We start from the raw sequence: 57,671 nt of genomic DNA, 5'->3' as shown, positions 1-57,671 counted from the left end.
TGCTAAATATATAAAGAACTTCGTTTTTGTTGAAAAAATGCTGTCAGGCAAGCAGGTTAAAGATGTCTCGGATCTTGAAGCCCTTTTCAGGGTCAGGTGGTATGTGTTTGTCCCTGATGAGGTTTATTATTCTGATAATTCCGTGAGCTTCGGATTCAGGGAGAGGGTGAAATGAACCATTGCGGGATTTATGATCGCAGATTTTTGATTTTTCAACAGAAGTTTATCTCCAACAGTTAAAAAAATATCTTGCAGTAATGTAGGGTGCACAGGCTCTAAGGCCAGCGCACCGAAAAATGGTGCGCAAACCTTGCGGTTTGAACACGCTACGAATAAAAAAATGAAAGTTTTTTGCGGAGCTTTTTTTCAAAAAAGCGACCCACCGGAGGCCTTTTATAAATGATATATTCCAGTCTTTCAGAATGCGTAATTGATCTTGAAAAAAATGGCCATCTTGTCCGAGTGAAGGAAGAGGTTGACCCCAATCTTGAAATGGCAGAGATCCACAGACGGATTTTTGAGAAAAAAGGGCCAGCTGTTTTCTTTGAAAGGGTAAAAGGCTCGCCATTTCCTGCCGTGTCCAATCTCTTCGGAACAATGGACAGGGCGAGATTCATTTTCAGATCAACCTTGAAAAATGTGAAAAAAATCATGGAGCTTAAGGGCGATCCTTCGCGCTTCATGAAAAATCCTTTCAGATATGCGCCAGTCCCATTTGCCATGATTTCGGCTATTCCAAGAAAAATGGATGACGGAGCCGCTCTTTTCTCCAAATGCAGGATTTCAGATATCCCCCAGATAAAATGCTGGCCAATGGACGGAGGGGCTTTTGTTCTTCTTCCCCAGGTCTATTCGGAAGACCCATACAAAAACAGCATATTTGCTTCAAATATGGGCATGTACAGAATTCAGCTCTCAGGAAATGATTATGCCCAGGATAAAGAGATCGGACTGCATTACCAGATAAGAAGGGATATCGGAATCCATCATTCAAAGGCGGTTGAAAAAGGAGAAAAGCTTAAAGTAAGCATATTTGTGGGCGGGCCGCCAGCCCATACTCTGGGAGCTGTCATGCCTCTACCCGAAGGAGTTCCGGAGGCTGTTTTTGCCGGAGTGCTGGCTGGTAGAAGATTCAGGTATGCCAGAAAAAATGGCCATGTGATTTCACTCGACGCTGATTTTTGCATCACAGGCACAATCGATCCTGAAAGGACAAAGCCAGAAGGCCCGTTCGGTGATCATCTTGGATATTACAGTCTTGTTCATGAATTTCCCTTTCTGAATGTCGAATCTGTCTATCACAGAAAAGACGCTGTGTGGCCTTTCACTGTTGTTGGTCGGCCTCCCCAGGAGGATTCTGTTTTTGGAGAGCTGATTCATGAGATAACAGCGCCAGTCACACCATCGGCAATCCCAGGAGTTAAGGCTCTTCACGCTGTTGACGCGTCAGGTGTGCATCCTCTTCTTCTTGCCATAGGGTCTGAAAGATATGTTCCTTATCAGTCAAGAAAACCCATGGAGCTTCTGACTCTCGCAAATGCCATTTTAGGATTTGGCCACTGCTCTCTTGCAAAATATCTTTTCATAATTGCGGGCGAGGATTCACCTATGCTCGACATTCATGATATTCAGGCTTTTTTTGTTCACATGCTCGAGCGAGTCAATTTTGAAACTGACTGCCATTTTCAGACTGCTACCACCATCGACACTCTCGATTATTCAGGTGAAGGTCTTAATAAAGGGTCTAAGATGATAATCGCAGTGGCAGGGAATCCTAAAAGGAAACTTTGCAATGAGATAAAAGGAGATCTTAAACTGCCTGAGGGTTTTTCAGAACCGAGAACAGCCATGCCAGGAGTTATAGTCGTGAATGGCCCGAAATTCATTAATGCGCTTCAGGGTGAAAAGGATGCAAAGGCTTTTGCGGATTTTCTTGATAAAGCAGGTAGTCCTGAAGGCTATCCTCTTTTTATAATTGCGGACGACAGCGTTTTTGTGTCAAAAAATATCAATAATTTCCTGTGGGCAGTATTTACAAGATCCAACCCGTCCCATGATGTATATGGGGCCGGAGAGTTTATAAGGCATAAACATTGGGAATGCCGTGGTCCGCTTATAATTGATGCGAGGCTCAAGCCCCATCATGCTCCGCCTCTGATCGAAGATCCCGATGTTTCAGCAAGGGTTGATTTGCTGGGGAAAAAGTCGGGGAGTCTGTATGGGCAAATATGAAAAATTGCTTTTTCAGATTTTAAGAGGAACATCAGATTCAAATATTGTTTTTGATGATATAATCCATCTTCTGATCAGGTTGGGTTTTGAAGAACGCCAGCGCGGAAGCCATCATATTTTCAGAAGAGAGGATGTGGAAGAAAAAATTAATCTTCAGAAAGATGGATGCAAGGCAAAAGCCTATCAGGTCAGGCAGGTGAGGTCGGTATTGCTAAAATATAAGCTGGGAGGAGAACTTTAGATGCAAAAGTATGAGATTATAATCTACTGGAGCAACGAAGATCAGGTCTTTGTGGCTGAAGTTCCTGAATTGTCCGGATGTATGGCTCACGGAGAAACTGAAGAACAGGCTTTAAAAAACATAAAAGATGCAATTCAGTTGTGGATTGATACTGCCCGTGAATTCGGGGATCATATTCCTGAACCTAAAGGCCGCCGTCTGATGTATGCATAATGATATAATACGTATAGGGAGTCGACCATGAAAAAAATTGACTGGGCGTATCTGAGGAAAGGATGAAAAACCTGCATAAAGGCCCAGGCGGACCTTGCAGGTATTGAAATCGAAAAAACAGTTGATGCTGGGAAAGAAAAAATTGAGGCTGAACAGGCGTGGGAAATTCTTCAGAAAGCCTCGATAATTAATGCTGCCAAAGGCAAAAAGAATCTTGAATTCAAGCCTGAAAACAAGGATGAAGTGATGGCAGCGTCCATCGGGCCGAGCGGAAATCTGAGGGCTCCTACAATCAGGATCGGTGAGGAATATTTCATCGGACACAGCACGGAATTATACGAAAAGATCAAACAGCTCCTTAAATAAATTGTCTCAATGCAGGGCTGTTCATTGCCCTGCTTCAAGCTCTCATCAAAATTACAATGCGGGGACATATGAAAAACAACTTGCAGAAGATTATTCTGGGTTATGAGGCGGCTGGCTTTGCAATTGTAATGCTGATTATCTGGCTTGATGAACTTGTCGATATTCCTTATTTTTTTCTTGGTGCTAGAAAAACCCCGATTAACTGGCAGGAAAGTCTGTTTGAGAGTACTTGCATTTTTATACTCGGCATATTTGTCCTCAGAATGACAAACCACACCTTAAAGAAATTAAAGCATCTTGAGGGTTTTCTACCTGTTTGCTCCTTTTGCAAGAAAATAAGGGTTGAGAAGGAATGGATTCAGCTTGAAAAATACATCACTGAACACTCAGAAGCAGTTTTTTCCCACAGCCTTTGTCCTGAGTGTACAGAAGAGCATTATGGCGATATTCTTAGGCAGGCAAAGGAAATAAAGGAAAAGAAATGAATCTGGATCTGGAGAGTTATAGAAAAGCATTGAATTCATTTGAAGCTTTGGTGGCAAAAACATCCGACGAGGAATTCATGTCAGGTCTTGACGATGTCACAAGATTTGGTCTCAAGGCGGGCGTGATTCAGAATTTTGAGTTTACATATGAATTGTGCTGGAAGTTTTTGCAGAGGTGGATCAGGGCGAACATAAGTCCCGAAGACTCTGATCATCCAAGGACGAGGAAGGATCTTTTCCGCATGGCTGCAAGATACGGGCTGATTGATGACCCTGCTCCCTGGTTTGTTTATGGAGACGCAAGAAACCTGACCTCGCATACTTATAGTGAAAGTATAGCCGAAGAAGTATATGTCATTGCCTTGAAATTCATAAAAGATGCGGGAGTGTTGTTAAATAGGCTGGAAAAGGCAAATGATTGATATTGACAATCTACAGTTTGACCTGATTAAGCGTATTCTCTCTGAGACAATACCAGAATATAGTGTTTGGGCTTTTGGATCGAGGGTAAACGGCAGACCACAAAAATTTTCCGATCTTGATCTTGCTTTGGTTTCTAATGGAAAAATAGACTGGAGAATAGTTGAAAGGCTTAAGGATGCTTTTTCAGAATCAGATCTGCCTATTATGATAGATGTTGTTGATTTTAATTCTGTTTCCGAAAATTTCAGAAAGCTCATCCTTGAGAATCATTTCTTGATCCAATAAAAGGCAAAGTCGTAAAAAGTCAAAAAAAGGCTCCGGGGTCATACCTGACTTGATCCGGCATCTTTGTAATTTCAGCTTATTCTGGATTCCGGCCTGCGCCGGAATGACGGAAACTGGACTTTTTGCGAATCCATCAATTTAATTTGAAAGCATATTAAAAAGGTTTTTATGGGAATAGCGGCGGATATAGCAATCATTACGGTTGCTGCTCTTTTCGGCGGCATTGTTGCACAGCGCCTAAGGCAGCCCCTGATAATCGGTTATATTCTTGCGGGGATAATCGTAGGCCCTCATACGGGCGGAATTACGGTGTCTGAAACGCACAATATAGAGCTTCTTGCAGAAATAGGCATAGCTCTCATGCTGTTTGCACTTGGTCTTGAGTTTTCTTTCAAGGAGCTTCAGCCCGTAAGGAAAGTCGCACTGATAGGAGCGCCCATACAGATGGTTCTGACAATTGTCTACGGGTTTATCATTGGACATTTCCTCGGTTTCAATACTGTTCATTCCATCTGGATAGGATCTGTTATTTCCCTTTCAAGCACAATGGTGATTCTTAAAACACTTATGGAAAAGGGGCTCATGGGAACCCTTTCCAGCCGAGTCATGATTGGAATGCTTATTGTTCAGGATCTTGCCGTGGTTCCCCTGATGATAATACTTCCCCAGCTCAATAATCCCGAGAACGGTCTTTTTGTCCTTGGATGGGCCGGAGTCAAGGCTGCATGTTTTCTTGGAGTAATGGTTCTTGCAGGTACAAAGATTATTCCAAAACTTGTCGAATACATCGCAAAATGGGACTCAAGAGAGCTTTTCCTCGTTTCAGTCACGGCAATAGGACTCGGAGTCGGTTATGCAACCTATCTTTCAGGACTTTCCTTTGCATTCGGAGCCTTTGTGGCCGGAATGATCCTGAGCGAGTCTGAATACAGTCATCAGGCTTTGAGCGACGTAATACCCTTAAGGGATGTTTTTGCCCTTCTTTTTTTTGTGTCTATTGGGATGCTCATTGATACGGCATTTATTGCGGCAAACCTGTCCAAGGTGCTTTCGCTCGTAGCTTTTATAATAATCGGAAAAGGACTTATTTTTGCCCTTGTCGTAAAATCATTCGGATATAAAAATGTAATTCCCCTTGCAGTAGGTTTGGGACTCTCACAGGTCGGAGAGTTCGCTTTTCTTCTTATAGGAACAGGCATGAAAACAGGCTCAATTCCACCTGAATTATATTCCATGCTTCTGTCATCAACTGTTATAACAATGATTCTGACCCCGTTTCTCTCGAATCTTACGGCGCCTTTTGATTCCCTGCGTAAGAAATGGTTCAGGCAGGAAGCTGTTCAGACAATCAATCTCCCTGATACAGGATTAAAAAAACATATCGTGATAGCTGGCGGAGGACGGGTCGGGTCTTATGTGGCACAGGTTCTGTCTTCTCTGGACGTTGACTTTGTGATTATAGAAAATAACTCACGTCAGGTAGATGAGATAAGAAAAAAAGGGTACCCCCTTGTTTACGGAGACGCCTGTCATCATATTGTTCTTGAAGCTGCCAGGGTTCATGATGCGAGACTTCTTGTCATAACCGCTCCATTTGCTATTATAACAAAAATAATTGCAGGACATGCCCGCAAAATAAGCCCTGAAATTGAAATAATAGCAAGAGCCGAGGGCATAGAGCAGATGAAGGATCTTCATGGCGCAGGAGTGCATAATGTAGTTCAGCCTGAGCTTGAAGGCGGGCTCGAAATGACAAGGCAGACCCTTCATTTTCTGGATATTCCGGTGGATGATATCATAAGGTTTACGGATAAGGTCAGAAATGAGCTGTATGCACCCATATACAGCCCTGATCAGGAAGATTTTTCCCCTGTCAGGCTTAATATCGCGACCCAGCTTCTCAAGCTTTCATGGGTGACTGTTCCTGAAGGAAGTCCCATAATTGGTAAATCCATAAGAGAGGCTGACATAAGGACTTTTACGGGCGTGTCTGTAGTCGGAGTCATACATGAAAGAAAGGTCTGCCCGAATCCTGATACCGGATATGTTATTGAAAATGGAGATCTTCTTGCTCTCATGGGGGATTCTGACCAGATAGAATCTTTCAGGATGTTTATGAATCCGATGTAATCCGAATATGTAAATCTAAACGGGGTAAGCAATGAAAAAAAATAATATACTTGGAAGCATCAGGGAAAAGGCAGCATATATATTTATTCTGCTTGCCTCATCATGTTTGATATTTGCAGGCACTGCCTTTTCGGAAGTCAAAACCGTTAAGGGGCAGACCGTATATGTCCCTGTGTATTCCCATATCTATCACGGAAACCGTGACAGGGAGCCTGTGGATCTTGCGGCCACATTAAGCATAAGAAACACGGATATTGAAAATTTAATGACTGTCACTTCCATCGATTATTACGACTCGGATGGATCTCTGGTAAAAAAACATCTGGATAAAAAAATGGTGATAAAGCCTTTGGGGTCAAGCCGTATAATTGTGAAGGAATCAGACAAAAGCGGGGGATCAGGCGCAAAATTCATAGTGAAATGGGAGTCTGATAAAAAGATCACAGAACCTGTCATTGAAACGGTCATGATTGGAACCCAGGCCCAGCAGGGGATTTCGTTCACGTCGCGAGGGCAGGTGATAAAAGAGGCGGAGTAATAGAGCTGATTTCCTATATTTTTGAACGTTTGTGACCGAGATTGTCTTTACCAATCAAGAAATCAAACTTCTAAAATCTCAAATCGTTGGGTTTTTAGGGGGCAAAATAAGTCTGTATAATTATCAAAGACTACAAAACTCCCTGAGGCATTTTTTCAACTGTCTCGCCTCCTAAAACATAGCCGCCGTCAAGTCTGAGAATGCTACCGGTCATGTATGGGGCGTCATCTATAATAAATCTGACGGCCTTGACCACATCATCCAATTTTCCGGTTCTGCCAATAAGAGTATGATCAATGAGTCTCTTTTTCTGGCTCTCTGTTAAAAGTCCCCAACCCCTTGTCCCTTCTGCGTGTCTTGTCTCAAAAATGCCGAGCATGATTTCATTGACTCTGACTTCAGGTGCAGCCATCCTTGCCCATGTTTCGGTAAAAAGAGAAACGCCTCTGTTTGCAGCGGAATAAGCTTCGTTGAAAAGGAGGCTGGCAGGCCCTGTTCTGCCTGTGATTGCGGATATGGATGAAAAATTTATGACCACGCCGTTGCCTGATGCCTTGAGGTGGGGGAAGGCATTCTCAAAAACCCATCTCTTTGACTTGAGTGTGGTTTCCATCTCAAGATCCCATTGGTCTGACGTATAATGGCCGTGAACAACGGGCATACCGCCGCGTTCGATATTGTTTACAAGAATATCGAGTCTGCCGAATTTGGAAATTGTCTCCTGGATCAGAAAAGGAATTGCTTCGGGATCTCTCAGATCAATTTTATGAAGAAGATGATCCGTTCCTGTTGCCTGAAAATCAGCCTGCATGGATGAATAGCTGTCTTCCCAGTCATGCCAGGTTGCTGCGACTCTTATTCCTGATTTCAGGAGATCAAGCGCCACAGCTTTCCCTATTCCTTTTACTGCTCCGAGTACAAGAGCGCAACGGTTTTCCGTCATTTTCAGATATTCACCTGCATGAAAAAAGTATCCTTAAGCCAGTCAAGGCCGATCCTGAGAAGGATTTCGTCATCTGTTTCAGCCTTTTCAAGCATTTCCGGGCTTACCTTTAACGCAAAGTCACCAAGGATATTTTTAAGTCTTATGTTGGCTCTGAATGTGTCAATGTCATAGCAGACCATGAAAAAACGGCGCCTGAAATTTTCGTCTGCCTGACCAGGCATGTAAACATTTTTCATGCCTATTATTTCCATTAGGAGATCATTCAATTCATTGAATTTTGAAATTTCCTGACGTTTTATCCATTCTTTTACGGTAATGCCGCTTTTCTGATTTATGCCTCGGCAGTGAGGCTCTTCGATGAGGGCATAGAATTCACGTATTTCTCCGGTTTCACGGCTTCTTGAAACCCCTCTTGCAAGCGGATAGAGTCTGCATGATCCTGGTCTGTCTTTATAAACTCCGCAGCCGTTTTCAGTGAGGAAGGGGCAGGCCTTTTTTTCGAAATTATCTGGCTTGAGTGTGACCATTGGCAGACCTGATTCAGGGCCTATATGCTGCATGGTGTATTTGGCCAGAAAACTGGATGAAGACATTTTGAAATGATTCTTCAGGCGTATGATATCGTATGGGGTCATGCACTGATTGGGGTCTATGCAGCAGAGATTGGGGCAGTTTTTGTCATATAAGCAGACAAAAGGTATTTCATCTTCAGGGTTGATTGGCCTTAAGAAATCTTCTTGCATATAAACCTCATCAAAATCTTATTAAGTTGAAAATAAAAAAAGATACAGCCTCCTTTATAAAAGTATCGGGCAAAGCGCAACCCGTAAAACTGTATAGATATAAAAACAGTGTTAGCGTTCTTGATGTCAGAAAACCATATTTAGTATGGCTTTCAGGCTTTGTCTCAAAATATGGAAAGTGCTGGGATAACATCGTAACGGTTTGTTTCCGGGGTAAAACATGGTGTCAAAATTACTTGACAAGGGGGGGGACGGGTGTTAACGTCGCACCTTAATTTGTATCAGTATATATGGCTGAAATTTAAGTAAAATTTTTCATTTCGCAAATAAAATCAGTGGGCTACCTAAGCTGCACAGCGATGGAAAAAGCCTAAAATACTGATGGAAATAATGAAGAAGGATAAAAACGGTCGGGTTGGCCGATAACGTTTTTTGTTTTGTGAGGGAAGGCGCTGGAGGAACTCCAAGCGTCTCTGTTACTAACAGTGTTGAATGAAATATTCAACGAAATCAGGGAGGTTTTTTAAATGCCAAGTTTTGTAATTGCAGAAAAATGTGACGGCTGCAAAGGCGGAGAAAAAACTGCATGCATGTACATTTGCCCCAACGACCTTATGGTTCTTGATCCAACAGCCATGAAGGCTTACAATCAGGAGCCAGATGCATGCTGGGAGTGTTTTTCCTGCATTAAAATTTGTCCAAACCAGGCGATCGGTGTACGTGGATACTCAGACTTCGTACCAATGGGTTCCGACCTTGTTCCAATGATGGGTACTGAAGACATCATGTGGACCTGTAAGTTCCGTAATGGCGTTATCAAACGCTTCAAGTTCCCAATCAGAACCACTTCTGAAGGTTCAGCTAACGCATACCTTGGCGCAAAAGGCAAGGATCTCGAAAGCGAACTTCTTTTCAATGAAGAAGCAGAAGGCGTTACTCTTGCAGCTCCTAAAGAGCCAGCAGTCTGGAAGAAATAGTCCGGAAAATCTTGACTGTTAGTCTGGGATAAACTTGAAACAAAATTTTCCTATCCATAGGAGGATATAATGGCTTTACCAAACAAGGCACAAGGCGAACTCAAGTGTATTGAGGCTCCTGAAATAGTTGAAAAAGAAGTTGACGTACTCATCGTCGGCGGCGGTATGGCAGCTTGCGGTACTGCTTTTGAAATAAAGAAATGGGCAGATGACAACACGAAGATCCTTCTTGTTGACAAAGCTGCTATGGAAAGATCAGGCGCTGTTGCTCAGGGCCTTTCCGCTATCAACACCTTCATTGGTGACAACGCAATCGACGACTACGTACGTATGGTTCGTAACGACCTTATGGGTATCGTTCGCGAAGACCTTATTTTCGACCTTGGCCGTCACGTTGATGACTCTGTTCATCTTTTCGAAGAATGGGGACTCCCAATCTGGAAAAAAGACGAAGCAAACAAGAACCTTGATGGTAAGCAGGGCCTTAAGCTCGGCACTCTCAAGGCAGGTGCTAAGCCAGTTCGTACCGGTAAATGGCAGATCATGATCAATGGTGAGTCTTACAAGAGAATCGTTGCTGAAGCAGCAAAGAAAGCTCTTGGCGAAGAGAACATCCTTGAGCGCGTATTCATCGTTGAACTCCTCAACGACAAGAATGAGCCAAACAGAATCGCTGGTGCGGTTGGTTTCTCTACCCGTGAAAACAAAGTATACTACATCAAGGCTAACGCAGTAATGGTAGCTTGCGGTGGTGCGGTTAACATTTACCAGCCACGTTCAGTTGGTGAAGGTAAAGGCCGTGCATGGTACCCAGTATGGAATGCTGGTTCTACCTACACCATGGCTCTTCGCGCTGGTGCAGAGCTTTCCATGATGGAAAACCGTTTCACCCCAGCCCGTTTCAAAGATGGTTACGGTCCTGTTGGTGCATGGTTCCTTCTTTTCAAGGCTCACCTTGAAAACTCCATGGGCGAAAACTATGCAACTGCTCAGTCTTCTAAAGACGAACTTGCAAAATATGCTCCATACGGAACAGCTCCGATCACTCCTACCTGTCTCCGTAACCACCTCATGCTTTTCGAAATGAAAGCAGGTCGTGGCCCAATCATGATGGTTACTTCCAAGGCTCTTCAGAAGCTTGGTGAAACCATGGACAAGAAAGAACTTAAGCATCTTGAAGCAGAAGCTTGGGAAGACTTCCTTGACATGACTTGCGGTCAGGCGAACCTCTGGTGCGCAACTAACACCGAGCCAGAAAAGAAAGACTCTGAAATCATGCCAACCGAACCGTACCTCCTGGGTTCACACTCAGGCTGCTGTGGTATCTGGGTTTCCGGTCCAAACGAAGACTGGGTTCCAGAAGACTACAAGTGGGGCGACAATGGTAAGGTTTACAAGCAGATGACCACCGTTAAGGGTCTCTTCACTGCTGCTGACGGCGTTGGCTGCTCAGGTCACAAGTTCTCTTCAGGTTCACATGCTGAAGGCCGTATCCTTGGTAAAGTAATGGTTAAGTGGGTAAAAGATCATCCAAACTTCAAGCCAGAGCCAGAAATGACAGCTCAGGAAGCAGCTGACATGGTTTGGAAACCGGTTAAGACTTGGTTTGCTCACAAAGATTACTCTACTGCAGCAGACGTTAACCCTAAGTACTGCAAACCTGCTGGTATGACTATGCGTATGATGAAAGCTACCAACGAATATGGTGCTGGCGTCGCTACATACTATCAGACCAACAAGTCTGCTCTTGATCATCTTATGGAACTTTTCCAGATGATGAAGGAAGACTGTGAATTCCTTGCAGCTGGCGACCTTCATGAACTTATGCGTTGCTGGGAAATCTTCCATCGTATCTACACTGTAGAAGCACATTGCCGTCACATCCTGTTCCGTCAGGAAAGCCGCTTCCCTGGCTTCTACTACAGAACTGACTTCATGGGTCAGGATGATGAAAACTGGTTCTGCTTTGTTAACTCGACCTTCAACAAGAAGACCAACGAGTGGACCATGAGAAAAGCTCCTTACCACAGAATTATCCCTGCATAATTCTGCCCGGTTAGAGATATGAATTGAATTGCCTCCAGGCGCCAGTTAGAAGGCGTCTGGAGGTTTTTCATAGATGAGCACACCGGCTTTTAAATATTTGCCGTGTGTCCTTGTTTTTAAGGGCTTTGGGGTCTTAAAACCGTTAAAGCCTTTATGAATCAGGGCACAGGGCTTTTTGTCCTTTGCCGGCAAGTTTACGGTTTTGCGTAATTTACGTGAAATGATTGAAAACTTTAATTCACGGAGATTTTTAGGATGACACAAGCAATCAATAGCACCCCGGTGAGCGGAAGTATTTTGGTTGTAGGTGGCGGAATCAGCGGCCTTACCGCCGCCATCGAAGCTGCTGAAGTCGGGTATGAGGTTTTCCTGGTGGAAAAGGAAGCATCCCTCGGCGGAAGAGTTTCCCAGCTAAACAAATATTTCCCTAAGCTGTGTCCGCCTTCCTGCGGTCTTGAAATTAACTATCGCAGGATCAAGGACAACCCCAACATCAAGGTATTCACCCTCGCAGAAGTTGACAGCGTGGATGGAAAGCCAGGCGATTACAGCGTAACTGTGACTGTAAAGCCGAAATATGTGAGTGAAAGAGCGAATGTAAAATTCCTCGAAGCAGCGCAGGCTCTTGAAACAGAGCTTCCGAATGATTTCAACTTTGGAATGGACACTCGCAAGGGGCTTTACATGGCCAGCAATATGGCTTTCCCAAGCCAGTATGTTGTTGACCCTGACATCATCGGAACCTCTGACGCCAACAAGATCAAGGAAGTCTGCGGTGATGCGGTAAACTTTGACGAAGAGCCAAAGTCCTTCACACTGAAAGTAGGCGCAGTTGTCTGGGCAACAGGCTGGAAGCCATATGATGCTGCAAGAATAGACAACTTGGGCTTTGGGCGTTATGAGAACATCATAACCAACATGATGCTTGAGAGACTTGCTTCTTCAAATGGTCCGACAGCTGGAAAGATTCAGCGTCCGTCAGATTCCAAAGCTCCCCAGAGCATAGCTTTTGTTCAGTGCGCCGGATCAAGAGACGAAAATCATCTTCCATACTGCTCATATATCTGCTGCATGGCTTCTCTCAAGCATGCTACATATATCCGCGAGCAGAATCCTGAAGCAAAAATCTATATCTATTATATAGACCTCCGTACCCCAGGATACCGTTACGAAAAATTCTACAACAAGCTTAAAGAAGATAAGAATGTATTCTTCATAAAGGGCAAAGTTGCAGAAGTTGATGAAGACGTAAATGGTAATATCAAGGTGCTTGCTGAAGACGCGGTTACAGGCGAAAAGAAATGGAACACAGTAGATATGGCGGTTCTCGCCACCGGTATGCAGCCAGCTTACTCTGATAATATGCCAAAAGCGGATCTGAAGCTTGATGAAAACGGCTTCATAATCAACGACTTCGTTAAAGGCGGAATGTTTGCATGTGGTTGCGCCAACAAGCCTGCTGATGTTGTTTCCTGCACCCAGAACGCAACCGGTATTGCCCTCAAGGCGATTCAAACCCTGGTTAGAAGGTAGGAGGAGGTTTTTCCATGAGTAAAAAATACGGTGCATATATCTGCACAGGCTGCGGAATAGGCGAATCCCTCGATATGGACAAGCTTGCAGCTGTGGCATCAGACCAGCGTGCTGAATTCAAGACACATCCCTGCCTTTGCGGCGAGGAAGGTATTGCTCTTATAAATAAGGATATTGCGGAAAACGGCATTAACGCTCTTGCAATAGCCGCATGCTCAAGAAGGGTGAACTTCGACGTATTCAAATTTGAAGGTTGCGTAATTGACCGCGTCAATCTCCGTGAAGGCGTCGTCTGGACCCACTCTAGAGATCAGTTTCCTGCTCCTACACCAGAGCAGAAGGATGATGCAGCTTTCGAAGACAAGGTTCAGCTTATGGCAAACGATTATCTCAAGATGGGTCTTGTCCGTCTCGAGAAGATCAAGCTTCCTGAGCCTTTCAAAACAGAAAGATTTTCCAAGAAGATTCTTGTTATCGGCGGTGGCGTAACCGGCATGAGCGCAGCTCTTGATGCGGCCAGAACCGGATATCAGGTAACTATCGTTGAAAAGACTGACAAGCTCGGCGGATGGGCATCTGTTCTCCGCAAGCAGACTCCGACCGCTCTTCCATTTGAAGCAATGGAAAATCCTATTGCTGCGGCTCTCATCGATGACGTGGCAAAGCATCCTAATATTGAAGTCAAGACAGGTACTGTGATTGCACGTATCGCTGGCATGCCCGGCGAGTTCACAGTAACCTTCAAAAAACCCGGCGAGAAGATAGAATTCGACTGCCCGCTTCCAGTTCCGCCTGAAATGAAGGTTGACGCAAACGGCAAGCCTGTTGAAGCTGAAAAGATCCAGGCAATTTATGCTGAAATGAACGAAGGAAGAGCTGATGTTCTTACCCTCGATCCCAATGGCGAACTTTTTGGATCAGTTATTCTTGCAGCCGGTTTCAGCCCTGCCAAGCTCGAAGGTGAAGCTTATGCCCATCTTGGACTCGGTAATGCAAACGTAATCACCAATGCCCAGTTTGAAGAAATGGCTGCCAAGGGCAGAGTGGTGAGACCATCTGATAAGAAACCTGCAAAGAGTGTTGTATTTGTTCAGAGCCCAGGAAAAGACGGCGCTGACAATGACTTCCCTTACTGCGGAAGTGTAACCAGTATGGTTGCTCTCAAGCAGGCTAAATATGTAAGAGCAGACTACGAAGAAGACGGAAAGGCTTACATTATTTATCAGCACATGAAGACCCCTGGTTTCATGGAAAATTTCTACAAGAGCATGCAGCAGGATCCCGGAGTATTCATGACCAAGGGTGAGGTTGCGGCTGTTGAAGAATCAGGCAGCAATCTTCTTGTTAATGTAAAAAACACTCTTCTCGGCGAAAACATCCAGATTAAGGCTGACCTCGTTGTTCTTGCCGCTGGTATGGTTCCAGCGACTGTCGATGATCCGGTCATTAACCTCGCTTATCGCCAGGGACCTGGATTCCGTGATAATGCAATTTTTGACGGATACGCAGATTCAAACTTCATATGCTTCCCTTATGAAACCCAGCGTACCGGTATTTACGCAGCAGGCGCAGTTCGTCGCTCCATGACAATCGAAGAGTCAATGGAAGATGCGGCTGGTGCTGCTCTTAAGGCTATTCAGTGCCTTGAGTCATCAAACAAGGGTGTTGCAGTTCATCCTCGTTCAGGCGATATGACCTATCCTGATTTCTTCTTCCAGAGATGCACCCAGTGCAAACGCTGTACAGAAGAATGTCCTTTCGGCGCACTTGATGACGATGCAAAGGGTACTCCTAAGCCTAATCCTACACGCTGCCGTCGTTGCGGTACATGTATGGGTGCATGCCCTGAGCGTATCATCGGTTTTGCTGACTACAATATCGACAGCATCGGTTCAATGATCAAGAACATCTGGGTTCCGACAGATTATGATTATGATCCGGTTCCAATGCGTATTCTTGGTCTTGTCTGCGAAAATGATGCGCTTCCTGCACTCGACATTGCAGCAATGAACCGCATAAACTTTGCAGCTGATGTTCGTATCGTACCTGTCCGTTGTCTTGGTTCAGTCAATGTCGTATGGATCAAGGATGCTCTTTCCCAGGGTATGGACGGCGTGTTCCTGATGGGCTGCAAGCATGGTGATGATTACCAGTGCCATTTCGTAAAAGGCAGCGAGCTCATGAGTGTACGTTCAAGCAAAATGGGCGACACCCTTCTGAGCCTCGGTCTTGAAAACGAGCGTGTTGCACAGTTTGAAGTTGCCATCGATGAGTTCGAAAAGGCACCTAAGCTGATCAATGACTTTGTTGCACAGATTGAAGCTCTTGGACCGAACCCATTCAAGGGTTTCTAGTTTGAATTAAACAAATACACCGATGTTTAGGGAGGTTTTCCAAATGGCGGAAAAATACCTTGTTGAGCCTGATGTAGGATTTGTCAATGACATTATCGGGCTTGGCGGAGATACCCTCAAAAAGTGTTTCCAGTGCGCCACATGCTCAGTTGCATGTCCTATTGCGCCTGAAAATAAGCCTTTCCCAAGAAAGGAAATGATAGCGGCATCATGGGGTCTTAAGGACAAGCTCATAGGAAATGCTGATATTTGGCTGTGTCATCAGTGCGGAGACTGCTCTGCGCTTTGCCCGAGAGGAGCAAAGCCGGGTGATGTGCTTGGCGCTGTTCGCTCAATGGCTATCGCGGAATATGCGGCTCCCAAGTTTCTTGGAAAATGGATAAATGATCCCAAGAAACTTATGAAGCTCACCGCTATACCGGCGCTTGTATTCATATTGACTTTTATAATTACCCAGATTTTCCCTGCACTCAAGCATCATCATGAGCCAGGATTGATTGCGCATGCGGATTTCATCTCCACATGGATGGTTGATGCCGTATTCGTCCCTCTTGCAGGCTGGGCGGTAGTAATATTCGGGCTTGGCCTGAAGCGCTTTATTGTAGATATTCACAAGAATGCTCTTGCTGAAGGCAAAACCACAAAAGAAAAGATTGATCCCAAAGAGTTCATTAAGTCTCTTATCAATGTGATTCCGATGATAGGTAAACATCAGAAGTTCACTGAGTGCGGAGAAAACAAGGATCGTTCGACTGCTCATATGATGGTTCTTTATGCTTTTATCGGGCTTTTCATAGTAACCAACATCTTTTTTGTTGTTCTCTATGTGTTCCAGATTCCTGGGCCATATTCACAGCTCAACCCTGTTAAATGGCTCGCGAACATCTCAGGCGTCATGCTCGTTCTTGGTGGCATCATGATGCTTAAGAACCGTCTGACAAAGAAAGATCAGGGAAGCAGCTACAAAGACTGGTATATTATCGGTCTTGTACTTGGACTTGGTCTGACTGGCATGCTTACCCAGATGACCAGGCTTGCAGGCGCAGAGTATCTGACATATTTCATGTACTATATTCACCTGATTTTCATATTCCATCTGTTTGCTTACCTGCCATTCTCAAAGATGGCGCACATGGTTTACAGAACAGTTGCTCTTGCTTATGCGGATTATACAGGCAGAAAATAGTATCTGTTAAAAATGAAGTTTGAAGCAGGGGAGGCTTAGGCCTCCCCTGTGTTTTATATGAAGTGGATTTATATCTATATATTTGGTTTTGTATCATTTTATTTTGATTGATATTCATTGGATTGACTTGATCAGTTATTTGTCATAAAAAGCAGATACCGATCAATTTTAGTGAAAACCAAATTTGACAAGGCCGTAAAAAGTCCGGTTCCCGTCATTACGGCGCAGGCCGGATCCAAAAGTAGTTGAAAACACAGGATATCGGATCAAGTCTGATATGACACCGACGCTTTTTTGACTTTTTGCGGGACAATCAAATTTCATAATTATGTCAGTGAAAATATGCGAGAAAAGTTCAGAAAAATCTGGCTCACAGATCCGGAAGATATAAAAAAAGAGAAGATCAGAAGTCTTTTCATGCAATATCTTGTGATTATAGGTATAGCAGAGATTCTGACCTTTCTGCTTTTCTGGATCTTTCAGGTCGAAGAAGCCAGCCCGGAAATGATTTCAAATGAAAATATACCTTTCCATTGGAAGGCGTATTTTCTTGCGGCTTTTCTTATTCCGGTTCTCGTAACTTTTGTTCTTGGATTCGGAACCGAACTTAAAAAAAGATGCGACCGGATCGAGGAAGACAGGGCCGCCAGAATTAAGAGAATTATATGGCCCTATGGTTTTCCTGGAAAAAGAAAAATTTTGCTGTGGTGTCTGGCAGCCACAGGATTTGTAATTTTCATGCTTATTCTGGGCTTTTCTGATATGGGCGTGTACGGATCTTTGTCCATAGAAGCATTTGTCTATTTCTGTGCCTGTGTTTCATTGATCGTCTTTTTTATAGGGCTTTCTATGATGATCATGAAATACAAAACAAGGGCCAATGCGCTTAAAGCCGAGTATTCAAAGGCAATTTCGAGGCATCTCGGATTCCCCAATCATGATACCGGGAGAATGTAGTATTCGGCAAACCAACGGGCTATTTAAAAGCTGTCTTCAAAAAAACAGTAACATCTTGAAATAAAGGAGATATTATGTCTGCAGATGCACAGGTCGTTTTTACAAAGGCTGATCCGGTAAAAAGAATAATTGCTGTTGTTATTGATATGCTTCTTGCTTGTGTTGTAGGAGTTATCCCTTTTATTGGCGGTCTCGTGGGAGCAGGGTATCTTTTGATCAGGGATGCTCTTCCTGTTGAAGCTCTGGGTTATAAGAGCGTTGGCAGGAAAGTAATGAAGCTTTCCGTTGTCAAGCAGGGAGCACCCGGCACAAAAATCGAATACATCGATTCGATAAAAAGAAACTGGGTATTTGCCATGGGACCACTCGGTATGGCATTCATGATAATACCTCTTCTTGGATGGATAGTTGCTTTTTTGCTTGGGATCGCCGGTGTTGTGCTTGCTGCATACGAAATATACAATATGTTCACCGATCCACAGGGAATAAGACTTGGCGATAAAATGGCCGGAACCATGGTCGTTGAAGACTAAACAGAAATTACTTGACAAAAAAAATTGAAATAATAAACTTCTCAAGTTTTTCTTGTAAAGTCGGAGTGATCTGTCCGGCAGTCATAATATATAGGAGAGTTTATGTACGCGGTTATTAAAACAGGTGGAAAACAATACAAAGTTCAGCCTGGCGGAGTTATTGAAGTCGAAAAACTCGACGGAGAAGAAGGTGCGCCAGTAAATTTCAGCGAAGTTCTGCTTTTTGCAGACGGAGACAATCTGTCACTCGGAACTCCTGTGCTCGCTAATGTGACTGTTCGCGGTACCATTCTTAAGCAGGCAAGAGAAAAGAAAATTCTTATTTTCAGATTCCGCAGACGCAAGCACAGCAGAAAATCACAAGGACATCGTCAGCCGTATTCGGTTGTAAAGATTGACAGCATTGAAGCTTAATATTTAGAGATTAAGCTCCACGGAGGTTTTAAAAAATGGCTCATAAAAAAGCAGGCGGGAGTACCCGCAATGGTCGCGACAGTAACGGACAGCGCCGCGGAGTAAAAAAATACGGCGGGGAGTCTGTGATTGCAGGTAATATTCTGGTTCGCCAGGTTGGCTCATCAATACACGCAGGAAACAATGTTGGAGTTGGCAAGGATTTTACCCTTTTCGCTCTTGTTGACGGCGTTGTAAAATATGAGCGCCATGGACGTGACCGGAAAAAAGTTAGTGTTTATGCTGCGTGAAATTCGTAGATGAAGCACTGATTACCGTAGAGTCCGGTAATGGGGGGCGGGGATGTGTTAGCTTCCGCAGGGAGAAATATGTTCCCAAAGGTGGACCGGATGGCGGAGACGGGGGTGTTGGCGGTGATGTTGTATTCAAAGCAACTAATCAGCGCCGCACCCTGTATCATTTTAGGTTTCAGCAGACCTACAGCGCCAGAAATGGTGAAGGCGGACGAGGATCACAGTGTAACGGTGCAAACGGGGATAATATAACTCTTGAAGTTCCTGTAGGCACGATGATCTATAATTCTGAAACCGGCGAGCTGATCCATGATTTCACAGAGCATGATGAAGTCTTTATTGTGGCAAAGGGCGGACGCGGTGGTAAAGGAAACAAATTCTTTACTAGTTCCACGCATCAGACCCCAAGATTTGCCCAACCAGGAGAACCCGGCGAAACGCTGGTTTTAAAACTGGAGCTAAAGTCCATCGCAGATGTAGGAATTGTGGGGTTTCCGAATGCAGGGAAATCAACTCTGATAAGTGCCATTTCATCTGCACGACCCAAAATTGCCGATTATCCATTCACAACTCTTACTCCAAATATTGGAATAGTCTCCTGGGACTGGGGCGAACCATACGCAGTCGCTGATATCCCCGGGCTTGTCGAAGGCGCTCACACAGGTGTAGGTCTTGGGATCAAGTTTTTAAGGCATGTTGAGCGGACAAGGATTCTTGTTCATCTCATAGATGCTTATGAAATTGATCCGTATTCCCCGCTTGAAAGATATGAGGCCATCAACAGGGAGCTTGGTCTGTACAGCGAGGAACTCGCTGAAAAAGAACAGATTGTGGTTCTGAACAAAATGGATATTTCAGGCGCTGAAATTGCGGCTGAATTATTTGAAGAAGCCCTTGGCAAGCCTGTTTTCTGTATTTCCGCAGCAACCGGACTTGGTGTCAGAGAACTGAAGAATCATCTTGGTAAAATCGTTTTTGACACCGCGCTGGAAAAGCCAAAGCATGACCCGGAGAATGATGATTACATCGACGATGAGCAGGACTGAAGCCATCAGAAAAGCCAGACGGGTTGTTGTCAAGGTGGGCAGCAATATTCTGACAGGCCCGTCAGGACTTAATATTGAAGTAGTACGATCCATAAGCGCTCAATTATGCTGGCTTTGTGACCAGGAAATTCAGGTGGTACTGGTCACATCCGGCGCTGTTTCCGCTGGCATGAGAAAAATAGGGCTCACCAAGAAGCCTTCGAGTATTCCTGAACGCCAGGCCGCAGCTGCCGCAGGTCAGGCTGTTCTGATGATGGAATATGAGCACGCCTTTGATCTCCACGGCAAAAAAGTTGCCCAGATTCTTCTGACAGCCGAGGACATGAACAGCAGAAAGCGCTACCTCAATGCCAGAAATACAATTCATACCCTCCTTGACTGGAAGATAGTCCCTGTCATCAATGAAAATGATACTGTTTCCATTGATGAGATTAAACTAGGGGACAATGACAACCTTTCAGCCCTTGTCGCTATGATGGTCGACGCTGATCTTCTTATAAACCTCACTGACATAGATGGTCTTTATGATAAAGATCCAAGAACAAATCATGACGCAGTCCTTCTTTCAGAAGTAAACAAAATGACATCTGAACTTGAAGATATGGCTTCAGGAGCAGGATCATCTATTGGTACAGGCGGGATGCTCACAAAGATCAAGGCAGCAAGAAAGGCAACAGGGTCAGGTATACCTATGCTCATAGCCAAAGGTTCCCAGTCGGGTATACTAAGGGATATTTTTAATGGCGTGAATTGCGGTACTTATTTTAGACCTTCCGAGCTTAAACCAAGTGCTAAGAAAAGCTGGATCGCATTCACTGTTAAGCCAAAAGGGACAATAGTTCTTGATGACGGAGCTGTGAAGGCCGTGATGGTCAATGGCAAGAGTCTTCTTCCAAGCGGTATTGTTGAAGTAATAAACGATTTTGGTGTTGGCGCTCCTGTGGAAATAATTGACAGATCCGGGAATGTCCTCGGAACCGGGCTTGTAAATTACAGCTCCTCTAATATTCGTTGCATAATGGGCCTAAAGTCCACGGCAATTGAGGATGTTCTTGGCGAAAAGCCTTATGACGAGGTCATACACAGGGATAATATGAGCATTTCAGGTACGGATTATTGATTTAATGAAGCTATACAAGTTTTTGACTGGTCCTGACGACGTAACATTTTGCATGAGAGTAACAGAAGCCCTGAATAACGGATGGCAGCTGCATGGAGGGCCCACGCTGACTTTTAATGGTGTATGTGTAATTGCCGGGCAGGCCGTGGTCAAGGAAGTTGAGGGAGAAGAGTTTTCCCCTGATCTGAATTTAAAGGCATACTGATTTTAATATTTTGATAATCATACTACTGAACCCAAAGATTTTTATTTTATAGTATATTTATCAAGGCAGAATTCTCGAAATCTGCCTGTTTTTTTATAAAAGCTACACAAAAGCTCGGAGGAAAAATGCCACTGGAATCCCTGATTGTTGACATGGCAAAAAAGTCAAGATCTGCAGCCAGAATCATGGCCAAGGCAGATACCAATATAAAAAATGCCGCTCTTCTGAAAATTGCGGACGCCATTGAAGCTGACAAAGCAGATATACAGGCTGCCAATCAGAAGGATCTTGAATATGGCCGGGAAAAAGGACTTTCTCCAGCAATGCTCGACAGACTTGCAGTAACAGACAAGGTCATTCAGTCGATGATTCAGGGATTAAAGGAAGTTGCTGCGCTTGAAGATCCGGTAGGCTCGGTTACCAAGGCATACACACGTCCCAATGGCCTCCAGGTTTCAAGGGTTCGTGTTCCACTTGGCGTTATTGGGATCATTTATGAGTCAAGGCCAAATGTGACAGTTGACGCAGCATGTCTTTGTTTGAAGTCAGGCAATGCGGTTATCCTCAGGGGCGGATCTGAATCCATTAATTCCAATCAGGCATTAGCTTCCTCTGTTTCAAAGGCTCTTCTATCTGTGGGACTTCCAGGTGAAGCTGTTCAGGTTGTACCAGTAAGGGACAGGGAGGCCGTTAATCACCTCCTTAAGCAGGAAGAACTGATTGATCTGATTATTCCAAGGGGCGGTGAGAGTCTCATCAGATTTGTGGCAGAAAATTCGAGGATCCCTGTTCTCAAGCATTATAAAGGTGTCTGTCATGTTTATGTGGATGAGACTGCGGATCATCAAATGGCGGTAGATGTTGCTTTCAATGCCAAGGTTCACAGACCCGGAGTTTGTAACGCAATGGAAACCCTTCTTGTGAACAGAAAAGAAGCCGCAGCATTTTTGCCTTTAATGGCTGAAAAATTCAAGGCCGCAGGCGTGGTTATGCGGGGTTGCCCTGAAACCATGAAAATAGTGCCATTTGCTGAGCCGGCTGACGAGACAGACTGGCCTGCTGAATATCTTGATCTTATAGTCGCAGTAAAAGTTGTCGGAGACATGGACGAGGCAATGGATCATATAGCCATTTATGGTTCCAATCACTCCGAAGCCATAATCACAGCTGATTATTCAAGGGCAAGAAGATTCGTTCGAGAAGTTGACGCATCAGTGGTTCTTGTAAATGCCTCAACCAGATTTAATGACGGCGGGCAGCTTGGACTCGGAGCCGAAATGGGAATAAGCACTTCCAAGCTTCATGCTTACGGCCCTATGGGACTTGAAGAGCTTACAACAACAAAATTTGTCGTGTTCGGAGACGGTCAGGTTCGGATCTGAGATTCATGATTAACACTCAGGCTCAGACTCAGAAATGGGAAAGAATAGGCGTCTTTGGCGGAACCTTTGATCCTGTCCATCATGGACATCTTAGGGTTGCGCTTGAAGTTAAGGATGCCATGAGTCTGGACAGAGTTATCTTTGTTCCGGCAAATATTCCTCCCCACAAATCAAGGCCAGACATCGCCAGCGCTTCAGACAGAATGGCAATGGTTCGCCTCGCATGCAACAGTGTAAGTGCCTTTGAAGTTTCAGGCATTGAACTTGAAAGAAACGGCCGCTCATATACAGCAGACACGCTCTCCCTCCTTTCCATTAACAATGGAGGGGAAGGAGAGCTTTTTTTCATTATGGGCATGGATGCATTCATGCAGTTTCATACATGGAAAGATCCTGAGAGAATTCTCGGTACTGCATCATTGATTATCATGACAAGGCCTGATTATGACCATGAAGCCCATGATGTCGAAAAATACATAAGACAGTATTTGTCCGAAGATTATGTTCCGTCATCAGGTGAGGAAATATCTTTTTTTCACCCTGATTTATGCGGCATATTTTTTGTTAAGGTTACGGGTTTGGAAATTTCTGGAACAACAATCCGGGAGCTGGCAAAAAAAGAAAAAAGCCTCGCGTTTCTTGTTCCTCAAAAAGTCGAAGAATATATTGTTTCCAGAGGTCTTTACAGATAATGGGCGTAAAAACTACAAAAGCAAAAAAGAGTGAGCCGCAGCCGGTTGATCCTGATCTTGATATTTATGTAGGGGCAGCCCTCGGACGCAAGGCCGGGCGGCTTAAGGTTCTTGATTTGAGGGGAATATCCCCTGTGGCTGATTATTATATAATATGCAGCGCGAAGTCATCAAGGCAGACAGATGCAATAGCTGATCATATAATATCCGAGCTGGCCAGAAACGGGATTAAGACCCTGAGCGTGGAAGGTAAGGGCGATGACTCCCAGTGGGTGCTTCTCGATTACGGATTTATCATGATACATGTTTTCTACGAGCCAGTCCGTGATTTTTACGATCTTGAGGGCCTCTGGCTTGACGCTCCAAGGGTGGAAACCCAAACCATGACAGAAGCCGCTGCAAAATCAGAAGAAAGCGCAGTCAATTTCGGAGGAGATGAAAAAGATGAGTGGTAAAAAGCCTTTTGTTCTGATGATTCTTGATGGCTGGGGACTCGCTCCAAAATCTGATTCCAATGCGGTAACACTTGCAAAGACTCCAAATCTGGACAGACTCATGTCCGAATATCCGACAACCAAGCTCGCCTGCAGCGGAGAGGATGTGGGGCTTCCGGCAGGCGTCATGGGTAATTCCGAGGTCGGTCATCTTAACATAGGCGCTGGCAGAATAGTTTATCAGGATCTACTTAGAGTCGATATTTCCATCCGGGACAGATCTTTCTTTGTTAATCCTGCATTTGTATCAGCAATGGATAATGTGATCAGGACTGGTCGTTCGCTCCATCTCATCGGCCTTGTTTCAGACGCAGGCGTGCACAGTGTGATGCGTCATCTTTATGCATTGATAGAAATGGCTGTGATGAAAAATGTCGGGAAGACATATATTCATGCGATAACTGATGGAAGGGATACTCCTCCTGACAGTGGTGCTGGTTATATGAAGGATCTGTCAGATTTCATTTCAGATAAGCCCTGTGTCGAGATTGGGACAGTCTGCGGCAGGTTCTATTCCATGGACAGGGATACGAGATGGGACAGGACAGAGACTGCGTACAGGCTCTACACCCAGGCCGGGGGCAGAACTTCATCTGATGCAGTTTCCGCAGTCAAAGAAGCATACGCAGCAGGAGAAACCGATGAATTCGTCAAGCCTGTGTGTCTTAATTCAGACTCTGTATTCAAGGACGGAGACGCCGTCATCTTTTTTAATTTCAGGGCCGACAGGGCGCGCCAGATGACAAGAGCAATGACTGTCGAGGCTTTTGACGGTTTTGAAAGGGCTGTCAGGCCGAACCTTTCAGCATACGTATGCATGACAAGATATGATGAAAAATTCGGTCTTCCGGTTGCTTTTCCTCCTGAGTCCATGACAGGTCTTCTTGGAGAAGTGATTTCATCAAAGGGCCTTAGTCAGCTTAGAATCGCAGAAACCGAAAAATATGCCCATGTCACATATTTTTTCAATGGAGGAGAGGAAAAACCTTTTGAAGGTGAGGACAGGGTTCTTATCCCTTCTCCAAGAGATGTCAAAACCTATGATTTAAAGCCAGGCATGAGTGCAAAGCTGGTATCCGAAGAACTTCTGAAAAAACTTAAAGAAGGCGTTTATGATTTCTGTGCGGTGAATTTCGCAAACATGGACATGGTCGGGCATACAGGAATAATAAGCGCTGCCGTGGAAGCTGTCGAAGTTGTCGATTCCTGCGTGGGTGACATAGCAGACTGCGTGAGAGCCCTTGGAGGTGCGATGGTAATAATCGCTGATCACGGAAACGCCGAAAAAATGGCTGATGAATCAGGCTCGCCGCATACTGCCCACACCCTTAATCCCGTACCTTTTGTTCTTGTAGATGATAAAAGAAAAAACGCGGCGCTGAAGGCAGGGCGTCTTTGTGATATTGCACCCACAGTGCTTTATCTCATGGGGCTTGAAAAATCCAGTCAGATGTCAGGCTCATCGCTCGTTTTTTAGCGTTTTTGATTTGAAATATCTGTGATTTGAAGGAAATGTCGTAAAAAACATAAGGCTGCCCAAAAGGCAGCCTTTTTAATTTATTCGTCAGTTTGGATCAATCAGGCTATTCTTTGCACGCAACAGGGAAGTGCTTGTCGAGTCTCATGGCGCTGAATAGATCAAAGATTTCCTTTGAAGTATTTATTATTCTGAGAGCTTTGGCACTTTTCTGGAGAGAATTATGGGTGGCTATTATGACTCCTATTCCAATGGAATCAACCATTTCGACTCCCTCAAGGTCAATTGTGACCATAGCCGGAGCATCCTGTACAATTGAGAGGAGCTCTTCTTTAAGCCCGGCTGCAATTGACGCTACGATATCTCTTCCGGGACGCACTATTATTTCATCATCATGCTTTATGATTTCGCTCATTGGGTCACTCCATTATGAGTTTGCTGCATTTTCAGGGTAATTGAAAGGGGTTGAGCTTGAGGTATCACCCAGTAAATAAAGGTTTGGTTTGAAAAAAAACAAATAAAATTTAGTGATTTGATTAATATACAATTTCAGCTTTAAGCTGAATTTACCATACGCCAGTCTAAAGCTCAAAATAATTTTGTGCTAACGCACAAAAAAATAGCGGCCAAAAGTCGAAAAATATTAGTTTTATTATATTCCTCGCCAGTTCAACAGAGCCTGAGTTTAAGATTATTCAAACTCTCCCATGATTTTTGTGGCGCAGTCAGGACATATCCCGTGCGTAAAAGAAGCATCCGAATGCTCGCCTATATATATTTCGAGCTGCTCCCAGTAATTTTTGTCATTTCGTATTTTTTTACAATAAGAACATATGGGTAGAAATCCGCGCAGTGTTTTAATTTCAGCCTGGCAGGCTTTGTCCAGGGCATTTTGAGCTTCTATCCTTTCTGTCACATCTATGCAGCTTCCTATAAAGCCTTTGAAAGCACCGTCCAAATCAGAAAATGGAACTCCCCTGTCGAATATCCATCTGTACGCTCCGTCTGATCTGCGGAGCCTGTAAAACATTTCAAATGATTCTCTTTTTGCAAAATTATCAGTGTAAATCTTGAGGCATCTGTCAAAATCATCTGGGTGAACGCCTTCTGCCCAGCCGTTTCCGACTTCCTGTTCCATGGATCTGCCAGTGAAATTAAGCCAGATCTCATTGAAATAATCGCACCCCATGCTGAGATCAGATCGCCAGATCATTATGGGTGCTTTTTCCACAAGGAGCTTGTATTCCTCTCGGGAGAGTTCCATTTATTTGCCTCCTCTTAAAATTAGATGGGCAGTTTAAAGACCCTGGATCAGATTGTAATAATCCTGCATTATACGTATTGATTCCATGGTGCTCTGGAACAGGATCCAGCTTAAAACAAGAATTATTATGCTTAATCCCGCCTTCCAGGCCTTTGATGTTTCAGGCCTCCACCATATCAGCGGCAGTGCAAGAGGCCCCACAGAACAGACAGCAAATATTATGAACGGTTTTTTGAAATACCATTTCATCGTTCCTTCAGGAACCCTCCCTGACAAAGGCGCGTCCAGAAATTCCCCGCAATGCCTGCATTTTATGGCTTCATCCTGAATATCTTCTGCACAGAACGGACATTTTTTCATTTTATAGTCTCTTGTCGAATATTTGAAAATGCATGAAAGACGGTTGTTGCCTTGTCTGTCTAATTTGCCGATTCGTAGGGTGCTCAAGCCCTAAGGCTTGCGCACCAACTGCGTGTGCCTCCGGCGGGTCGCTTTTTGGAAAAAGCTCCGCAAAAACTTTATGAATTTCTAAGGTTTTAAACGTTTGTATCTGCCAACGGTCTGTTGGCCGGATAATTTTTATTTGCCCGTATTAATTAATTGGTAGAAATTCGAGCTTATAAAATTTAGTGTGCTGATGCGCTTGAAACAGCTTAACATGAGAAAAATCTCCTGAAATTAAATTTTTAATTTCAATTAGTTCTTTTTCGTCCATTTTGCAGCCAAAATATATGGCCTCAATTTTATTCGGATCGATACTGACATTTTCAAATTCTGCATTGCTATTAGTTATATCATATTTAATATAGCGCCATTCATTTTCGTATTCCCAATGATCGCTTTTAGTCCTGGCAAATTTTATAGCAAGATTATCAAAATCCAATTTCTTTTGACCTGTAAAGTGTTTCACATACTCGTTAAGGTCAGCAATAATTGGCATTTCTTTTTTATAATCAACCTGGAAAACTCCAAAATCAGTCATTTCTTGTTCTTTAAGGCATCTATGCTGAATAACAGCGCCCATATGCTTGTACGCATAATGTGCCCACAGCAAAAGGTTGTCAGGAGTGCCGGTTTTAGATTTGGATACACAATAAATTTTTAAATTAGATCTTCTTTTTATCCATAGAGCTTGATTGTCAAGCATATTGGCTCTAAAAAGTTCTAGCAGTTCACCGGAAGCTTTCTTGCTATCTTCCATAAAAGAATCTTTTGATGGGAATTCATGCCTGTTTTTTCTGGCCATCATTAATATATTAAAAAGAGGATGGCTTTTATCTCCTGTTGGCTCTTCTTTACCAAAAATGAGATTAGCTTCTTCTTCAATAAGAGCTTTCTTGAAATCCTCAAATTCAAACCCAAATCTGAAATCAGTTTGTATGTCGAAGGGATCATTGAGGGTGGCGGGCGAACTCCATCGAATGGTTTTGTTTTCAATGATTGCTTTTAGGGTTTTGGTAGAGCAATATTTAAAAAATGAGCATTTTTTTCGGATGATGATTCCATCATTTGAAAAATTGTTCTATTCCGTAATAAATTAAAGGCAATTAAGACTGCCTGACTGCCTGACTGCCTGACTGCCTGACTGCCTGACTGCCTATACATGCCCGTCGAAAATGGTGCTTAGAAGGGCGCTACACACCCTACACTAATAATCAAAAATCCCTGAAGTTTTTTGCGGAGCTTTTTTTCAAAAAAGCGACCCGCCGGAGGCAAGATGTTTGTCCGGCGAGTATTTTGATGGGTATTATCAGTAATCCAGGGATGTTACTTCGAGTGCGTGCTGGACTATGAAATTTCTTCTTGGTTCGACCTCATCGCCCATGAGGAGTGAAAAGATTCTGTCGCTTTCGACAGCGTCCTCCACCTTGACCTGGAGCATGGTTCTCTGTTCAGGATTCATGGTGGTTTCCCATAGCTGGTCAGGGTTCATTTCTCCTAGACCTTTGTATCTCTGGACAGTGAGGCCTCTTTTGCTTTCTTCCATGATGAACTGGAACAATTCCTTTCTGCCGGTTATGGTGGTTCTGTCCGTCACCTTTTCTCCGGCTATGACTGTGAAGGCAGTCCCGAATGAAGATATCTTGAGCTTGAGCGGAATGCAGGCTTGGTATTCAGGGGAATATATGAAACTTCTTCCGACCTTGAATGACTGATATGTTGTCTTGGTGGCGTCGCTCGTGACTGATTGTCCTGGCATTACCTCTATTTCAAATATCTGCCTGTCCTCATTCCAGAACAGTTCTTTTGCTTCATAGCCCGCGCTGATTATCTGCCCTCTGGCCTTTTCCATGACTTCTCTGTTTGCAAGGCGCTCCTTGGTGGTTACTGTGTTTGCGAGCAGGATTTCCGCGACCTCAGAATTGTATCCGCGTCTTTCCATAACTGCCAGGCTGTTCAGATAGTCGGCAAGATCCATGAGATATGTGTAAAGCTCGGTTCCAAATAGCTCTATACCTTCTGATGTTTCCACCTTCAGGGTATCGCTTGCCTTTCTGATGAGGTGCTCTCTGTATGATCTGTCATCCTTGAGGTATACGCCTGTCTTGCCCTTGCTGATTCTGTAGAGAGGCGGCTGGGCAATATACAGATAACCTTTTTCTATTATCTGGGGCATCTGCCTGTAGAAAAATGTAAGAAGAAGGGTTCTGATATGCGAGCCATCAACGTCCGCATCTGTCATGATTACTATTTTGTGATATTTGACCTTGTCAATTTCATACTCTTCACCAGCAGGGCCTGTGCCAAGCACTGTGATGATGTTCTTGATTTCCTCGCTCTTTAGTATTTTGTCGAACCTTGCTTTTTCGACGTTCAGAATTTTACCCTTAAGCGGAAGTATGGCCTGAAATTTTCTGTCTCTGCCCTGTTTGGCCGAGCCTCCGGCAGAGTCACCTTCGACGAGGAAAAGCTCTTTTTCTTCGGGCTTTGATGACTGACAATCAGCGAGCTTGCCCGGGAGGGTTCCGTCAAACAGAGAGCTCTTGCTGCGGGCGAGATCTCTGGCTCTTTTTGCGGCGTCTCTTACACGTGCGGCTTCAACTGCCTTGGTGATGATTTTTTTGGCTGTGGAAGGGTTTTCCTCGAGGTATTCAGTCAGTTTTTCGTTGACCAGAGATTCTACTATACCCTTTACTTCGCTGTTGCCGAGCTTGGTCTTTGTCTGGCCTTCGAACTGTGGATCTTTTATTCTTATGCTTATTACGGTGGTAAGACCTTCGCGGACATCATCCCCGCTTATTTTTACCTGCATGTTTTTGGGCATGTTGTCGCTGGTGGAATATGCATTAAGAGATCTTGTCAGAGCGCCCTTGAATCCGCTGAGATGGCTTCCGCCTTCTATTGTATTGATATTATTGGCAAATGAGTAGATGTTTTCCTGGTAGGTTTCGTTGTACTGAATCGCAACCTCCACCTGGATATCATTTCTGTTGCCGGATATGAGGATGGCGTCGTGTATTGCATTATGATGCTGATTCAGATAGTTGACGAATTCAACAAGTCCGCCCTCATAATAGAAGTCATGCTTTTCATCGCTTCGCTCATCTTCTATTATTATTCTTACACCCCTGTTTAGGAAGGCCAATTCCCTCATTCTGCGGGATAAAACCTCGAATGAAAAATTGTCGTGGTTCATTATTGTTGTGTCTGGCTTGAAATGAACCTTTGTTCCATTCAGATCTGTTGTCCCGATTATCGTCAGCTCTGTCGCTTTAATGCCTTTTTCGAAGGTCTGCCTGTATATGTTGCCATTTTTGTAAATAAGCAGTTCTAAGTGGGATGAAAGGGCGTTTACAACTGAGATACCAACACCATGAAGCCCTCCTGATACCTTGTAGGATTCGCCTTCGAATTTCCCGCCTGCGTGAAGTGTCGTCAGAACGACTTCAGCAGCTGGTTTTTGTTCCTTCTCATGCATGTCAACCGGGATGCCTCTGCCATTATCCACGACTGACACCGAATTGTCCGTATGGATTATTATGTGTATTCTGTCGCAGAATCCGGCCATTGCCTCGTCGATGCTGTTGTCAACTACTTCATAGACCAAGTGATGGAGACCCTCGGTATCAACGTTTCCTATATACATGGAAGGTCTTTTGCGGACTGCTTCGAGTCCTTCAAGAACCTTGATGTTTTCTGCGCTGTAGTTTTGAATATCCTGGTTTGTCATGTATGAAAAATATACCCTTTTGAGATGCTTTGTTTGTCAAGTAACAGGCCTTTAGCGTAATTGGCTGTTTATCAGTACTTGACCGGCATTATTACCGCCTTGAAATCTTTTGATGTAATTCCTTCGAGTATGCATGGATTTTCTTTGTCAGCTATGTACATGAGCGCCTTGTCATCGTCTATGCACTCCAGCGCGTCCATGAAAAATCTCGGATTGAAAGCCACTTCTATGGGCTCTCTTTCAAAATCAAGGAGCAAGGATTCCATTGATTCGCCCATTTCAGGGTTTGATGCGCTGATGGTCAGCGTGTTGTTCCTCAGATCGAATAATACGGTTTTGAACATCTCTGTCGTAAGTATTGACATCCTTTTCAGCGTCATTAGCAAAGGATGTATTTCAACTTCAATTACAGATTCTGTTGCCGGGCATGTCAGATCTCCGTATTCAGGGAAATCACCGTCGAGAAGGCTTATTGTCATGCATTCGGTTGGCTTTTTGACTATGAGATTGTTGCCGTGAACCGCAATCTGGATAATCGCGTCATCTTCCATGAATCTGCTTGCTTCTGCCATGCCTTTTTTCGGGATTATGCAGCTTTCCCATGTAGGCAGAGTTCTTTCAGCAAAATAATCGCTCAAAAAAAGTCTTTTGGCATCTGTGGAGACGAGGCGGACTATTGTGCCTGCCTCTGTTTCAACGTGCTCGAAAAAGACTCCGTGGACATATGGCCTGCGGTCATCCTGTCCTCCGGGAGGTATTTTTGTGACTTTGTCCATGGCTTTTTTAAGGCCTTGTGCGCCAATTTCAAAAAAAAAAGCCTCTGATGTTTCAGGCAGCTGGGGGAAATCTCCGGGGTTCATTCCCATTATATTGAATTCAGTCTTGCCTCCAAAAATTTTTATCCACCTGTTTTCGCTCTCATATAGGCAGATATTTTCTTCAGGGAACTCCCTGATGATTTCAAGAAGCTTTTTGGAGTTAATGGCTACTTCCCCGTCAATTTCCACCAACGCCGGGAAGATTCCTTCGAATCCTGTTTCCAGGTCTGTGGCTTTGATTGTGATGCTGTCAGATTCAGCCTTGACCAGAATGCATGCTGTAATTGCAAGATTACTCCTTCTGGATGATGTGATCCCCTGGATTTTTGTCAGAGTTGAGACCAGATCTCTTTTATGAACTGTGAATTTCATCTTATTTCAGCTCGCCTGGATATAGGTTAAATATTGGAAAATACCAAAAAAAGACTATCAATTGAGGCGGAAAATGCAATATATATTTGCCTTTTTGAGGCCTTTTGATGGGGTTTTTAGACGCGTTTTATGATTGAAAATTGAAACAGGAGTCAGACTTGAAAATCGAACGCCATGTTGTGCTTGTTTCGCCTGATGTTCACTGGAACACCGGGAATATTGGCAGAACCTGTCTTGGTGCCGGAGCCTTTCTTCATCTTGTAAAACCTCTCGGATTCTCCCTCGATGCTGCCCAGGTTAAAAGAGCAGGGCTTGATTACTGGCCAAAGGTGAAGCTCCATGTGTGGGATTCTTTTGACCAGCTTTTTTCAACTTTGAATCCGGCTGATGAAGAAATTGTGCTTTTCAGCAAAGGCGGAAGCAACCTGTTCTGGGATATGCCGAGGCATGACAGGTTGATTCTCGTTTTCGGCTCAGAGACAAAGGGTCTTCCGGATGAAATTATTCAGAGATTTCCAAATTCATTATTCCGTATTCCCATATCAAACGAGATAAGGTCACTGAATCTGTCAACCGCAGCGGGTATTGTTCTGTATGAGAGTCTGCGGGGATTGCCCGTGGAACATGGAAGGTGAACTATTTATTGAATTTTGATTGATGATTTTTGAATTCTAAGTGCAGACAATTTGATCCCCTAAAAAAGAAAGGGAAGCGGAATAACCCGCTTCCCTTATATAAGAAGTTCAGATAGTCAGGCCTAATCAGCCTTCCTGTCTAATTCTTACTAATTATTGTCCAGCGCCGGTAGCTGCAGAGTGAGTCTTGATTGCAACTTTGTTTTCAAGACCTGCATAGTACTCACGAAGGATGTCAAGAACTTCTTCACGACCAAAATGATCAGGAATTGGAGTTCCTTCTGAAAGACCCTTACGAAGCATTGTTCCTGAAAGGATAACGCGGCTGGTCTTGTCATGGCAGCAAGTTCTGAGTGAAGCCATGCCATCGCACTTGGTGCAATAGAATGTCCAGTCAATCTTGAGCGGAGTACAAAGAAGAGTCTTGCCAGCATCTGCGTTCTTAGGAATCTTGTTGAAGATGGTCTGTGCTTCGAACATTCCGTAGAAATCGCCTACACCAGCGTGGTCACGACCGATGATCATTCTTGATACACCATAGTTCTGACGGAAGGTAGCGTGAAGAAGAGCTTCACGAGGACCAGCATAACGCATGTCAAGAGGATATCCGCCCTGTACAACATTTGCTTTTACGAAATTGTTTTCGATAAGAGCATCAATACATCTTACGCGTACTTCCGCAGGGATATCGCCAGGCTTGAGGTTACCAACGAGAGAGTGAATGAATACGCCGTCGCAAACTTCAACTGCAATCTTTGCAAGGTATTCATGGGATCTGTGCATTGGGTTTCTAAGCTGAAGAGCTGCAACTTCGTTCCATCCGCGTTCTTCGAAGATCGCGCGGGACTGTGCAGGGGTCATGTAAACGCCCTTGTACTTCTCTGGATATTCGCCTTCGGAAAGAACTTTTACTGGACCTGCAAGGTTGTATTCTTTCTGGCCCATAACCATCTGAACGCCTGGGTGATCGTCTTTTGCGATCTTCCAGAAATCTGCTGAAGTAGCTGTACCTTCACCCATGAATGTTTTTTCACATTCAAAGATTTTGTCAGCTTCGGTCATTGCGAATTTTTCAGTTACTTTCATGGTAGCCATTACGGTACCGTTCTTAGCAACGAGAGCTACTTCTTCGCCTTCTTTGATGCTGTCAGCAGTTGCCTTGTCAGCAGAAAGTGTAACAGGGATTGGCCAGAATGTGCCATCAGCCATGGTGAAGTTTTCGCAAACGCCTTTCCAGTCAGCCTTGGTCATGAAGCCGGTAAGTGGGCTGAAACCACCGATACCCATCATGATAAGGTCGCCTTCTTCGCGGCTTGAGATTTCTACTTTCTTGAGACCAGCTGCTTTCTTGATTTCTGCTTCACGAGCTGCGCCTTCAAGAAGACATACGGTAAGGCCTTTTCCACCATGAGGAGGTAATAATTTAGACATTTTTCTGTATCTCCTTTTTTTTCTGAAGAAATTTTATTTCAAATTCAATATGCTCAACGGCATATATGTGTCCGTTATTTTAAAGGCGTTTAATATTAGGAATGTCATTGAATGTCAAGGCTTTTTGCCCCAATGTGTTTTGAAAATGGTTGATTTTAAAAAGTGTTTCGTTTATCCAAGCCAGGAACTTCCTTAATTTTTTATCTATTAAAATAAATATGGAGAGACCATGCTTGACATATACCGCCAGCAAATAAAAGAACGGGCAGATCAGAACATTCCTCCTAAGCCACTTGACATGAAACAGGCAGAAGGACTTGTAAAACTTTTGTTACAGCCTTCTTCCGAAGATAAGGATCTTCTTGTCAGTCTTCTTGAAAACAGAATTCCGCCTGGGGTTGACGAAGCTGCAAAGGTAAAGGCCGAATTTTTGGATAAGGTGGCCCGGGGTGAACTTGCTTCTCCTCTTGCATCAAGGGAAAGAGCCGTTTTTCTGCTCGGTACGATGGCTGGCGGGTATAATATCAGGCCGCTTGTAAATCTTCTTGATGATTCGGCCCTGGGGGATCTTGCGGCTGATGCGCTTTCAAAATCACTTCTGGTTCTTGACGTGTTTTCTGAAATTCTTGAAAAATCCAAAACCAATCCGAGAGCAAGAAAAGTTATTGAAGCATGGGCAAATGCCCTCTGGTTTACAGACAGGTCTGATCTTGCGGCAAAAATTACGGTTACTGTTTTCAAGGTAACCGGAGAAGTCAATACCGATGATCTCTCTCCTGCCGGAGAAGCCTGGAGCAGGCCTGACATTCCCCTTCATGCACTTTCCATGCTAAAGACAAAAGACCCTGAAGGCATCAAAACCATAGCCGAGTTGAAGAAAAAAGGGTATCCGGTCGCTTTCTGCGCCGATGTATTAGGCACAGGATCATCCCGAAAGTCAGCCACAAATTCTGTTCTCTGGCACACAGGCGATGATATCCCGTTTGTTCCAAATAAAAGACAGGGCGGAATCTGTATTGGCGGGAAAATTGCTCCGATTTTTTTCAACACCATGGAAGATGCTGGTGCGCTTCCGATCGAATGCGATGTTACAAAGCTTGAGACAGGCGCTGTTGTGGATATTTATCCTTATCTGGGAAAGATCACAAAAACAGGAACAGATGAGGTTGTCGCAAATTTCAGTCTTAAAACAGATGTTCTTCTTGATGAAGCAAAGGCTGGCGGTCGCATTCCTTTAATCATCGGCAGAACACTTACAAAGAAGGCGAGGGAGGCTCTCGGTCTTCCTGAGACAGATCTTTTCAGGTCCCTTTCTGCGTCTGAAGTCAAAAATTGCGGGTTTACACTTGCCCAGAAAATGATCGGCAAGGCCTGCGGCAAAAATGGCGTTCGTCCCGGAGAATACTGCGAGCCTGTCATGACAACAGTTGGTTCCCAGGACACCACAGGCCCGATGACAAGGGACGAGCTTAAGGAACTGGCCTGTCTTGAGTTTTCGGCAGGTCTTGTCATGCAGTCGTTCTGTCATACTGCCGCATATCCAAAAAAAGTTGATATCACCATGCACGAAACCCTTCCTGAATTCATTACAAGCAGAAAGGGTGTGGCTTTGAGGCCAGGAGACGGAATCATACATTCATGGCTCAACAGAATGATCCTTCCTGATACGGTCGGGACAGGAGGAGACTCCCACACAAGATTTCCTATAGGCATCAGTTTCCCTGCGGGCTCTGGTCTTGTTGCTTTTGCAGCTGCAATGGGAGTCATGCCGCTTGATGTTCCTGAATCAGTGCTTGTTAGATTCAAGGGAAAGATGCAGCCTGGAATCACGCTTCGTGATCTTGTGAATGCAATTCCATTAAAAGCCATAGAAAAAGGTCTTCTTACGGTTGAAAAAGCAGGCAAGAAGAATGTCTTTTCAGGAAGGATTCTTGAAATAGAAGGTTTGCCAGATCTTAAAGTTGAGCAGGCATTTGAGCTTTCAGACGCTTCAGCCGAAAGATCTGCCGCAGCATGCACAGTGCGCCTTAATAAAGAGTCTGTGATCGAATTCATTAAATCCAATATTGTCATACTCGAATGGATGACAAATAACGGTTACGGTCATAAGGAAACTCTGAAAAAACGTATTTCCGAGATGAAGGCCTGGCTTGATGCTCCGGTTCTCCTTGAGCCAGATGCAGATGCTGAGTACGCTGAAACCATCGAAATTGATCTTGATCAGATTAAAGAACCAATACTTGCCTGTCCTAATGACCCTGACGATGTGAAAACCCTTTCAGCTGTTGCAGGGGCAAAGATAGACGAGGTCTTCATCGGCTCATGCATGACGAACATCGGTCATTTCAGGGCTTCGGCAAAGATTTTTGAAGGAAAGTCAGAGCTTCCAGTGAGACTCTGGATGGCTCCTCCTACTTTCATGGATCAACGTCAGCTTATGGATGAAGGCCTTTACAGTGTTTATGCAAAGGTAGGCGCGCGTATGGAGATTCCTGGATGCTCTCTCTGCATGGGGAATCAGGCAAGAATCGCAAAGGCCACGACAGCCATTGCAACCTCAACCAGAAATTTCCCTGACAGAATTGGTGATGGTTCGAACGTATATCTCGGATCAGCAGAGCTTTCAGCCGTGACTGCGGTTCTTGGAAAGATTCCCACAAAAGCCGAATATCTTGAAATGACCACATGTCTTGAAAAGGACTCAGATAAAATTTACAGTTATCTTCAGTTTGATCAGATGGAAAAATATATGTGATAAAAAGGCGCGGGGGACTTTTTCAAAAAAGCGACCAGCCAGAGGCATTCGGATCAATGTCGGATTACGAGCAAATGACGCTCTAATCCGACCTACAAATTGGATTTTTTTAACGACAATTTAACCATACAGGGCATAATTATGCTGCTTGTGATTGACGCGGGAAATACAAATACTGTTCTTGGACTATATCAGCGCGAGGAACTTGTAAAAAGCTGGCGCATAAGGACAGAAAGAAACATCACCGAAGACGAATTCTGCATACTGGTCAAAAGTCTTTTAAAGGATAGCGGTATTGATCTCAGGGTAATTACAAAGACAGTTATTTCTTCTGTGGTTCCTCCTGTCATGGGCATTCTCGACGCATTCTGCAGAAAGCATTTGGGCCATGCTCCGACCTGGGTTAATGCAAAAAATTCGGGCGGGCTTACAATTCTTTACAATAATCCTGACGAAGTCGGTGCGGACAGAATCGTTAATGCCGTGGCTGCATACAGAAGGTACAAGACAGATCTGATTGTCATTGATTTTGGAACAGCCACAACCTTTGATATCGTTACTGCAAAAGGCGAATATCTTGGAGGGGCGATAACTCCGGGAATAATGATCTCTGCCGAGGCTCTTTTCCAGAGAACATCCAAACTTCCAAGGGTAGAGCTTTTCGAGCCTCCTGCAAGCGTCATAGGAAAGGATACTCCTGGCAGCATGAAGTCAGGCATCATCCTCGGATATGCTTCTCTTGTGGACGGAATGGTCTCAAAAATATCAAAGGAGCTTGGAATAAAATTTAAGGTTGTTGCCACAGGCGGTCTTGCTGATTTGATGACAAAGGTATCTGACTCCATAGAGGTCGTTGACGGAAATCTGACCCTTGAAGGGCTCAGAATAATCGGCGAGATGAGCTGATTATTCTTGAAATGAATGGTGACAAGGTCGCAAAAAGTCAGATTCCCTTCATTCCGGAGCAAGCTGTATACAGAAGTGCCTGAAAATATACTTCACATCGTCATAATTTGAACGCTTCTGTTAAATGAAAGGTCAAAGGCCGCTTTTTGAAAAAAGCTTGGCAAAAACTTTTCGGTTATGGATTCTTTTGCTTTAAAAACATATATTCTCAACTCGTAATAAAAAAACCATAAAAGTTTTGGGAAAAGTCTGGAAAACCCTTTTTCAAAGGGTTTTCCAGTAATGATGCAACAACAGGCTTACCATTCAAACGGCCTGACTCATTTCAAATGTTCAAGCTGTGACATTGATGAGTATACAAGAATGCCGGATTAAGAGCATAGTACGCTCTAATTCTACGAATCGGTCTTTTTTAAAGACCAGGCACCAACGTACAGCTCTTTGGATTCTTCGCCGGATTCTTCGCCATGCGGCGCTATTTTCCATATCCAGGAATCTTCATATTCCGGCAGGACAACGCCATGAATCGTAGACCCTTTTTCACTTATGTCCCCATTTTTGTTTTTTCTGATAAATTCATGGTCAGAAATCATGCATACATTGCAAGGCAATGAAAAAAGCCATGATATATGGGATTCGATTATGCCCCGGCACCAGTTTTCAATCTTTGATTCATCTGCATCAGGCATATTTTTAATTGTATAAAGATGAGGAATTACCGAAAGCTGTGAGAGAATATTAAGGGAAACCACAAGTATTGATTCTGCATCATTATCAATGAAAGCATCGGGCAGGGTAGGCTTAGAAGCCGGAAAATCCATGATTCCATTTTTGATGTTCAGGAAAAGAGCCTCCGCAGTGTTTGTTGTGTCATATTCTAAAAGGCTAACATTATTATATTTTTTTGCGACTCTTCTTGTTTCGGGAAGATGGATAATGTCAGCAAGAATCACTTCCCTGAAAAGAAGCGATAGCTTTTTAAGCGGAACATCAAGCAGCAGGCCTGAGCCTATGATAATGATTTTTTGTCTGTTTTTGATTTTCCCGGAAGCAGATAATATGAATTTTTTTGATTTTTCAAGGTGGTGGTGCCATGAAGCCTTGTTGCGCCTGTATCTTTCCCTCATCGCAATAGCTTCGTACAGGTAGCCCATGTGTCTAATATGCTTAGGACAAGGGGTAGTAAAATATGTAAGAAGTTCCTTCAGCATTTATTTCTGACTTTCAATTAGAACCATTTCCTCTTCCTGAAAAAGGTTATCATTACTGCTACTGTAAGAATCATGATAACCCATAGACCTTCATATCCGTATTTAAGCTTCAGTTCAGGCATGTTTTCAAAATTCATCCCGTAGATTCCAACCATGAAAGTAAGTGGGATGAATAAAGTTGAAATTACTGTGAGTACGCGCATGACTTCATTCATTCTGTTGCTTGTGCTTGAAAGATAAATGTCAAGGGCGCTGCCGAGCATATCCCTCATCATTTCAATGGATTCGATAACTTGGACAGAATGTTCATAAACGTCACGCAGAAAAACATCTGTGGATTCTTCTATAAGACTTGATTCAGTTTTTTGCAGACCGTTGACCAGTTCTCGAACAGGCCACAGAGCTTTTCTGAGATGAATCATGTCTCTTTTTGCTCTGTGGATGGACGAGAGAACTTCCGGGCTGGGATTACCGATCACCTGTTCCTGAAAATCTTCAATTTTTTCTCCTATTTCCTCAAGAACGACAAAATAATTATCAACTATAGCATCAAGCATGCAGTAAGCCAGATAATCGGCGCCCGATTTTCTTAACCGACCTTTTGAGGTTCGTATTCTATCCCTTATAGGGTTGAATGTATTTCCCGTGCTTTCCTGAAAAGAGAGAAGGAAGTCTTTCCCAAGAATAAGGCTTATTTGTTCTGAAATAATTTGATGGGACTCAGGCTCAAGATAGATCATTTTTAGGACAATATAGATATAATCTCCGTAGTCCTCCATGCGAGGCCTCTGGGCTGTGCTCAGGATATCTTCCAGAACCAGAGGGTGAATGCCAAAAACATCCTGAATCTGCTGGAATTGTGTAACGTCATGAAGTCCCACCATATTGATCCAGCTTATGGATGGTGTTACGAGCGCTTCCCTGCAATCCTCTATTGATTCTACTTTGCGCTCGGTAAAGCTGTTCTCGGTATAATCAATGAGATTGATAGAGACGTATTCAACAAGTTTTTCTCCGATGTGTATCAAGCTTCCAGGCGGAAGCCCTGCTTTTGTCCGCTGTGACTTTCTGTTCCTGCTCATAAACTTGATCCTGTCAGTGTCTTTTTCGGGCATGATTCATGACTCGAAGGGATGCGATGTCATTTCAGGATTTATACCCTATTTTTCTTAAGAGTGCCTTTCTTTCCGCGATTTTATTTTCATCCTCAATGCCTCTTGTACGAAAACCGTCAATGACGCCCATGATGCCACGGCCCTGATCTGTCTCGGCAATAATAATCTCTACCGGATTTGCTGTCGCGCAGAAAATGCGGCAGACTTCAGGAATCATCTTTATGGTATTCAGTATATTGAGCGGATAAAAGCCATCACCAAGGAATACGATGAAGCTGTGACCTGCGGATATGGCGCTCGCATTTTTCTTTGCGAGTTCTATCATGTCAGGATCAGTTCCTGACCACCTGACAAGACAATCGCCTGATGCTTCACAAAATGCCAGCCCGAACTTGATGCCGGGAACTGCACAGACAAGTGCTTCATGTATGTCTTCCACTGTCTTGATGAAATGGGATTGGCCAAGAATGAAATTGACTGTTTCAGGCTTTTCTATTGAAATAATAATGGTTTTCATATTTTTCTCCGGTTTGATTTATTACAGATGATTCCTTCTTTAGCAGCTCGCAAAACGGCCAAAAAGCTTCGTTATTATGTTGGTTGACCCTTTTCTCGCTTTAGCAAGCTTTGTCGGCGTTATAAAAATCTGATCATCTGAGACTTTATCTTGTGTTTAATAAGGGACAGTATTGTAAAATCACACGCGTTTGGGTTCTATCAAGGAATTGAATTCATGATTTTTTAGCAGTTCTTTAATTATTTATCCAGCAGCGCTTTTAAGTGAAGAGGTTTTTCCATGCTTAAGCTTCTTCGGTGATGAGTTTATAATTAAAGTTAGGTCTAACTTTATGGTGTACAAAGCCTGTTCTTTTTGGTAGTAGATATTATTTTTAACGTTAGCGTAAACTTTAATAAAAACAGGGGGAATCATGGCTGAATGGATTGCTGACAAGCGTGATGTGGCATTTGTAATTCATGAACAGTTTGAGGCTGGAAGACTGTCTGATCATAAGATTTTTGAGGATTTCAGCAAAAAGACCGTTGATCTTGTTTTAAAAGAAGTTCGTAATCTGGCAATCAAGGAAGTTTTGCCCACAAATCATGAAGGTGATAAACAGGGTTGCCAGCTTGATAATGGCAAAGTTTCAATACCTGATTCATTTCCGAGGATATGGGAGATGTACAGATCCGGCGAGTGGCTTGCAATGTCCGAATCATCCGAATGGGGTGGCCAGGGAATGCCGCAGATTCTGGCATCTGCCGCCACAGAATATCTTAACGGTGCGAACATGGCTCTTTTTATGTATGTCGCTCTGACCCACGGCGCTGCCCATCTTATAGAGACATTCGGAACTCCTGAACAGAAATCTACCTATGTTAAAAAAATGTATACCGGTCAATGGAGCGGCACCATGCTTCTCACAGAAGCCGGAGCAGGATCTGACGTGGGCGCTCTTGAGACAAGGGCTATTCCCCAGCCAGATGGTACTTATAAAATAGAAGGCAACAAGATTTTCATATCAGGCGGCGAGCATGATATGGTTGAGAATATAATTCACCCTGTTCTTGCCCGCATTGAAGGTGCTCCAAAAGGAACAAAAGGCATTTCGCTTTTCATAGTCCCAAAATACAGGGTCAATCATGACGGTTCCCTCGGTGCTTTCAACGATGTTGTCTGCACGGGTATCGAGCATAAAATGGGAATTCACGGCAACTGCACATGTTCGCTCGCCCTTGGAAGCAAAGGCGAGTGTGTTGGCTATCTTCTTGGAGAAGCCAACAAAGGCATGAAGGTCATGTTCCAGATGATGAACGAAGCCCGTTTGTATGTAGGGGTTCAGGGCCTGTCATTGGCTTCCAGCGCATATCTCAATGCAGTTAATTATGCCAGGGAAAGAATCCAGGGGCCGAATATGCTCAAGGCTTTTGAAGGCGACCTGTCCGGCGTTCCAATCATCCAGCATCCTGATATCAGGCGTCAGCTCATGACTATGAAGGCGTATGTGGAAGGCATGCGCAGTCTTATTTATTATGTTGGTTTCTGCTTTGACCAGATAAAAATCCAAAAAGATGAAGCCAGAAAAGATGAACTTAACGGAATCATAGACATACTGATTCCTGTTGCGAAAGGGTATGTGAGCGATAAGGCCTTTGAAGTCTGTTCAACCGGTATGCAGGTTTATGGTGGTTACGGATTTGTTGAGGAGTATCCACAGGCCCAGCTCATGCGCGACTGCCGCATCACCATGATTTATGAGGGAACCAACGGAATTCAGGCAATGGATCTTTTGGGCAGAAAGCTTGGTATGAAGAAGGGTAAACCCATGATGGATCTTCTTGCAGAAATTCAGATAGTCATAGCCAGGGCCAAGGCTGTTGATTCTCTTGTGCCGCTTGCGAATGATCTTGAAGTTGTGCTTGCCAAGCTTGGCGAGGCCATGATGCATATGGGCAAGATAGCGATGAGTCCGGACGTAATGAATGCGTTTGCGTTTGCTCATCCCTTGCTTGAGGCCATGGGTGATGTTGTCATGGGGTGGATGCTTCTGTGGCGAGCAGTGGTTGCGGAAAAAGCCATTATTGCCGATAAAAAGGATGCTGTTTTTTATAAGGGTCAGATAAATTCTGCCCGTTTTTTCATTGAAACGGTTCTTCCTGTAACTCACGGGAAGATCAGGGCCATACTTAAAACTTCCAATGCAGCCATGAGCATGGATGAGGCTGCATTTACATCCTGATTACTGAATAAGCTTAAGCTCAACTTATTGTGTGGTTAGTTGGCTTGGATCAAGCTCCGGAGACGTTTTCTTTGTCTCCGGAGTTTTTTGCGTTTTTATTGAACCCCAAATACTAATTTAAAAATGTAATTACTTTGGAATTTCACTCAGAGGTAATCCCAGCGCTTCCGCAACACTTTTCCCGTAAGCAGGATCAGCTTTTAGGCAGTTACCAATATGTCTGATCTTTATTTCTTTTGGAGCATCTCCCATAGCCCTTGCCGTGTTGGCGAAAAGAACAGCTTTCTGCTGATCGCTCATCAAATTGAAAAGTTTTCCAGGCTGGGAATAGTAATCTGTGTCTTCTCTGTGATTCCAGTGATCAGCTGCTCCTTCGAGGCTCAGCGGTGGTTCTGAAAAATCGGGTTGTTCCTGCCATTTGCCATAGCTGTTTGGTTCGTATCCAATGGTGCTGCCGTGGTTTCCGTCAACTCTCATTGAACCGTCACGATGATAGCTGTGGAAAGGACATCTTGCAGAATTTACAGGAATTAGGTGATGATTGACTCCGAGCCTGTAGCGCTGGGCGTCTCCATAAGAAAACAGTCGACCCTGAAGCATCTTGTCAGGAGAAAAACCTATGCCTGGAACTATATTGGCAGGATTAAACGCCGACTGCTCGACTTCTGCAAAATAGTTTTCAGGATTTTTGTTCAGTTCAAGAATTCCGACTTCAATGAGTGGGTAATCCTTGTGGGGCCAGACCTTGGTGAGATCAAATGGATGATAAGGGCATGTGGCTGCTTCTTTTTCGGGCATTATCTGAATGAACATCTTCCATTTCGGGAAATCGCCTTTTTCAATGCTTTCAAATAGATCGCGCTGATGACTTTCCCTGCATTTGCCGACAATCGCTTCGGCTTCTTCATCTGTCAGATTTTTTATTCCCTGCTGGGTTTGAAGATGAAATTTTACCCAAAATCTTTCATTTTTGGCATTTATCAAGCTGAATGTATGGCTTCCGAATCCGTGCATGTGGCGGTATGATGCAGGTATTCCTCTATCGCTCATGACTATCGTCACCTGATGAAGGGCTTCGGGGAGTGATGTCCAGAAATCCCAGTTGTTTTTTGCGCTTCGCATATTTGTTTTTGGGTCACGTTTTACAGCATGATTTAGATCCGGGAATTTAAGCGGGTCGCGCAGAAAAAATACCGGGGTGTTGTTGCCCACAAGATCCCAGTTGCCTTCCTCTGTATAGAATTTTATGGCAAATCCTCTGATGTCTCGTTCTGCGTCAGCAGCGCCTCGTTCCCCCGCAACCGTTGAAAATCGGACAAACAGATCTGTCTTTTTACCAATTTCAGAGAAGATTTTAGCCTTTGTATACTTGCTTATGTCTTTGGTAACCGTAAAAGTACCGTATGCTCCCGAACCCTTTGCGTGCATTCGGCGTTCAGGAATAACTTCCCTGTCAAAATGGGCAAGCTTTTCAAGAAACCATACATCCTGAAGAAGCATGGGGCCGCGGGGGCCTGCAGTCATAGAATTCTGGTTGTCAGGCACGGGCGCTCCAGCGTTCGTGGTTAGTTTTTTGTCGCTCATGGTTTCTCTCCTTGTTGAAGCGGTTGATGAAAGAGACACAAAATACAAAAGCGGAAAGATGATTTATTTGATCTGAAAGAATCGAGTCCGGTAATCTGGCGTATAAAATGTTCGGATGAAATATTGCCGAAAATCCGGCCCGGAGTTTAGGGAGCTTTATAAAAATATCAGTTGTTTATCGTCGTAATGAAACTTCCCGTGCTTAAAGGCAAAAGTACCGGTATTGTTGGTTTTTAAGCAGGGTCAAGGATTCGAGCTTTTGCTCTATAAATATTTCTGACAAGGTCGCAAAAAGTCCTGTTTTCTTCATTCAGGCGGGGTCTGTCCCTGTGAAAACCAGGAGCCTGAATACAGAAGTGTCTGAAAATGCTGGATGCCGGATATAGTCCGACATGACTCCGCCGCCTTTTTTTGACTTTTTGCGAAAACATCAATTTTGATTGTGTAAAATATTGAATTGGGACAGATCTTTGAAATTGAAGAAATAATATAGCCCGTAATGACAGCGGATGTCAACCTGGCATTAATACTGTGTGTTGTTGGGGATAACCGATGCGCCTGAACTCAGGAGCATCGGTTATGTCTTGCGGCCGTGGGACATTAATCCTGTAAAGAACTATTATTTCTGGTCTGTGTCTTTTAGTGTTTTTTCCAGGATTCCTGGCTTTTTACACGGGTATTCTTTCTGGAAACAGGCCATTATTTAGTCTCTTTCCCTGATTAATTTGGTGAAGGGATAATTTGAAGTTCATGGTTTTTAAGATTGACAACATCGCAAAAAGTCCGGTTACCGTCATTCCGGCGCAGGGCGGAATCCGGAAATGTCTTAAAATGCTGGATGCCGGATCAAGTCCGGCATGACGCCGCCGCCTTTTTGCGAGGCTATCAAAATTATTCTGTAGCAGGTTTATCCTGCATATCTGGTTACGCTGGATGGAAAAGCCATGCACGGCTTTTCGGTTTTTTCGAGTTCTGCCCATCCGGAATCCCAGTTGGATTTCTTGTCTTTTCTTTGTGTCTTGGCCATTGATAAATTTGCAAGTGCCGAGGCAATTTTTATTCTTGTTTCAGATGGTTTGATCATGGTTTCTCCGAATCCAGAATAATCAGGAACCCTGCTTTTTGAAAAAAGAAATTCCATGCTTTGTATTTTTTGCTTGTGCCTTCTTGGTGATTTAGCAGGAACCCCCTTTTTCTTTGCCGATTCATTTTCGCAGCTTACCGGGCTTTCAGTTCCGTCATTTATAGGCGATGGCCATGCAAAAACAGCGTCAGCTCCAAGGTGTTTTGATGAGAAAGGAATGTTTTCCCCAGCCCATGCTTTTCTGGTTATAAGCAGTATCTTGGGTACGGTCGCAGCTGAATAGCTCCAGAGAAGCTTTGCTCCGTGTCTTATATTTTCATCCCAATCATGGCCGTATCCCGACAAGAAACCTGGGGCCTCGGTGATTGATATAATGGGGATGTCTATTGTGTCGCAGAACCGTATGAATTTGGCTGCTTTGTCTGCTATTCCCGAATCTATGAGGCCTGAAGGGAAAAAAGGTTGATTTGCGATTATACCTACGGGATTTCCGCCTATCCTTGCAAAGCAGATTATCATGCTTGCAGTACAGCTTGCCGGAGCCTTGAAAATAATACCTTTATCAACAATTGAGGTTATTATTGTCCTCATGTCATAAGGTGCGCCCTGGTTTTCAGGGATGAATGCGTCCAGTTCAGGGCAAAGCCTTGATAAACTGTCATCGTCAAAGGATGATGGGGTTTTTGTGCTTTGACTTGGTGATATGAATGTCATGAGCGTTTTTATGCAATCAATTGTGGATAAGCCTTTTCCGAATGAAAACTGTCTCCATCTGTCTATCTCAAGCATATCTGTTTTGTTCATGGCTTCTATGTCAAGAAAGTATTCAGGGATTTCATTTGCTATGAGACCAAGTTCGCATTTCAGCTTTTTTGCGGCATTGCTGTCCTGGGCTGCGCTTGGCCTTCTGTCCCTTTCTCTGTAAGCATTGATTCTTTCGTTTATCACGATTTTTTTTATTTCCTGAAATACAGCCTCGGAGGATGTCTTTTCAGCCTCGCTCATGTGTTTTCGATATTTTTTGCCCCTGGCCCTTTTTTTTAAAAAACCGACGCTCATCTCTATTTCTCCAATTGTTTTTCCGGGATAATTTATGCCGGAATAAAATTTATTAAACTTAATGAATATTCCAATTTCAAATCAAAGATATTTATCGTTTCAAGGTTTCTTTGGCCGCTTATTCAGCTCGTGTGTCGCCGCCATTTTTTCTTTGATTTGAAAATGGAATACGCTTTGCTTGTTTTTTTTGATTCTGTTTCCCGAACCGGTTATTGGGTTTAGCATTTTTCGTGCCCGGCTTTATTTTTATGATAGTGTCAATGTTTTCAAGCTTTTCGGCCCTGTTCAGGACAATTTTGTCTCGTTTTATGGGTAATTGTTGGACATATTTGTCGTTATCCATGGTTTGTCCCGGATCAGGCAGGATAATAACTAAAAACCCGCAAAAGCTGTTTTCAGGCTTCTGCGGGTTTTTGATTCTACTATATTTTATTTATGCTCCTGCTCCTGATGGCAGGCTTGTGCTGGAACCAGTTTTTCTGTTGGCTATGCTGCGGCTGAGAAAGGTGAATACTGCCGCTGTCATGAGCATTGATATGACAATGAGGTAAGACAGCTGCGGCATACCCACATCTTTTACAAATCCGTTGATCCAGGGCATTACAAGGCCGGCTGTTCCCCATGCTGTGAAGAGGATTCCATAGTTCAGGCCAAAATTTTTGACACCGAAATAATCTTTGGTAACCGCCGGGAACAGAGCGAGATTCGAACCAAAGTTGGCTCCTATCAGTGCAACCAGGGTCATCATGATAAATGCGTTTGAGCTCCATGCAGCTCCGCTTGTGGCAAGATACATGCAGAATACAACCAGGGACTGAAGAACGCATGAGCAGAAGATTGTCCACTGGCGGCCTATTATATCTGATACTATACCTGCAAGAACTCGTCCGCCCGCATTTCCGCATGCCAGTACAACAACCGCAAAGAATGCATATTCACCGAGTGTTTTTTTGCCGAGCTCCTGTGCTACGCTGATAAACATGAGACCTGCTGCCGAACCTGCAAAGTACATGAACCACAGAAGATAAAACTGGGATGTACTCATCATTTCTTTCCACGCGAAATCTTTTTTGTCAGTTGCTTTCAGCGACGTTGCTGCTGCGGCAACCTTGGCTGCATTGCTGACAGGCGGATTTGTCAGCATCTGGGAGAGTGCTACTATTATTATTGGGAAGGCGATTGCATAGACAAGCATGGTCATTGAAACGCCTTTTTCAACAATTGTATTGCCTGTCGAGCTGTCAATGATGGTTGTCTGAAACAATGCAAGCAGTTTTGATGTCAAGGGCGCGATTATGACCGGTGAAAGTCCGAACCCTGCCACGACTATGCCTGCTATCATGCCTGTCTTAGCTGGAGGAAACCATTTGACGGCCGGAGGTGTCGCAGAAGCATAGCTTGCACCCATGCCGATGCCGCCAAGAACTCCAAATCCAACCACAAAACCGGCAAGGCTCGAGCCTGAAAAATAACAGACAAGGAAGCCAAGGCCTATCAGAATTCCTCCCACCGTTGAAACTATTTTAGGGCCTATCTTGTCCTGTAGTCTTCCTGCCGGAATCATGGCTATTGTTATGGCTATGCAGATAACGGAGAACGGCAGGGCCTTGTCCGCGTTGCTCCAGCCCCATGCTTCGGGGATGCCCCCCCTGACTACGCTCCAGGCATAAAGAAATCCCATGGTTAGATTTATGCACACGCCTGCCAGAACTACTATCCAGCCACTTTTTGAAGAATTTTCCATACCTGCCTCCCCGGATTGTGGTTTTTTTGATTTTTATGCACTTGGACGGCGGTCCGAAATATCCATGCGATCTGCTTGCAGAGCGCAGCCAGCGGATGTGTTCATCATATGCCGTCGTAATGCCTGAGTTTTTTATTTCGCTGCTTCCAGTATCATTGCCATTCCCATGCCCCCGCCTATGCACATTGAAACAAGGCCTGTGGCATAATTTTTTCTTTTCATTTCATGGATCATTGTGACTACCTGGCGTGCGCCGGTGCATCCGATGGGATGTCCCAGAGAAATACCGCTTCCAAGCGGGTTTGGTGCTTCATAATCAATTCCGAGTTCGATCATGCAGCCTATTGCCTGGGATGCAAACGCCTCGTTCAGCTCAATCATGTCTATGTCATTCAGCGCCATTCCGGTCTGCTTGAGAACCTTGCGTATGGCCGGAACCGGGCCTAATCCCATATAAGCCGGATCAAGGCCGCCTGAGGCAAAGCCCTTGATTATTGCCAGGGGGTGAAGATCAAGCTCTGCTGCTTTCTGGCGGCTCATGATCAGAACAGATGCTGCTCCGTCATTGATTCCCGAAGCATTGCCTGCGGTTACAGAGCCATCTTTTTTGAAGGCCGGCTTCATTTTGCCAAGCGCCTCAATGCTTGTCTCCATTGGTCTTTCATCTGTATCAATTACGATTTCGCCTTTCCTGGCCTTGATCTTGACAGGCGCGATCTCATCCTTGAAAAGACCGTTTCTGATTGCAGAAAGTGCTCTTTCGTGGCTGATATACGCGAGTTTGTCCTGATCAGCCCTTGATATGGAATATTTTGCGGCAATATTTTCGGCAGTTATTCCCATGTGATAACCGTAGAAAATTTCATACAGGCCATCAAAAACCATGAGGTCGTAAACTTTGCCGACGCCGGTCAATTCCATCCTATGTCCCCATCTTGCCTGTTTCAGCGCAAGGGGCGCATTGCTCATGCTTTCCATTCCACCAGCCACAACAACATCTGCCTGTCCTGTCATTATTGACTGGGCCGCAAGAGCGATTGCCTTCAGCCCGGAACCGCACACCTTGTTTATCGTAAAAGCAGGCGTTTCCTTGTTGACTCCTGCGCTGATCATTGCCTGACGTGCTGTATTCTGGCCAAGACCTGCCTGGAGAACATTGCCCATGATAACTTCATCAACATTAACCGGCTTGAGGAACGGTTCCCAAGAATTATGATCATGTTCGAGCTGGATCTTGCCTATTCCCTTGAGTGCATCAGGTGCATATTTCATGGTTGCAGCGTCGGCCTCAGGTTTTACACCGGCTTTTTTCATGGTTTCACGGATTACAAGTGAACCAAGATCAATAGCCCCGACATCTTTAAGGGATCCGCCAAATGCTCCGATTGCCGTTCTTGTTCCTGCCACTATTACTGCGTCGTTCATTTCAACCATCCGTTATTTTTTTGTTCTGATTTGCAGGGAAAGTATTTTGCTCTTTCCCTGCATTGGTTCATTGCAGCTCTTTTTTATTTTCCGCCGAATCCGTCTTCGGATATTTCAACAGCCGCTCCGTCGCACATGTCAATCGCAGCGAGTCTTCCTTTTGCAACAGGAAGCACATAGCGGATGAAGAATCTTGCTGTGTCGATCTGGCCTTTGTAGAAAGCCAGGTCTTTTCCGGCTGCTCCGAGTTTCTGGGCCGCTGTTGCAGCTCTCCAGAGAAGCATCCATGCCATTGAAAGATCTCCTGTGCATTCAAGGAAAGGATGGGTGTATCCATAAGCGCTCAGAATTTTGTCAGATGCAGTATTCTGGGCAAGGGTGGCAGCAGACTTCATGTATGTGTCGAGGTACTCCTGGAGTTCTTTTGCAAGCTCTTCAGTACCTTTTGTTGCGGCTGCTTTTGTGATGGTTTTTTTGATTTCTTCAAGGAAGGCCATGAAAGGCTTTCCTTTTTTCATGCCCATTTTTCTTCCGACAAGGTCAATGGACTGAATTCCGTTTGTTCCTTCGTAGATCATGAATATTCTGGAGTCTCTGAGGAGCTGGGCCACAGGATATTCTTCAATAAAGCCATAGCCGCCGTAGACCTGAACGCCGTGACTGCACATCTCAAAGGCCTTGTCAGTGATGTATCCCTTTATTATCGGAGTCAGAATTTCGAGCATTTCCGACATAGCGGCTTTTTCTTCTTCTGTTGCAGCATTCTTTTCAAGATCCTGGCACAGGCCGCCGTAATAGATAAGGCTGCGCATGCCTTCAACATGGGCCTTCATGATCATGAGCTGGCGCCTTACGTCAGGATGCTGGATGATTGGCGCAGGGCCTGCCGTAGCAGGTGCTGTCATGTGCTTGGTCTGGATTCTCTGTCTCGCGTATTCGAGTGCGTACATATAGGATGCCGAAGCATTGGCAAATCCCTGGAGACCAACCATCTGGCGGGCTTCGTTCATCATTACGAACATCGCTGCCATGCCTTTGTTTTCTTCACCAAGAAGAGTTCCTATGCAGTTTCCGCTTCCGCCAAGAGTAAGTGAGCATGTGCAGTTTCCATGAAGCCCCATCTTGTGCTCGATGCCTGTGCATACTACATCGTTGAACTCGCCGAGTGAGCCGTCTGCGTTTACCCTGAATTTTGGAACAAGAAAGAGGGATATGCCCCTTGTGCCTGCCGGCGCGCCTTCAAGTCTGGCAAGAACAGGATGGATGATATTGTCCACCATGTTATGCTCGCCGCCTGATATGAAAATCTTGTTTCCAGTGATGCTGTATGTCCCGTCAGGGTTTTTCTTGGCTGTTGATGTGAGTGCGCCTACGTCAGAGCCTGCTTCAGGTTCTGTAAGGAGCATGGTTCCTGACCACTTTCCTGAAAGCATGTTTCCAAGATAGGTTTTTTTCTGTTCCTCTGTTCCAAAGTGTTCGACAAGTCTCGCTGCGCCGTGGCTGAGCATGTGAAAAAGCATGAATGAGTTGCACGCGCCGTAAAAATATTCATTTGCCGCCATTGCAACAAGTTTTGGCGCGCCCTGTCCGCCCCATTCAGGATCATCTGTCATGGCAAGCCATTCACCAGCCATATATGAAGCAAAAACCTTGTGATAAGCTTCAGGTACCGTGACTTTTCCTGCGTCAAATACGCATCCGTCATCCGAGATCTTCTGAAGAGGCAGTATTTCCTTTATTGCCAGATTTCTGGCTTCAGAAACTATGAGGTCTATGGTTTTTTTATTAAAAGATGAATACGCGCTGTATTTTGCAAGTGATGCAGCTTCAAACTGTTCATGAAGTACAAATTCCACATCTCTTTTGTCTGCTATTAGCTGAGCCATTTTTGTTTAATTCCTTTCTTTGGTTCGTGTCTTTGATTTGGGCTGCTTCGGTTAAACGCTGTTCATTGTTATTTGTTGTTTTAAGGGCTGAGTCTGCTGGTGCCCGACTCCTGACCGGCTGCAGCCACTTGCTGCCGGTCAGGATTTGAGGGGATTTTGCAGGTATCGCCCTTTAGGCCTTTGCCGCCGTCTGCCTTCCTGGTTCTTGTTTGAGGAGTGCAGAGATCTTGCTTTTGAAATTTTATTAAGAATTATTTATAGGGCTTTTCCATTCTCAGACCCTGGACTCCTGGTCGGCAGCAGCCACTTGCTGCCGGCCAGGATAATGCGGGGTTTGTGCAGGTATGCCCGTTAGGCCTTCTGATATTCCGTTTTGCATTCAGGGTTTGCTTAATTGTCTGAATGCGATCCGGGATTATGATGCTGCAAGGTAGCGTGCATCGATTTTATTTGATTTTGTCCATATGCCCATTCTTTCGGCATCTCTGACGAGTTCATCCCTGAAATCAGGATGAGCTATGCTTATGAGTGCTTCGGCTCTTTCCCAGGTTGACTTGCCCTTGAGATTGATTATTCCGAACTCGGTGACAACATAGTTTGTTATGGTTCTTGGCAGGGTGACAATTGTGCCTGTTTCAAAAGCAGGTCTTATTCTTGATTTGAGCTTTCCATCCTTGCCTTTTGTGGTTGCTGTAAGGCATATGAATGATTTTCCGCCAAGTGAATGGTAAGCGCCGTAAGCGAAGTCAAACTGTCCGCCTGTGCCTGTGATGTGTCTGTTTCCTGATGATTCAGAAGAGACCTGGCCGAAAAGATCCAGCTCGAGGGCGTTGTTTATGGAAATCACGCCGGGATTGGACGAGATTCGCTGTAGGTTGTTTGTGTAGTCAACCGGATAGCTCGCGCAGCATGGATTGTCATCAAGAAACTCATAAAGCTCTGAACTTCCGAGTGCAAAGGTGTAAACCATTTTACCAGGATCTGTGAGCTTGTTGAGATTGGTGATTTTTCCGGACTTGTACATATCAAGATATGCGTCAGCAAGCATTTCTGTATGCACGCCGAGATTTTTAAGGTCTGATTCGGCTATGAGCTTTCCAACTGCATTGGGCATGCCGCCGATTCCAAGCTGAATGCAGGCGCCATCTTTGATTTCATTAACTATTAGCTCAGCTATTTTTTTGTCAGTGTCTGATATAACAGGGTTTGGAAGTGCAAAAGCCGGAGCGTTGTCTGTTTCAACCACATAGTCAATTTCAGAAATATGAACAGATTCGTGATAGCCGCCGAGGCAGCGTGGCATGGTTTCGCTGACTTCAATGATTACCAGTTTCGCGTTTTCAATGGCTGAACGTGAGCATGAATTGGCTGCTCCGTAGTTGAAATATCCGAATTTGTCCATTGGCCCTGTTCTGAGCATGCATACGTCGACATTGATGTTTCTTCTGTAATGGCTTGGGCCTTCATGGTATACAAACGGAATGAAATGGCATGAGCCGCTGTCGTGGAGTTTTCTTTCTGCGCCGCTGAAGTGCCAGCTGTTATAGATGATTTTGTCGCTACCCTGGCTTGCCGCCGCAACTGCTGATGTTCCAGGGAACGCGAGGGTTCTGATTTTCACGTCTGTGAGGGAATCAATCCTTTTTGCAAGAGCCGCGTCAAGCACTTTTGGCGCGCATAAAAATGCGCCGTAGTCTATCCAGTCACCTGAGCTAACTAATTCAACGGCAGCTTCTGCGGAAAGTTTTTTTGAAGTATATGTTCTTGCGTAGTCCATGATGACCTCCTGTTTGTTTGTCTGTGAAATCCTTTGTTGCTTATATAAACAGCAATACGCGTGCCAAACATGGTTGTCATATGGTAATATATTGATTTTATAAGATATTTATGTTGATGTTGTGTAAAAATAGATGGATTGGGTGTTGTGGCTTTTTGACCACATGGTGAAATGCTTGTTTATGAAATAGCTGTTATTTCAAATATCTGTAGTTGATGTGGTTTTTTGGCCACAATATTGCCCTATTTAATACCAAGCTTCCTCATTTTGGTAAAAAGGGTCTTCCTGTGGATGCCCAAAATCTCCGAAGCCTTGCCTTTATGCCATCTGCAACCCTCAAGTGTCTGTCTGATAATTTCTTTTTCGGCAAAAGCCATGGCTTCTTCAAGGTGCAGGCCCTTCGGAATTTCGGGGATTGCGGATTGCTTGGTCAGAAGCTGTGCCTCTGGTTCTGAAAGCAAGGACTGGAAAAAATCAAGATTGCCAATGGTGGCATACCTTTTGATCACGTTTTCAAGTTCCCTCACATTGCCGGGCCAGGGATAACGCATGAATGTTTCAAGAATATTTCCTGTAATATGAGGAGGGTTTTGGCTGCCCTCGAAACGGGATATGAAATGTTCGATAAGAAGAGGAAGGTCTTCCTTTCTTTCCCTTAAAGAAGGAAGATGAATGGGTATTACGTGAACCCTGTAAAAAAAGTCCTGCCGCATTTCGCCCTGCTTGACAAGATCCTTGAGATTTCTGTTTGTGGCGGCAACAATTCTTAGGTTTGGGTGTTTTACCATATTGTCACCAACTGGGGTGTATCCGCCACCTTCGATGGCTCTCAAAAGCTTAACCTGCATGCCCAGGCCTATTTCTCCTATTTCATCCAGAAAAAGAGTTCCGCCGTCAGCAATGTCAAGATATCCGGGCTTGTCCCTGTTGGCGCCTGTGAAGGCCCCTTTTTTATAACCGAAGAATTCGCTTTCTATGATGTTCTCGCTTATGGCTCCGCAATTGACTGGAACGAATCTCTGGCCTTTGCGGTCGCTCATGTGATGAATCGCCCTAGCGACCAATTCCTTGCCGGTTCCTGATTCACCCTGAATTATGACATGCGCGTTGGATGTGGCGGCCTTCAGGATAAGTTCGTAGACAGACTGCATTGCCGGACTTTTGCCTATTATTTCTCCAAATTTATAACGTTCCTTGATTGATGATCTAAGTCTTCTGTTTTCATCACTCAGCACGTCAGCCTTTTTTGCCAGAGCTTCTTCAGCGAGTTTGCGTTCAGTGATGTCTATAAGAATGGTCTGGATTCTTTCGACCTTCCCGTCTATCTGTCTTACCGGAGTTCTTGTGAATGAAAACCATTTGTCATCAAGCGGACTTTTTATTTCCCTTCTTACAGTTCCGCCTGTGAGAACCCTTGTCTGTCCGCACCAACCACAAGGCTGATCAAGGCCGTGAATAATCTTGTAGCATGGTGCGTTTGCGGCCCCTATGCCAGCTCTTTCCCTGACTGTCTTGTTCATGAAGAGAATGTTGTAGTTAGGGTCAGAAATATAAATCAGTCCGTCAAATGCCTCGATAATTGCCGAAAGCCTTGATTCGCTCTCTTTCAGTTGTTCTTCGGCCAAAACCTTTTTGGTTATGTCATTGAAGGAGGCAATGGATTGCAGTGAACCCGGAATCATGCCAACCTTCATGTCGATATATCTAAGCCTTCCACTTCTGTCTATGATTCTGCATTCGTATTCAGTCGGTATCCCGGATTCTTTTTTGCGTCTTCCGAAATGGTATTTCTGCATCCTTTCATTATCCTGGGGAGCAATGAACTGCGACCATTTCATATTGTTTTCCACCTCTTCCCTTGTGTAGCCTGTCATCTCAAGAAGCTTGGCATTGGCGTGAAGTATGGTCATGTCATAGTCAATTATGATTGTTCCCGTGCCCGTATTTTCAAAAACCGAATGGTACATCTCCTCCTGTTTTGCAAGGGCTTCTATTTCATTTTTCTGAATGGTCTTTTCCGCAAGGAAAGCGAGGGTTCTTCCGAGAAGAGTAGCAAGCTCATCAAGCGCGACAATTATTTCCCTGGTTACAGGCTCGCTGCTCTGGGAATATAAAATAAGAATTCCCCTGGGATGGGGCGCCGAGCTTACAGGCAGGGTAACAATCGATTCGTATCCATGCATGACTGCCGCAGACTGCCACTCATGAAAATTCATGTCCGTTGATATCTGGCTTACAACAAATGTCCTGGACTGGCTCCAAGCAACAGCTGCCGGTGATTCAGGGGATGATGAAAGAACAAATCCGGATGCTTCCGGAAAAGGTCTGTCAGACGGGAAAATACTTACCGGCATTACCTTTCCGTTTTCATGGGAAAGTTCTGAGTAAGAGGCGAGGGTAAATGGCCCGTCATCTGTAAGGATTCTGCATATGCCGTCAAGTATGGATTTTGATTGCTGACCTTCGAATATGATCTTTCTGCATTTCGATATCCAGGACGCTGAATTTTTGCTGTTTGATACGTTCATTTAAGATCCGGCCAAAAGGAAATATGAAATATGATTGTAATTCAGGATTGATGGTCCCGCAAAAAGTCAAAAAAAGGCTTCGGCGTCATGCCGGACTTGATACTGTATCTTTGTGTTTTTAGATACTTCTGTATTCAGGCCTGCGCCGGAATGACATGGATAGACTTATTACGAGTTTGCCAGGATTTTATGATTCCTGAATTACACCTTCAGATTAAAGGTAGTACAAAAAAAGCAATAAGGCAATGTCAGGGAAGTATCTAAATTTTTAGGATGTCGCTGCTTGTTTTATGGGGATGTTTGTATTTGGGTGTGTGGGTAGCAGTTAAAAAAAATCAAAAAAGCATATCAATATCACTTATGCATATTTGCTGCCTATTTTTTAAACCTGTAAAAAGATCTGTAGTTGGTTCTGTCTGAGGCATCTTTGAATATGGTATAAAAGTCTGCTGACAGTTCCTCTGCTCCAGCCTTCAATATAAGATGGGTCTCTGAAAAACCGTTGTCCCAGTATGCGTATCCGTATTTTGGGGCGTTGTCTCTTATGGAGTCTCCCAAGACTCTAAGTTCAACAACTCCCCAATCGCAGTCTGATGGGTGGCATTTGCCCCACGCGTGTACTGTCCATCCTCCTTCAGCTTCTGAAATGCTTAGTCTGGTTACGCCGCTGCTTTCATTGTCTATATTGTTCCAGTCTCCGGTGCTGATCTCGTATATGAGAGGGGGAATGCCTGCGGAGGATTTTTTAAGCATTTTATTGGTGGCGCATCCTGTAACGGATAAAATTAGTATGGAAATAAAAAAGATTATCCCTGATTTTTTCATTATGCTTTTATCCTTTCAGGAACATTAGGTATTCATGGACTCACAAAAAAGTCAGAAAATGGCCTTGGCGTCATGCCTGACTTGACAAGGCATCCAGTATTCTTAGATCTTTCTGGATTTCGGTCTGGGCAGGAATGAAGGCAATCGGGTTTATTGCTATCTTGTCAAGATTGTCAAAGCAAGCCTGTAAAATCCCGGGGTTTTTTGTTAAATATCTATTTTCATTCTCATATCTGCCTTTTTAACGAAATCGGGGCATTCAAGCATGGTTGTCATTAGTGACATCAGTCTGTCCATTGTATCATGGCTTAGGACATGTTCCATTTTGCATGCTTCATCTCCTGCTTTTGCTGGGTCAACATGAAGAATGTCAGTCAGGAATTTGAAAAGGATCTTGTGCTTGCGGTTTATTTCTTTGCCTATTGCGCTTCCTTCATCTGTCAGAAAAACATATTCGTATTTTTCATAATTGACGAGTCCACGTTCACTCAGGGTCTTGAGCATACTCGTCACAGATGGCATCTTAACTTTTAGTCTTCCGGCTATATCTTTTACCCTTACGACCTTCTTGTCTATCTCAAGATTGAATATCGTCTCAAGGTAGTCTTCCATTACGGAAGTCAGCGTTTTTGCCGCGGGTTCAGTTGTGGGAATCATTATGTGCATACCCTTGGATTAGGTTTGTCGTTTGCAGGAAGCGCCCGAAAAGTCTAAGGCTGTTCTGCTCATAGTTTTTTCTGATTACCACTCTGCTTCAGCCATAGAAAGCATGGTTGATGGCATGGGTGGAGTCCTAAGAGCAACATAAATCAGTCTGTGAATCATGGACGGCAGATCATATCGGCGATTGAATCTGTACTGAAATTCTGCCAGGTACCGCGGAACATGCTTGCGATTAATTGCATGATAAGTACCTTTGAGCGCATTTTTTAAGTTACCAAGTATTATATTGACCCATTTGAAGGATGGATGCTCTACAGCTGCTTTACCACCTCCAGTAACATGGGGTTCGTGCTGGAAACCAGCGAGCTC

General features: G+C 44.3%; 51 protein-coding genes (1 of these 51 running past the window's edge). 29 read left to right on the top strand and 22 right to left on the bottom strand.

Annotated elements, in window-relative coordinates:
* The 9 genes from K245_RS0108690 to K245_RS0108645 form a co-directional block, all read left to right on the top strand.
* Positions 1–175: the end of a pyridoxamine 5'-phosphate oxidase family protein gene (locus K245_RS0108690; RefSeq protein WP_027358977.1), read on the top strand. The gene continues 317 nt to the left of window position 1, outside the view; the window shows 175 of its 492 coding nt (coding positions 318–492); its start codon lies beyond the left edge, outside the window; it ends in the stop codon at positions 173–175.
* A gap of 224 nt (positions 176–399) precedes the next feature.
* Positions 400–2,232: a UbiD family decarboxylase gene (locus K245_RS0108685; protein WP_027358976.1), complete on the top strand. Its 1,833-nt coding sequence runs from the start codon at positions 400–402 to the stop codon at positions 2,230–2,232.
* A complete protein-coding gene (locus K245_RS0108680; RefSeq protein WP_027358975.1) occupies positions 2,219–2,473 on the top strand; it encodes a type II toxin-antitoxin system HicA family toxin in 255 nt (84 codons plus the stop codon). Before K245_RS0108685 ends, K245_RS0108680 begins: the two co-directional genes overlap by 14 nt.
* A complete protein-coding gene (locus K245_RS0108675) occupies positions 2,474–2,686 on the top strand; it encodes a type II toxin-antitoxin system HicB family antitoxin (RefSeq protein ID WP_027358974.1) in 213 nt (70 codons plus the stop codon).
* 434 nt (positions 2,687–3,120) lie between these two features.
* Entirely contained in the window at positions 3,121–3,537 is a 417-nt protein-coding gene (locus K245_RS26495) for a hypothetical protein (protein ID WP_027358972.1), read from the top strand.
* On the top strand, positions 3,534–3,959 hold the full coding sequence (locus K245_RS0108660; RefSeq protein WP_027358971.1) for a nucleotidyltransferase substrate binding protein: 426 nt from the start codon (positions 3,534–3,536) through the stop codon (positions 3,957–3,959). Before K245_RS26495 ends, K245_RS0108660 begins: the two co-directional genes overlap by 4 nt.
* Complete coding sequence (locus tag K245_RS0108655) at positions 3,952–4,245, top strand: nucleotidyltransferase family protein (protein WP_027358970.1); 294 nt, start codon at positions 3,952–3,954, stop codon at positions 4,243–4,245. Before K245_RS0108660 ends, K245_RS0108655 begins: the two co-directional genes overlap by 8 nt.
* 168 nt (positions 4,246–4,413) lie before the next feature.
* Positions 4,414–6,375, top strand: a complete 1,962-nt coding sequence (locus tag K245_RS0108650; RefSeq protein WP_027358969.1) for a cation:proton antiporter domain-containing protein — start codon at positions 4,414–4,416, stop codon at positions 6,373–6,375.
* Between the two features lie 31 nt (positions 6,376–6,406).
* Complete coding sequence (locus tag K245_RS0108645) at positions 6,407–6,913, top strand: DUF3124 domain-containing protein (RefSeq protein ID WP_035276814.1); 507 nt, start codon at positions 6,407–6,409, stop codon at positions 6,911–6,913.
* Between the two features lie 130 nt (positions 6,914–7,043).
* Here K245_RS0108645 and K245_RS0108640 read toward each other — a convergent pair whose 3' ends face one another.
* Together K245_RS0108640 and K245_RS0108635 are read right to left on the bottom strand one after the other, a co-directional pair.
* On the bottom strand, positions 7,044–7,856 hold the full coding sequence (locus tag K245_RS0108640) for an SDR family NAD(P)-dependent oxidoreductase (protein ID WP_027358967.1): 813 nt from the start codon (positions 7,854–7,856) through the stop codon (positions 7,044–7,046).
* A gap of 2 nt (positions 7,857–7,858) precedes the next feature.
* Positions 7,859–8,602, bottom strand: coding sequence for a YkgJ family cysteine cluster protein (locus K245_RS0108635; RefSeq protein WP_027358966.1), 744 nt, complete (start codon positions 8,600–8,602; stop codon positions 7,859–7,861).
* 527 nt (positions 8,603–9,129) lie between these two features.
* Between K245_RS0108635 and aprB the strand changes: the two genes are divergently transcribed.
* From aprB to gpmI, 16 genes are all read left to right on the top strand, one after another.
* A complete protein-coding gene (gene aprB, locus K245_RS0108630; RefSeq protein ID WP_027358965.1) occupies positions 9,130–9,579 on the top strand; it encodes an adenylyl-sulfate reductase subunit beta in 450 nt (149 codons plus the stop codon).
* Positions 9,580–9,648: 69 nt separating this feature from the next.
* Complete coding sequence (gene aprA / locus K245_RS0108625; RefSeq protein WP_027358964.1) at positions 9,649–11,625, top strand: adenylyl-sulfate reductase subunit alpha; 1,977 nt, start codon at positions 9,649–9,651, stop codon at positions 11,623–11,625.
* A gap of 255 nt (positions 11,626–11,880) precedes the next feature.
* Positions 11,881–13,158, top strand: coding sequence for a CoB--CoM heterodisulfide reductase iron-sulfur subunit A family protein (locus K245_RS0108615; RefSeq protein WP_027358963.1), 1,278 nt, complete (start codon positions 11,881–11,883; stop codon positions 13,156–13,158).
* A 14-nt stretch (positions 13,159–13,172) separates the two neighbouring features.
* A complete protein-coding gene (locus K245_RS0108610; RefSeq protein ID WP_027358962.1) occupies positions 13,173–15,512 on the top strand; it encodes an FAD-dependent oxidoreductase in 2,340 nt (779 codons plus the stop codon).
* Positions 15,513–15,555: 43 nt separating this feature from the next.
* Positions 15,556–16,698: a quinone-interacting membrane-bound oxidoreductase complex subunit QmoC gene (qmoC, locus tag K245_RS0108605; protein ID WP_027358961.1), complete on the top strand. Its 1,143-nt coding sequence runs from the start codon at positions 15,556–15,558 to the stop codon at positions 16,696–16,698.
* Between the two features lie 342 nt (positions 16,699–17,040).
* Positions 17,041–17,655, top strand: coding sequence for a hypothetical protein (locus K245_RS0108600; RefSeq protein WP_156906747.1), 615 nt, complete (start codon positions 17,041–17,043; stop codon positions 17,653–17,655).
* Positions 17,656–17,729: 74 nt separating this feature from the next.
* A complete protein-coding gene (locus tag K245_RS0108595) occupies positions 17,730–18,188 on the top strand; it encodes an RDD family protein (RefSeq protein WP_027358959.1) in 459 nt (152 codons plus the stop codon).
* 102 nt (positions 18,189–18,290) lie between these two features.
* The gene (gene rplU / locus K245_RS0108590) at positions 18,291–18,602 is read left to right on the top strand and encodes a 50S ribosomal protein L21 (RefSeq protein WP_027358958.1); all 312 of its coding nucleotides are present in this window, start codon (positions 18,291–18,293) and stop codon (positions 18,600–18,602) included.
* Between the two features lie 35 nt (positions 18,603–18,637).
* The gene (gene rpmA / locus K245_RS0108585) at positions 18,638–18,892 is read left to right on the top strand and encodes a 50S ribosomal protein L27 (protein WP_027358957.1); all 255 of its coding nucleotides are present in this window, start codon (positions 18,638–18,640) and stop codon (positions 18,890–18,892) included.
* Complete coding sequence (gene obgE, locus K245_RS0108580) at positions 18,889–19,941, top strand: GTPase ObgE (protein ID WP_027358956.1); 1,053 nt, start codon at positions 18,889–18,891, stop codon at positions 19,939–19,941. Before rpmA ends, obgE begins: the two co-directional genes overlap by 4 nt.
* The gene (gene proB, locus K245_RS0108575) at positions 19,910–21,061 is read left to right on the top strand and encodes a glutamate 5-kinase (RefSeq protein ID WP_232223812.1); all 1,152 of its coding nucleotides are present in this window, start codon (positions 19,910–19,912) and stop codon (positions 21,059–21,061) included. The genes obgE and proB overlap by 32 nt, the downstream gene beginning before the upstream one ends.
* A 4-nt stretch (positions 21,062–21,065) precedes the next feature.
* A complete protein-coding gene (locus K245_RS0108570; protein ID WP_027358954.1) occupies positions 21,066–21,266 on the top strand; it encodes a DUF1737 domain-containing protein in 201 nt (66 codons plus the stop codon).
* Positions 21,267–21,391: 125 nt separating this feature from the next.
* Positions 21,392–22,648, top strand: coding sequence for a glutamate-5-semialdehyde dehydrogenase (locus tag K245_RS0108565; protein WP_027358953.1), 1,257 nt, complete (start codon positions 21,392–21,394; stop codon positions 22,646–22,648).
* 5 nt (positions 22,649–22,653) lie between these two features.
* Positions 22,654–23,340 carry a nicotinate-nucleotide adenylyltransferase gene (gene nadD / locus K245_RS0108560; RefSeq protein ID WP_035276811.1) on the top strand — a complete coding sequence of 229 codons (687 nt, stop codon included), beginning with the start codon at positions 22,654–22,656 and terminating at the stop codon, positions 23,338–23,340.
* Positions 23,340–23,795 carry a ribosome silencing factor gene (gene rsfS, locus K245_RS23680; RefSeq protein ID WP_084156177.1) on the top strand — a complete coding sequence of 152 codons (456 nt, stop codon included), beginning with the start codon at positions 23,340–23,342 and terminating at the stop codon, positions 23,793–23,795. The genes nadD and rsfS overlap by 1 nt, the downstream gene beginning before the upstream one ends.
* Positions 23,785–25,311, top strand: a complete 1,527-nt coding sequence (gene gpmI / locus K245_RS0108550; protein WP_027358951.1) for a 2,3-bisphosphoglycerate-independent phosphoglycerate mutase — start codon at positions 23,785–23,787, stop codon at positions 25,309–25,311. The genes rsfS and gpmI overlap by 11 nt, the downstream gene beginning before the upstream one ends.
* A 106-nt stretch (positions 25,312–25,417) precedes the next feature.
* On the opposite strand, the gene K245_RS0108545 is transcribed toward gpmI, so the two are convergent.
* The 6 genes from K245_RS0108545 to dnaN form a co-directional block, all read right to left on the bottom strand.
* Positions 25,418–25,726 (bottom strand): STAS domain-containing protein, encoded by a 309-nt coding sequence (locus tag K245_RS0108545; RefSeq protein WP_027358950.1) that lies wholly within the window; start codon positions 25,724–25,726, stop codon positions 25,418–25,420.
* A 276-nt stretch (positions 25,727–26,002) separates the two neighbouring features.
* Positions 26,003–26,575: a PAS domain-containing protein gene (locus tag K245_RS0108540; protein ID WP_027358949.1), complete on the bottom strand. Its 573-nt coding sequence runs from the start codon at positions 26,573–26,575 to the stop codon at positions 26,003–26,005.
* Positions 26,576–26,608: 33 nt separating this feature from the next.
* Positions 26,609–26,935, bottom strand: a complete 327-nt coding sequence (locus tag K245_RS0108535; RefSeq protein WP_027358948.1) for a zinc ribbon domain-containing protein — start codon at positions 26,933–26,935, stop codon at positions 26,609–26,611.
* 232 nt (positions 26,936–27,167) lie between these two features.
* Entirely contained in the window at positions 27,168–27,776 is a 609-nt protein-coding gene (locus K245_RS0108530; protein WP_198013855.1) for a DUF2971 domain-containing protein, read from the bottom strand.
* 549 nt (positions 27,777–28,325) lie between these two features.
* Positions 28,326–30,746, bottom strand: a complete 2,421-nt coding sequence (gene gyrB, locus K245_RS0108520; protein ID WP_027358946.1) for a DNA topoisomerase (ATP-hydrolyzing) subunit B — start codon at positions 30,744–30,746, stop codon at positions 28,326–28,328.
* 71 nt (positions 30,747–30,817) lie between these two features.
* On the bottom strand, positions 30,818–31,936 hold the full coding sequence (gene dnaN / locus K245_RS0108515; protein ID WP_027358945.1) for a DNA polymerase III subunit beta: 1,119 nt from the start codon (positions 31,934–31,936) through the stop codon (positions 30,818–30,820).
* A gap of 158 nt (positions 31,937–32,094) precedes the next feature.
* On the opposite strand from dnaN, the gene K245_RS0108510 reads away from it, so the two are divergent.
* Positions 32,095–32,571 (top strand): tRNA (cytidine(34)-2'-O)-methyltransferase, encoded by a 477-nt coding sequence (locus K245_RS0108510; RefSeq protein ID WP_232223811.1) that lies wholly within the window; start codon positions 32,095–32,097, stop codon positions 32,569–32,571.
* A 153-nt stretch (positions 32,572–32,724) separates the two neighbouring features.
* Here the strand turns inward: K245_RS0108510 and sat are convergent, their stop codons facing one another.
* Positions 32,725–34,002, bottom strand: coding sequence for a sulfate adenylyltransferase (sat, locus tag K245_RS0108505; protein WP_027358943.1), 1,278 nt, complete (start codon positions 34,000–34,002; stop codon positions 32,725–32,727).
* A gap of 229 nt (positions 34,003–34,231) precedes the next feature.
* On the opposite strand from sat, the gene acnB reads away from it, so the two are divergent.
* Both acnB and K245_RS0108495 read left to right on the top strand, forming a co-directional pair.
* Positions 34,232–36,757 (top strand): bifunctional aconitate hydratase 2/2-methylisocitrate dehydratase, encoded by a 2,526-nt coding sequence (gene acnB / locus K245_RS23675; RefSeq protein ID WP_035276809.1) that lies wholly within the window; start codon positions 34,232–34,234, stop codon positions 36,755–36,757.
* 141 nt (positions 36,758–36,898) lie between these two features.
* Positions 36,899–37,663 carry a type III pantothenate kinase gene (locus K245_RS0108495; RefSeq protein ID WP_027358942.1) on the top strand — a complete coding sequence of 255 codons (765 nt, stop codon included), beginning with the start codon at positions 36,899–36,901 and terminating at the stop codon, positions 37,661–37,663.
* Positions 37,664–38,058: 395 nt separating this feature from the next.
* Here the strand turns inward: K245_RS0108495 and K245_RS0108490 are convergent, their stop codons facing one another.
* The 3 genes from K245_RS0108490 to K245_RS0108480 form a co-directional block, all read right to left on the bottom strand.
* Positions 38,059–38,874: a hypothetical protein gene (locus K245_RS0108490; protein ID WP_156906746.1), complete on the bottom strand. Its 816-nt coding sequence runs from the start codon at positions 38,872–38,874 to the stop codon at positions 38,059–38,061.
* A gap of 17 nt (positions 38,875–38,891) precedes the next feature.
* Entirely contained in the window at positions 38,892–39,956 is a 1,065-nt protein-coding gene (gene corA / locus K245_RS0108485; RefSeq protein ID WP_027358940.1) for a magnesium/cobalt transporter CorA, read from the bottom strand.
* A 64-nt stretch (positions 39,957–40,020) separates the two neighbouring features.
* Positions 40,021–40,506 carry an adenosine-specific kinase gene (locus K245_RS0108480; protein WP_027358939.1) on the bottom strand — a complete coding sequence of 162 codons (486 nt, stop codon included), beginning with the start codon at positions 40,504–40,506 and terminating at the stop codon, positions 40,021–40,023.
* A 412-nt stretch (positions 40,507–40,918) separates the two neighbouring features.
* Between K245_RS0108480 and K245_RS0108470 the strand changes: the two genes are divergently transcribed.
* Positions 40,919–42,727: an acyl-CoA dehydrogenase gene (locus K245_RS0108470; RefSeq protein ID WP_027358938.1), complete on the top strand. Its 1,809-nt coding sequence runs from the start codon at positions 40,919–40,921 to the stop codon at positions 42,725–42,727.
* 129 nt (positions 42,728–42,856) lie between these two features.
* On the opposite strand, the gene K245_RS0108465 is transcribed toward K245_RS0108470, so the two are convergent.
* The 10 genes from K245_RS0108465 to K245_RS23650 all read right to left on the bottom strand — a co-directional run.
* Positions 42,857–44,311 carry a catalase gene (locus K245_RS0108465; protein WP_027358937.1) on the bottom strand — a complete coding sequence of 485 codons (1,455 nt, stop codon included), beginning with the start codon at positions 44,309–44,311 and terminating at the stop codon, positions 42,857–42,859.
* A 907-nt stretch (positions 44,312–45,218) separates the two neighbouring features.
* A complete protein-coding gene (locus K245_RS23670; RefSeq protein ID WP_051283991.1) occupies positions 45,219–46,454 on the bottom strand; it encodes a carboxyl transferase domain-containing protein in 1,236 nt (411 codons plus the stop codon).
* A 433-nt stretch (positions 46,455–46,887) separates the two neighbouring features.
* Positions 46,888–48,198, bottom strand: a complete 1,311-nt coding sequence (locus tag K245_RS23665) for an L-lactate MFS transporter (RefSeq protein WP_051283990.1) — start codon at positions 48,196–48,198, stop codon at positions 46,888–46,890.
* A gap of 132 nt (positions 48,199–48,330) precedes the next feature.
* The gene (locus K245_RS0108430) at positions 48,331–49,623 is read right to left on the bottom strand and encodes a thiolase family protein (protein WP_027358934.1); all 1,293 of its coding nucleotides are present in this window, start codon (positions 49,621–49,623) and stop codon (positions 48,331–48,333) included.
* An 83-nt stretch (positions 49,624–49,706) separates the two neighbouring features.
* A complete protein-coding gene (locus K245_RS0108425) occupies positions 49,707–51,509 on the bottom strand; it encodes an acyl-CoA dehydrogenase (protein ID WP_027358933.1) in 1,803 nt (600 codons plus the stop codon).
* A gap of 415 nt (positions 51,510–51,924) precedes the next feature.
* The gene (locus tag K245_RS0108420) at positions 51,925–53,286 is read right to left on the bottom strand and encodes an acetyl-CoA hydrolase/transferase family protein (protein WP_027358932.1); all 1,362 of its coding nucleotides are present in this window, start codon (positions 53,284–53,286) and stop codon (positions 51,925–51,927) included.
* A gap of 242 nt (positions 53,287–53,528) precedes the next feature.
* On the bottom strand, positions 53,529–55,814 hold the full coding sequence (locus K245_RS26490; RefSeq protein WP_051283989.1) for a sigma-54-dependent Fis family transcriptional regulator: 2,286 nt from the start codon (positions 55,812–55,814) through the stop codon (positions 53,529–53,531).
* 375 nt (positions 55,815–56,189) lie between these two features.
* On the bottom strand, positions 56,190–56,639 hold the full coding sequence (locus K245_RS23655) for a hypothetical protein (RefSeq protein ID WP_027358931.1): 450 nt from the start codon (positions 56,637–56,639) through the stop codon (positions 56,190–56,192).
* A gap of 207 nt (positions 56,640–56,846) precedes the next feature.
* Positions 56,847–57,296, bottom strand: a complete 450-nt coding sequence (locus tag K245_RS0108405) for a metal-dependent transcriptional regulator (RefSeq protein ID WP_027358930.1) — start codon at positions 57,294–57,296, stop codon at positions 56,847–56,849.
* A gap of 84 nt (positions 57,297–57,380) precedes the next feature.
* A partial coding sequence (locus tag K245_RS23650; protein ID WP_035276808.1) for a transposase occupies positions 57,381–57,671 on the bottom strand: 291 nt, incomplete at its 5' end.

This window comes from Desulforegula conservatrix Mb1Pa (genome assembly GCF_000426225.1).
GTDB classification, from domain to species: domain Bacteria; phylum Desulfobacterota; class Desulfobacteria; order Desulfobacterales; family Desulforegulaceae; genus Desulforegula; species Desulforegula conservatrix.
The sequence above is the reverse complement of the archived record's forward strand: the minus strand, read 5'-3'. Positions and strand labels throughout refer to the sequence as shown.

Coding starts and splice junctions, on each gene's coding strand:
- K245_RS0108685 (WP_027358976.1), top strand. CDS start 400: ATGATATATTCCAGTCTTTCAGAATGCGTAATTGATCTTGAAAAAAAT.
- K245_RS0108680 (WP_027358975.1), top strand. CDS start 2,219: ATGGGCAAATATGAAAAATTGCTTTTTCAGATTTTAAGAGGAACATCA.
- K245_RS0108675 (WP_027358974.1), top strand. CDS start 2,474: ATGCAAAAGTATGAGATTATAATCTACTGGAGCAACGAAGATCAGGTC.
- K245_RS26495 (WP_027358972.1), top strand. CDS start 3,121: ATGAAAAACAACTTGCAGAAGATTATTCTGGGTTATGAGGCGGCTGGC.
- K245_RS0108660 (WP_027358971.1), top strand. CDS start 3,534: ATGAATCTGGATCTGGAGAGTTATAGAAAAGCATTGAATTCATTTGAA.
- K245_RS0108655 (WP_027358970.1), top strand. CDS start 3,952: ATGATTGATATTGACAATCTACAGTTTGACCTGATTAAGCGTATTCTC.
- K245_RS0108650 (WP_027358969.1), top strand. CDS start 4,414: ATGGGAATAGCGGCGGATATAGCAATCATTACGGTTGCTGCTCTTTTC.
- K245_RS0108645 (WP_035276814.1), top strand. CDS start 6,407: ATGAAAAAAAATAATATACTTGGAAGCATCAGGGAAAAGGCAGCATAT.
- K245_RS0108640 (WP_027358967.1), bottom strand. CDS start 7,856: ATGACGGAAAACCGTTGCGCTCTTGTACTCGGAGCAGTAAAAGGAATA.
- K245_RS0108635 (WP_027358966.1), bottom strand. CDS start 8,602: ATGCAAGAAGATTTCTTAAGGCCAATCAACCCTGAAGATGAAATACCT.
- aprB (WP_027358965.1), top strand. CDS start 9,130: ATGCCAAGTTTTGTAATTGCAGAAAAATGTGACGGCTGCAAAGGCGGA.
- aprA (WP_027358964.1), top strand. CDS start 9,649: ATGGCTTTACCAAACAAGGCACAAGGCGAACTCAAGTGTATTGAGGCT.
- K245_RS0108615 (WP_027358963.1), top strand. CDS start 11,881: ATGACACAAGCAATCAATAGCACCCCGGTGAGCGGAAGTATTTTGGTT.
- K245_RS0108610 (WP_027358962.1), top strand. CDS start 13,173: ATGAGTAAAAAATACGGTGCATATATCTGCACAGGCTGCGGAATAGGC.
- qmoC (WP_027358961.1), top strand. CDS start 15,556: ATGGCGGAAAAATACCTTGTTGAGCCTGATGTAGGATTTGTCAATGAC.
- K245_RS0108600 (WP_156906747.1), top strand. CDS start 17,041: ATGCGAGAAAAGTTCAGAAAAATCTGGCTCACAGATCCGGAAGATATA.
- K245_RS0108595 (WP_027358959.1), top strand. CDS start 17,730: ATGTCTGCAGATGCACAGGTCGTTTTTACAAAGGCTGATCCGGTAAAA.
- rplU (WP_027358958.1), top strand. CDS start 18,291: ATGTACGCGGTTATTAAAACAGGTGGAAAACAATACAAAGTTCAGCCT.
- rpmA (WP_027358957.1), top strand. CDS start 18,638: ATGGCTCATAAAAAAGCAGGCGGGAGTACCCGCAATGGTCGCGACAGT.
- proB (WP_232223812.1), top strand. CDS start 19,910: ATGATGATTACATCGACGATGAGCAGGACTGAAGCCATCAGAAAAGCC.
- K245_RS0108570 (WP_027358954.1), top strand. CDS start 21,066: ATGAAGCTATACAAGTTTTTGACTGGTCCTGACGACGTAACATTTTGC.
- K245_RS0108565 (WP_027358953.1), top strand. CDS start 21,392: ATGCCACTGGAATCCCTGATTGTTGACATGGCAAAAAAGTCAAGATCT.
- nadD (WP_035276811.1), top strand. CDS start 22,654: ATGATTAACACTCAGGCTCAGACTCAGAAATGGGAAAGAATAGGCGTC.
- rsfS (WP_084156177.1), top strand. CDS start 23,340: ATGGGCGTAAAAACTACAAAAGCAAAAAAGAGTGAGCCGCAGCCGGTT.
- gpmI (WP_027358951.1), top strand. CDS start 23,785: ATGAGTGGTAAAAAGCCTTTTGTTCTGATGATTCTTGATGGCTGGGGA.
- K245_RS0108545 (WP_027358950.1), bottom strand. CDS start 25,726: ATGAGCGAAATCATAAAGCATGATGATGAAATAATAGTGCGTCCCGGA.
- K245_RS0108540 (WP_027358949.1), bottom strand. CDS start 26,575: ATGGAACTCTCCCGAGAGGAATACAAGCTCCTTGTGGAAAAAGCACCC.
- K245_RS0108535 (WP_027358948.1), bottom strand. CDS start 26,935: ATGAAAAAATGTCCGTTCTGTGCAGAAGATATTCAGGATGAAGCCATA.
- K245_RS0108530 (WP_198013855.1), bottom strand. CDS start 27,776: ATGGAAGATAGCAAGAAAGCTTCCGGTGAACTGCTAGAACTTTTTAGA.
- gyrB (WP_027358946.1), bottom strand. CDS start 30,746: ATGACAAACCAGGATATTCAAAACTACAGCGCAGAAAACATCAAGGTT.
- dnaN (WP_027358945.1), bottom strand. CDS start 31,936: ATGAAATTCACAGTTCATAAAAGAGATCTGGTCTCAACTCTGACAAAA.
- sat (WP_027358943.1), bottom strand. CDS start 34,002: ATGTCTAAATTATTACCTCCTCATGGTGGAAAAGGCCTTACCGTATGT.
- acnB (WP_035276809.1), top strand. CDS start 34,232: ATGCTTGACATATACCGCCAGCAAATAAAAGAACGGGCAGATCAGAAC.
- K245_RS0108495 (WP_027358942.1), top strand. CDS start 36,899: ATGCTGCTTGTGATTGACGCGGGAAATACAAATACTGTTCTTGGACTA.
- K245_RS0108490 (WP_156906746.1), bottom strand. CDS start 38,874: ATGCTGAAGGAACTTCTTACATATTTTACTACCCCTTGTCCTAAGCAT.
- corA (WP_027358940.1), bottom strand. CDS start 39,956: ATGAGCAGGAACAGAAAGTCACAGCGGACAAAAGCAGGGCTTCCGCCT.
- K245_RS0108480 (WP_027358939.1), bottom strand. CDS start 40,506: ATGAAAACCATTATTATTTCAATAGAAAAGCCTGAAACAGTCAATTTC.
- K245_RS0108470 (WP_027358938.1), top strand. CDS start 40,919: ATGGCTGAATGGATTGCTGACAAGCGTGATGTGGCATTTGTAATTCAT.
- K245_RS0108465 (WP_027358937.1), bottom strand. CDS start 44,311: ATGAGCGACAAAAAACTAACCACGAACGCTGGAGCGCCCGTGCCTGAC.
- K245_RS23670 (WP_051283991.1), bottom strand. CDS start 46,454: ATGAGCGTCGGTTTTTTAAAAAAAAGGGCCAGGGGCAAAAAATATCGA.
- K245_RS23665 (WP_051283990.1), bottom strand. CDS start 48,198: ATGGAAAATTCTTCAAAAAGTGGCTGGATAGTAGTTCTGGCAGGCGTG.
- K245_RS0108430 (WP_027358934.1), bottom strand. CDS start 49,623: ATGAACGACGCAGTAATAGTGGCAGGAACAAGAACGGCAATCGGAGCA.
- K245_RS0108425 (WP_027358933.1), bottom strand. CDS start 51,509: ATGGCTCAGCTAATAGCAGACAAAAGAGATGTGGAATTTGTACTTCAT.
- K245_RS0108420 (WP_027358932.1), bottom strand. CDS start 53,286: ATGGACTACGCAAGAACATATACTTCAAAAAAACTTTCCGCAGAAGCT.
- K245_RS26490 (WP_051283989.1), bottom strand. CDS start 55,814: ATGAACGTATCAAACAGCAAAAATTCAGCGTCCTGGATATCGAAATGC.
- K245_RS23655 (WP_027358931.1), bottom strand. CDS start 56,639: ATGAAAAAATCAGGGATAATCTTTTTTATTTCCATACTAATTTTATCC.
- K245_RS0108405 (WP_027358930.1), bottom strand. CDS start 57,296: ATGATTCCCACAACTGAACCCGCGGCAAAAACGCTGACTTCCGTAATG.